This window comes from Myxococcus sp. SDU36, assembly GCF_030168875.1.
GTDB classification, from domain to species: domain Bacteria; phylum Myxococcota; class Myxococcia; order Myxococcales; family Myxococcaceae; genus Myxococcus; species Myxococcus vastator.
This window is the reverse complement of sequence record NZ_CP077414.1, coordinates 229013-285549: the sequence shown is the minus strand read 5'-3', so window position 1 is coordinate 285549 and position 56537 is coordinate 229013. Positions and strand designations below refer to the sequence as shown.

The 56537-nt window shown below is 70.7% G+C and carries 48 protein-coding genes and 2 pseudogenes (2 of these 50 running past the window's edge); 25 read left to right on the top strand and 25 right to left on the bottom strand.

Features of this window, described 5'->3' with window-relative positions:
* The 6 genes from KGD87_RS01150 to KGD87_RS01125 form a co-directional block, all read right to left on the bottom strand.
* On the bottom strand, window positions 1–620 hold the 5' portion of the coding sequence (locus KGD87_RS01150; RefSeq protein WP_284665747.1) for a DNA-methyltransferase. It extends 163 nt beyond the left edge of the window; only the first 620 of its 783 coding nucleotides appear in the window; it begins with the start codon at window positions 618–620; the stop codon falls past the left edge of the window.
* A gap of 50 nt (window positions 621–670) precedes the next feature.
* Entirely contained in the window at window positions 671–1585 is a 915-nt protein-coding gene (locus KGD87_RS01145) for a DUF2381 family protein (protein ID WP_284665746.1), read from the bottom strand.
* A 51-nt stretch (window positions 1586–1636) separates the two neighbouring features.
* A complete protein-coding gene (locus KGD87_RS01140; protein ID WP_284665745.1) occupies window positions 1637–3661 on the bottom strand; it encodes a serine/threonine protein kinase in 2025 nt (674 codons plus the stop codon).
* A gap of 197 nt (window positions 3662–3858) precedes the next feature.
* Window positions 3859–5022, bottom strand: coding sequence for a TfuA-like protein (locus KGD87_RS01135; protein WP_284665744.1), 1164 nt, complete (start codon window positions 5020–5022; stop codon window positions 3859–3861).
* On the bottom strand, window positions 5019–6188 hold the full coding sequence (locus tag KGD87_RS01130; protein ID WP_284665743.1) for a YcaO-like family protein: 1170 nt from the start codon (window positions 6186–6188) through the stop codon (window positions 5019–5021). Before KGD87_RS01130 ends, KGD87_RS01135 begins: the two co-directional genes overlap by 4 nt.
* 39 nt (window positions 6189–6227) lie before the next feature.
* Complete coding sequence (locus tag KGD87_RS01125) at window positions 6228–6806, bottom strand: TIGR02265 family protein (protein ID WP_284665742.1); 579 nt, start codon at window positions 6804–6806, stop codon at window positions 6228–6230.
* 171 nt (window positions 6807–6977) lie between these two features.
* Between KGD87_RS01125 and KGD87_RS01120 the strand changes: the two genes are divergently transcribed.
* From KGD87_RS01120 to KGD87_RS01105, 4 genes are all read left to right on the top strand, one after another.
* Window positions 6978–7619 carry an RNA polymerase sigma factor gene (locus KGD87_RS01120; protein WP_284665741.1) on the top strand — a complete coding sequence of 214 codons (642 nt, stop codon included), beginning with the start codon at window positions 6978–6980 and terminating at the stop codon, window positions 7617–7619.
* A complete protein-coding gene (locus KGD87_RS01115) occupies window positions 7619–8143 on the top strand; it encodes a zf-HC2 domain-containing protein (RefSeq protein WP_284665740.1) in 525 nt (174 codons plus the stop codon). The genes KGD87_RS01120 and KGD87_RS01115 overlap by 1 nt, the downstream gene beginning before the upstream one ends.
* Entirely contained in the window at window positions 8140–8625 is a 486-nt protein-coding gene (locus KGD87_RS01110) for a hypothetical protein (RefSeq protein ID WP_284665739.1), read from the top strand. The genes KGD87_RS01115 and KGD87_RS01110 overlap by 4 nt, the downstream gene beginning before the upstream one ends.
* A gap of 107 nt (window positions 8626–8732) precedes the next feature.
* Window positions 8733–9314: a DUF4136 domain-containing protein gene (locus KGD87_RS01105; protein WP_284665738.1), complete on the top strand. Its 582-nt coding sequence runs from the start codon at window positions 8733–8735 to the stop codon at window positions 9312–9314.
* Window positions 9315–9366: 52 nt separating this feature from the next.
* Here KGD87_RS01105 and KGD87_RS01100 read toward each other — a convergent pair whose 3' ends face one another.
* The 4 genes from KGD87_RS01100 to KGD87_RS01085 all read right to left on the bottom strand — a co-directional run bounded on the left by KGD87_RS01100 (window position 9367) and on the right by KGD87_RS01085 (window position 17109).
* Window positions 9367–10341: a DUF5996 family protein gene (locus KGD87_RS01100; RefSeq protein ID WP_284665737.1), complete on the bottom strand. Its 975-nt coding sequence runs from the start codon at window positions 10339–10341 to the stop codon at window positions 9367–9369.
* A 130-nt stretch (window positions 10342–10471) separates the two neighbouring features.
* On the bottom strand, window positions 10472–11059 hold the full coding sequence (locus KGD87_RS01095) for a glutathione peroxidase (RefSeq protein ID WP_284665736.1): 588 nt from the start codon (window positions 11057–11059) through the stop codon (window positions 10472–10474).
* Between the two features lie 35 nt (window positions 11060–11094).
* Window positions 11095–16398, bottom strand: coding sequence for an excinuclease ABC subunit UvrA (uvrA, locus tag KGD87_RS01090; RefSeq protein WP_284665735.1), 5304 nt, complete (start codon window positions 16396–16398; stop codon window positions 11095–11097).
* Window positions 16399–16518: 120 nt separating this feature from the next.
* Window positions 16519–17109 carry a DUF2378 family protein gene (locus tag KGD87_RS01085; RefSeq protein WP_284665734.1) on the bottom strand — a complete coding sequence of 197 codons (591 nt, stop codon included), beginning with the start codon at window positions 17107–17109 and terminating at the stop codon, window positions 16519–16521.
* Between the two features lie 144 nt (window positions 17110–17253).
* Here KGD87_RS01085 and KGD87_RS01080 point away from each other — a divergent pair, with 144 nt between their 5' ends.
* From KGD87_RS01080 to KGD87_RS37020, 8 genes and pseudogenes are all read left to right on the top strand, one after another.
* A complete protein-coding gene (locus KGD87_RS01080; RefSeq protein ID WP_284665733.1) occupies window positions 17254–19542 on the top strand; it encodes a PAS domain S-box protein in 2289 nt (762 codons plus the stop codon).
* Window positions 19543–19865: 323 nt separating this feature from the next.
* The gene (locus tag KGD87_RS01075) at window positions 19866–21455 is read left to right on the top strand and encodes an OpgD/OpgG family glucan biosynthesis protein (protein ID WP_284665732.1); all 1590 of its coding nucleotides are present in this window, start codon (window positions 19866–19868) and stop codon (window positions 21453–21455) included.
* Window positions 21443–21946: a hypothetical protein gene (locus KGD87_RS01070; RefSeq protein ID WP_163784662.1), complete on the top strand. Its 504-nt coding sequence runs from the start codon at window positions 21443–21445 to the stop codon at window positions 21944–21946. The genes KGD87_RS01075 and KGD87_RS01070 overlap by 13 nt, the downstream gene beginning before the upstream one ends.
* Window positions 21947–21987: 41 nt before the next feature.
* Window positions 21988–24021, top strand: a complete 2034-nt coding sequence (gene mdoH, locus KGD87_RS01065) for a glucans biosynthesis glucosyltransferase MdoH (protein ID WP_284665731.1) — start codon at window positions 21988–21990, stop codon at window positions 24019–24021.
* Window positions 24022–24082: 61 nt separating this feature from the next.
* On the top strand, window positions 24083–25015 hold the full coding sequence (locus KGD87_RS01060; protein WP_284665730.1) for a DUF2381 family protein: 933 nt from the start codon (window positions 24083–24085) through the stop codon (window positions 25013–25015).
* Between the two features lie 11 nt (window positions 25016–25026).
* Window positions 25027–25518: a serine/threonine protein kinase gene (locus tag KGD87_RS01055; protein WP_284665729.1), complete on the top strand. Its 492-nt coding sequence runs from the start codon at window positions 25027–25029 to the stop codon at window positions 25516–25518.
* 692 nt (window positions 25519–26210) lie between these two features.
* A pseudogene (locus KGD87_RS01050) lies at window positions 26211–26491 on the top strand (ISKra4-like element ISMfu2 family transposase); the annotation flags it as partial.
* 21 nt (window positions 26492–26512) lie between these two features.
* Window positions 26513–26557, top strand: a pseudogene (locus tag KGD87_RS37020) (SEC-C metal-binding domain-containing protein); the annotation flags it as partial.
* Between the two features lie 83 nt (window positions 26558–26640).
* Here KGD87_RS37020 and KGD87_RS01045 read toward each other — a convergent pair.
* The 5 genes from KGD87_RS01045 to KGD87_RS01025 all read right to left on the bottom strand — a co-directional run bounded on the left by KGD87_RS01045 (window position 26641) and on the right by KGD87_RS01025 (window position 33912).
* The gene (locus tag KGD87_RS01045) at window positions 26641–27975 is read right to left on the bottom strand and encodes a hypothetical protein (protein ID WP_284665728.1); all 1335 of its coding nucleotides are present in this window, start codon (window positions 27973–27975) and stop codon (window positions 26641–26643) included.
* Complete coding sequence (locus tag KGD87_RS01040) at window positions 27972–30167, bottom strand: hypothetical protein (protein ID WP_284665727.1); 2196 nt, start codon at window positions 30165–30167, stop codon at window positions 27972–27974. The genes KGD87_RS01045 and KGD87_RS01040 overlap by 4 nt, the downstream gene beginning before the upstream one ends.
* A complete protein-coding gene (locus KGD87_RS01035) occupies window positions 30157–31608 on the bottom strand; it encodes a hypothetical protein (protein ID WP_284665726.1) in 1452 nt (483 codons plus the stop codon). Before KGD87_RS01035 ends, KGD87_RS01040 begins: the two co-directional genes overlap by 11 nt.
* A gap of 136 nt (window positions 31609–31744) precedes the next feature.
* Window positions 31745–33055: a M18 family aminopeptidase gene (locus tag KGD87_RS01030; protein WP_284665725.1), complete on the bottom strand. Its 1311-nt coding sequence runs from the start codon at window positions 33053–33055 to the stop codon at window positions 31745–31747.
* A 56-nt stretch (window positions 33056–33111) separates the two neighbouring features.
* On the bottom strand, window positions 33112–33912 hold the full coding sequence (locus KGD87_RS01025) for a hypothetical protein (RefSeq protein ID WP_284665724.1): 801 nt from the start codon (window positions 33910–33912) through the stop codon (window positions 33112–33114).
* Between the two features lie 87 nt (window positions 33913–33999).
* Between KGD87_RS01025 and KGD87_RS01020 the strand changes: the two genes are divergently transcribed.
* Window positions 34000–34725: a hypothetical protein gene (locus KGD87_RS01020; protein ID WP_284665723.1), complete on the top strand. Its 726-nt coding sequence runs from the start codon at window positions 34000–34002 to the stop codon at window positions 34723–34725.
* Between the two features lie 68 nt (window positions 34726–34793).
* On the opposite strand, the gene KGD87_RS01015 is transcribed toward KGD87_RS01020, so the two are convergent.
* Complete coding sequence (locus KGD87_RS01015) at window positions 34794–35720, bottom strand: acyl-CoA dehydrogenase family protein (protein WP_284665722.1); 927 nt, start codon at window positions 35718–35720, stop codon at window positions 34794–34796.
* Window positions 35721–35960: 240 nt separating this feature from the next.
* On the opposite strand from KGD87_RS01015, the gene KGD87_RS01010 reads away from it, so the two are divergent.
* Both KGD87_RS01010 and KGD87_RS01005 read left to right on the top strand, forming a co-directional pair.
* Window positions 35961–36392 (top strand): hypothetical protein, encoded by a 432-nt coding sequence (locus KGD87_RS01010; protein ID WP_284665721.1) that lies wholly within the window; start codon window positions 35961–35963, stop codon window positions 36390–36392.
* A gap of 18 nt (window positions 36393–36410) precedes the next feature.
* Entirely contained in the window at window positions 36411–36806 is a 396-nt protein-coding gene (locus tag KGD87_RS01005) for a hypothetical protein (protein ID WP_284665720.1), read from the top strand.
* A 106-nt stretch (window positions 36807–36912) separates the two neighbouring features.
* On the opposite strand, the gene KGD87_RS01000 is transcribed toward KGD87_RS01005, so the two are convergent.
* A complete protein-coding gene (locus KGD87_RS01000; protein WP_284665719.1) occupies window positions 36913–37557 on the bottom strand; it encodes an SET domain-containing protein in 645 nt (214 codons plus the stop codon).
* A gap of 95 nt (window positions 37558–37652) precedes the next feature.
* Here KGD87_RS01000 and KGD87_RS00995 point away from each other — a divergent pair, with 95 nt between their 5' ends.
* On the top strand, window positions 37653–38027 hold the full coding sequence (locus tag KGD87_RS00995) for a DUF423 domain-containing protein (protein WP_163784655.1): 375 nt from the start codon (window positions 37653–37655) through the stop codon (window positions 38025–38027).
* A gap of 71 nt (window positions 38028–38098) precedes the next feature.
* On the opposite strand, the gene KGD87_RS00990 is transcribed toward KGD87_RS00995, so the two are convergent.
* Window positions 38099–39046, bottom strand: a complete 948-nt coding sequence (locus tag KGD87_RS00990) for a 1-phosphofructokinase family hexose kinase (protein ID WP_284665718.1) — start codon at window positions 39044–39046, stop codon at window positions 38099–38101.
* A 231-nt stretch (window positions 39047–39277) separates the two neighbouring features.
* On the opposite strand from KGD87_RS00990, the gene mug reads away from it, so the two are divergent.
* Together mug and KGD87_RS00980 are read left to right on the top strand one after the other, a co-directional pair.
* The gene (gene mug / locus KGD87_RS00985) at window positions 39278–39778 is read left to right on the top strand and encodes a G/U mismatch-specific DNA glycosylase (RefSeq protein WP_350102655.1); all 501 of its coding nucleotides are present in this window, start codon (window positions 39278–39280) and stop codon (window positions 39776–39778) included.
* Window positions 39779–39909: 131 nt separating this feature from the next.
* Complete coding sequence (locus KGD87_RS00980; RefSeq protein WP_284665716.1) at window positions 39910–40497, top strand: GAF domain-containing protein; 588 nt, start codon at window positions 39910–39912, stop codon at window positions 40495–40497.
* A gap of 11 nt (window positions 40498–40508) precedes the next feature.
* Here KGD87_RS00980 and KGD87_RS00975 read toward each other — a convergent pair whose 3' ends face one another.
* On the bottom strand, window positions 40509–41342 hold the full coding sequence (locus KGD87_RS00975; protein WP_284665715.1) for a 3'(2'),5'-bisphosphate nucleotidase CysQ family protein: 834 nt from the start codon (window positions 41340–41342) through the stop codon (window positions 40509–40511).
* A gap of 36 nt (window positions 41343–41378) precedes the next feature.
* Window positions 41379–43862, bottom strand: coding sequence for a sensor histidine kinase (locus tag KGD87_RS00970; protein WP_284665714.1), 2484 nt, complete (start codon window positions 43860–43862; stop codon window positions 41379–41381).
* Between the two features lie 202 nt (window positions 43863–44064).
* Between KGD87_RS00970 and KGD87_RS00965 the strand changes: the two genes are divergently transcribed.
* On the top strand, window positions 44065–44553 hold the full coding sequence (locus tag KGD87_RS00965; protein ID WP_284665713.1) for a GNAT family N-acetyltransferase: 489 nt from the start codon (window positions 44065–44067) through the stop codon (window positions 44551–44553).
* Window positions 44554–44649: 96 nt separating this feature from the next.
* On the top strand, window positions 44650–46110 hold the full coding sequence (locus KGD87_RS00960) for a serine hydrolase (RefSeq protein ID WP_284665712.1): 1461 nt from the start codon (window positions 44650–44652) through the stop codon (window positions 46108–46110).
* Window positions 46111–46186: 76 nt separating this feature from the next.
* Here KGD87_RS00960 and KGD87_RS00955 read toward each other — a convergent pair whose 3' ends face one another.
* Window positions 46187–47875, bottom strand: a complete 1689-nt coding sequence (locus KGD87_RS00955; RefSeq protein WP_284665711.1) for a glutamine--tRNA ligase/YqeY domain fusion protein — start codon at window positions 47873–47875, stop codon at window positions 46187–46189.
* A gap of 198 nt (window positions 47876–48073) precedes the next feature.
* Complete coding sequence (locus tag KGD87_RS00950) at window positions 48074–49231, bottom strand: glycosyltransferase (RefSeq protein ID WP_284665710.1); 1158 nt, start codon at window positions 49229–49231, stop codon at window positions 48074–48076.
* 197 nt (window positions 49232–49428) lie between these two features.
* On the opposite strand from KGD87_RS00950, the gene KGD87_RS00945 reads away from it, so the two are divergent.
* Window positions 49429–50322 (top strand): alpha/beta hydrolase, encoded by an 894-nt coding sequence (locus tag KGD87_RS00945; RefSeq protein WP_350102652.1) that lies wholly within the window; start codon window positions 49429–49431, stop codon window positions 50320–50322.
* On the opposite strand, the gene KGD87_RS00940 is transcribed toward KGD87_RS00945, so the two are convergent.
* A complete protein-coding gene (locus KGD87_RS00940; RefSeq protein WP_284665708.1) occupies window positions 50292–51041 on the bottom strand; it encodes an arginyltransferase in 750 nt (249 codons plus the stop codon). The two genes, KGD87_RS00945 and KGD87_RS00940, sit on opposite strands and share 31 nt — an antisense overlap.
* A gap of 198 nt (window positions 51042–51239) precedes the next feature.
* Here KGD87_RS00940 and KGD87_RS00935 point away from each other — a divergent pair, with 198 nt between their 5' ends.
* The 3 genes from KGD87_RS00935 (at window position 51240) to KGD87_RS00925 (ending at window position 53850) form a co-directional block, all read left to right on the top strand.
* Entirely contained in the window at window positions 51240–51494 is a 255-nt protein-coding gene (locus KGD87_RS00935) for a hypothetical protein (RefSeq protein WP_284665707.1), read from the top strand.
* A gap of 65 nt (window positions 51495–51559) precedes the next feature.
* Window positions 51560–52411, top strand: coding sequence for a glycosyltransferase family 2 protein (locus tag KGD87_RS00930; RefSeq protein ID WP_176412023.1), 852 nt, complete (start codon window positions 51560–51562; stop codon window positions 52409–52411).
* Entirely contained in the window at window positions 52408–53850 is a 1443-nt protein-coding gene (locus KGD87_RS00925; protein ID WP_284665706.1) for a type III PLP-dependent enzyme domain-containing protein, read from the top strand. The genes KGD87_RS00930 and KGD87_RS00925 overlap by 4 nt, the downstream gene beginning before the upstream one ends.
* Here the strand turns inward: KGD87_RS00925 and KGD87_RS00920 are convergent.
* Both KGD87_RS00920 and KGD87_RS00915 read right to left on the bottom strand, forming a co-directional pair.
* Window positions 53840–55093, bottom strand: coding sequence for a carboxylate--amine ligase (locus KGD87_RS00920; RefSeq protein ID WP_284665705.1), 1254 nt, complete (start codon window positions 55091–55093; stop codon window positions 53840–53842). The genes KGD87_RS00925 and KGD87_RS00920 overlap by 11 nt on opposite strands.
* A gap of 205 nt (window positions 55094–55298) precedes the next feature.
* On the bottom strand, window positions 55299–56111 hold the full coding sequence (locus tag KGD87_RS00915) for a methylase (RefSeq protein ID WP_284665704.1): 813 nt from the start codon (window positions 56109–56111) through the stop codon (window positions 55299–55301).
* Between the two features lie 101 nt (window positions 56112–56212).
* Here KGD87_RS00915 and KGD87_RS00910 point away from each other — a divergent pair, with 101 nt between their 5' ends.
* Window positions 56213–56537: the start of a hypothetical protein gene (locus KGD87_RS00910; RefSeq protein ID WP_284665703.1), read on the top strand. Its footprint extends 656 nt past the window's final position; only the first 325 of its 981 coding nucleotides appear in the window; it begins with the start codon at window positions 56213–56215; the stop codon falls past the right edge of the window.

Sequence of the window (56537 nt, the reverse complement as noted above, 5' to 3'; positions counted from 1 at the left end):
GTGTCCCCCGGGCGGCTGTACGTGCGCAGCAGCGGCTCCAGGACGGAGAAGGGCTTGTGGTGCGGGTGGCCGCCCCAGCGCTTCGCCTCGCCTTCATCGTCGTAGCCGCCGACGACGGCCCAGACGGTGGGCAGGTCTCCTGGCGCCAGCGGCGGCGCGGGCGTGCGGGCAATCACGAGGGCGACTTCGTAGACGCGGAGCGTCTGCTCGTTGGCGTTCTTGTCAGTGGTGCGCTTGCCCCAGACGTACTCGCCGCGCAGGTGCGGATAGCCCAGCCCGCGCGCGGCGGTGAGGAGGGGCTCCTTGCCCAGCAGGTTCGTCCAGATGATGAGGGGCGCGTCCGGCGTCAGGTGCGCGGTGGCGCGCGACAGCCAGGCCTCGGAGAAGGCGCGGTAGTCGCGCACCGTCTCGAAGCGGACGATGGGGTTCTGGTCAATCTTCTTGTGCGCGCGCGTGTCCCGCAGGTCACCGCCCTTGCGCCGCCGGGTGAGCAGGCAGTACGGCGGGTCCGTGTGGAGCAACGCGGCGCGGGTGTCGCCCAACGCCGCGCGGTAGCCCGACGGCTCGCGGGAATCGGCGTTGACGCAGCGGAGGGACTCGGGCGGGGGGATGGAGGTCATCGGCCTGAGCGGCACCCTACACGGCGGGGCGCGGGGCTCAAGTGGCGCGCTCACCGGGCCTGGAGTCCCTCCAGCTTCAAGGTCCGCTTGCGGCCCTCGTCCCAGAGCTCGAGCGTGTATCGGCCGCGGTCCACGCTCTCTGGCTCGTCCACGATGATGATGACGGGCCGGTGGCCGTCGGGGTCCACCGGGCCCTCCTGCCAGGGAGGGAGTGTCCTCATCCGCTTGCCTTGGGCGTCCGTGAGCGCCACCCCCACCGCGCGCCAGCCATCCCACGCCACCTCCTTCGGCGGCTTGAGCCGCAGCGCGGCCCACCGGGGGGACAGGCGGATGAAGCCCACGCGCCAGGGGGCGACGTCTCCCGTCACCTTCCGGACGGCCCACTTCTGGATGATGAGGGTCCCCTCGTCCCGAACGTCCGCGACAACGGACTCACGGGTGTACTCCGCCCCCGCGCGGGAGCGCTGGAGTTGTTGCACCTGGCGCTCCAGCCGGAGCATCTCCGCCCGGAGTTCCTCCACCTCCTGCCGGTAGGACGCCGCGGAGCGCGCGTGGCGGTAGAGCTCGATTTGGCGCTCCGCGCGCGCGGAATCCACGACGAGCACCACGACGGCGCGCTCGGGCACCGCGCCATCATGGAAGCGGACCTCCAACCGCAGCCGCTCACCCTCCCGAAACGTGGACGAGGGCACCAGCACCAGGTGGTCCTCGGTCACCCCGAAGCGCTGGAACCGCTCACGGCCCTCCAGGACCAATTGCTCGGGGCGGATGCGCGCATCGAAGAACAAGGTGGTGGACAGTCCGGGACTGATGCGGACCTCCGGTGGCGTCACCAGCATCCCAGCCTGGACGTCGATGCGCCGGACCGAGGTGCCAGTGCCTGGCGTGTCCAGTGCCGCGGCCTGCCCCGCGGCGGCCCACAACACTCCCCACGCGAGCACGATGAATGCGGACGAACCATTCAAGAGCGAGTTACCTCCAGCAAGGGCGCGTCCGCACCATGACAGGCTGGAGGCCTACTCGGGCGTCCCCATTTGACCGGACACTTGTGACGTCTTCAGGTTGATGCCCGAACTCATCAGCAGCTCGCCAGGTGTGTCCGACGGTTCGTAGGGCATCCCGACTCGCTTCGGGAAGGGACTGTCAACGATGTTGGCGCAGACCGCCAGCCGCTGGCCGTCGGGCGTCTCCACCTCGGTGATCCAGCCGTAGACGTGCGTCTTGCCCCGGAACAACGTGCCGTACATCCGGGTCCCTCTCGGGAACCTCCCCTCATAGTGACTGACGACCTCATCAACGGCGTGGAGGGTGATGGGGCTGCCGTCTGGCGGCACGGGGATGATGTCTTTCTTGGGGTTGATGTAGAGCGTCTCCCAGTTGCCCATCATCCTGGCCATCTTGAAGCCCCGCTTCCTCATGCCCTCCACCACCTCTGGCGGGCACGTGCGCTGGGGCGGCTCGTCCCGCACCTGAGGCCCGCTGGCGCAGGCGGCGGTGAGGCAGGCCACGGCGGCGGCCTTGCCCAGGGCGCCCCCGGCCGACGGGCGCTTCCTGGGCCGCGCCGCGTGGGCCGCTTCCACCTCCGCGTCGGAGGAGGTCGGTTGTGCGGACACTTCGTCCTGCGCGCCCGTGTCGTGGACCGCGCCCGCGTCCGGAGAGGGCGGCATCGCCTCTGGGAGGGGCATCTCGGAGGGATTCGAAGAACGACTCGTCACTGCGGGACTTCCTTTCTCAATGGGAAGAGACGGGACAGGAGCCGGGTCTCCCGCGGTGGGCAGCGCGAAGCGGCTCACCCCGAACACCACCAACCCCACGCCCAGCAGGGCGGCCACGCCCCACCCCCATGCGACTCGGCGGCTCGTACGCGGTGCCGGCGGCGCGGGTGTCTCCGCCGCGGGCGTCGCCGGCGCGGCTGCATCGCCTGAGGGCTCGGACGCCGCCACGGGTGCGCCCGCGCTCGCCACGGGGGCCTCCCGGGGCTCCGGATTGAGGGGCAGCACCGGCGCGCCACCGGACGACTCCCGGGGCCGGACGGGCCGCGAGGACGTGGAGGCGTCGGGCACCATGCGCACCCGCGGGGCCTCCGCGTCCGCGCCCTCGGGAGGACGGTCCAGCGACACCTTCCAGGCGGGCTGCCGCTTCTCCTTGGCCACGTCCCAGAGGGCCTGGAGCAGGGCCTCCGTGTTGGCGTAGCGGTCCTCGGGGCGCTTCGCGAGCAGCCGCAGGGCGATGTCACCCAGGGCGCGCGGCACCTTCGGGTTGACGACGTGGGGCGCGCGCGGCGTCACCGTCTCGATGGCCGGCAGCAGGCGGTCATACGGGAGCTTCGGGTCGAACGCGTAGCCATCCGTGAGCGCCTCGTACAGCAGCGCGCCCAGCGCGTAGAGGTCCCCCGGCACGCCCGCGTCGAAGCTGGCGCCCTGCTGCCAGGAGCCTTCGCGCAGGAAGGCGACGCACTCGGGCGGCAGCAGATGGGGCGAGGCGGGCGCCACGCCCACCGTCAACGTCGTGGCCGCGGGCAGCCGCACCGTGCCCAGGTCGATGAGGAAGGGGCGCTCGTCCTCGCGGCGGATGAGGACGTTGTCGCCCTTCATGTCCCGGTGGTGCACGCCCCGGCGGTGCAGGTCCGCCATCACGCGGACCACCTCCGTGAAGACGGACAGCAGGTGCGCCGCCGTGGGCTTCACCCGCCAGCGCCACTCGTGGAACGTCTCGCCATCGATGTAGTCGGTGACGAAGTACAGGTAGCCGTCGGGCGGCTCGGGCCAGCGGTCCACGGCGTGCAACGCCGGGAGGTTCGGATGGGGCGCGCAGGACAGCAGCGCCGCGACCTCATGCGCCAGCCGGCCGTTGATGTCCTCTTCCTCCGCCGCGTGGAGTCCCGCCGGACGCAGCGCCATCTTCAGCGAGTAGTGGCGGCCCGCCCGCTCCACCTGGAAGACCCGGCCGAAGCCCCCCGAGCCCAGCGACGCGACGACGCGCCAGGGGCCGACCTCGCTGCCCGGGACGAGCTGATCCGGATGGAAGGGAGGCGACCTCACGGCCACAGTCGTTGCCCTCCACCCGCCCCACCCGCAACGTCACGCGCGGGACGCACGGCCCGTGGCGGCGCCATTCGCGCGGAAGACTCGGTAACCACCCAGGGAGCGGGGCTGGACAAGGGCAACCTCCAGGGTTGACCTTATCGTTTCCCCCGGGGATGTCACGTTTTCACTTACCCGCGAGGTAAGTCCACTGCTCAGGAAGACCCAACGCCCTCCGTTGGGTCCACCGCCTCGGCGGCGTCCGCCCAGGCCCCGCTCAGCCGAGCCTCGGAGGCCAGCGCTTCGTCCCAGGACGGGCCGTCCGGCAGCAGGCGCGCGGAGTGCGTCAGGACGAGCCGCTCCAGCGCGAGCTCCTCACACAGCCGCCGCAGCCCCACCGCGTCCAGTCCCAGGCGGGCGAGGTGGGCCTCACGGCGCGAGGCGGGCACGCGCTGGGCCTGCCACCAACGGGCCTCCTCCTCGGCCACCTCTGCGGGGGAGACGCCCAGTCCCAGGGTGCGCGCCCAGCCCGCGAGCAGCGCCCGCCGCAGTCCCGCCTCGGCCAGCGCCGCCGCGTCCGGGGACTCACGCAGGACGTCCAGCACCTGCCCCGAGGACACGGCGCCCGCCTGCGTCGCCGTCACGTCATCCACCAGCCGCCGGCGCCGGACCAGGGACGACGGCTCACGCGGAGCGCCCTGCGGCGCGGGCGCACCCGAGGCCACCCACTCCCCCGCCGTCCGGAGGCACGCGAGCGCGTCCCGCCGCTTCAGGTCCTCCGCGCCGCGCGGAGACCACGCGTCCCACGCGGCCCGGGTGGACGCGGACCAGCGAGGCGCCACGACCTCCAGCACGCGCGCCCAGGTCCGCTCCTGGTAGAAGACGGACTGGCCCGCGTCGACGAGCGCCCGGGCCGCCTCGCGCGTCAGCACCCGCGCCTGGGCCGCGCACTCCGCCGCGTGCCGGACGTTGACCAGGGGCACCGTGAGCGGACGCCAGCCGTGCTCACCGTCCGCGTGCAGCAGCGCCACCTCCGAGTCATCCACCACCACGCCATCGCGGTACCACTCGAAGATGCGCCCCACGCCCACCACGCCGTGCGGCGCCAGCTCCGCCGCGCGCAGGGCGCCCATGCTGCCGCCCCCGAAGACGGCCACGCCCGCCTCCAGCGCCGCCAGCAGCTCGTGGTGCCACACCGAGGGCTGGGCCTCGAAGACGCCATCCACCAGGGCGATGGCCCGGGGCCGCAGCCGCAGCGCGCGCCACACGTCCCCCTGTCTCGCGGGCGGCAGCACCGTGCAGGGCGCCAGCCGCCTCGCTTCGGCCTCCGGGAGAGAGGGGCCCAGGAACACCACGAGCTGGTCCGCGCGCCGCTTCATAGGAGCTCCGAGATGCGCATGTCCGGCACCACGACCTTCTGAACGTGAAGGCCCTCCACCGGGGACGACAACGCCACCGCCGCCGCCCGCTTGAAGCCCGCGCGCCGGAGCAGCGCCAGCACCTGGCGCACCTGCTCCGCCGCGGCGCCCTTCGCCTTCGCCCCCAGGTCCGGCATGTCCGCGGCGCGCCGCCGCGGACGGACCTGGGCACAGGCCTCCGCGAAGCCCCGCGCCGCCTCCCGGTCCGCGGCGGCCACGTCCTCGCGGGCGCCGTGGATGTCCGTCAGCCGCGACTGCGCCGCCTCCAGCAGGGCCTTCAGCAAGGCCGCCTCGCGCGTCAATGCACACGCATAACCCGCGGTGAGCGGCACCGGGCCCTCTTCCAGGTCCACCAGCACCGCCGCGCCCACCGGCAGCCCCACCGCGCCCCGCGTGCGCGCGGCGGGCGTGGCGTCGAAGAGGTACACACCAAAGCCCCGCTCGCGCAACGCTCCAGCCAGGGCCTCCACGGCGGGAGCGAGCTCGCGCAGCTCGGGCGTTCGCAGCAGCCGACGCTGGACGACCGCTTCCGTCCACCCCTCCGGCATCATCCGCGCGAGCTGGTCCCGCTCCGTGGCCTCCAGCAGCGCGTGCAGCAGGGCCCGCCGCGCGTCCGGGTGCGCGCCGGAGCCGTTGCTCGTCCACGCCACCGCCACCGGCCCCACCCCGAGGCTCCCGGAGGGAGGCACGTGCACGCCCTGCGCGGGCACCCATACCGGCTCATCGGAGTACAGGTTCCACGCCTCGAGCCAGGCACAGCGCACATGCGGGCTCCACAAGCGCGGCGCCACCAGCGCCCCCGCCGAGCCCAGTTCGTCGGCGCCCCACAGCTCGCCCAGGTGGCCCTCCAGCTCCGCCCGCGAGCCCCACACGAAGGCGCCCGGCACCACCGTCTCCGCCGCCCACAGCTCCGCCGTCTCCAGCAGCGCGCCCCAGGCCGCGTCGTCGTAGGAGAGGCCCTTGCCGTTGCACACCTGGAGGACGTGGCCTCCCGGCCGCACCGCGCACGCCACCTCCACGCCGGTCCGGTCCAACCCGGTGACCCGCGCCACCCGCGTCACGCCCATCGCCTGGGCCAATCGTTGTTGAAAACGCCGCGAAGACAGCTCGTCCCTGGGAGCCTGCACGGGCGCGGACCTTAGCCTGAACGCATGTCCGGCGGGCGCTCACTCCCACGCGCAGTGGTACTCGCAGTGCGGTGCCCCCCGAGCCCTGCACATGGGGTGGGTGACGCGCACGGCTCGGCCGCCACACAGCTCGATGGCACGCTCATGCCAGCCGATGATGGTCAGACAGTCCGGCTCGGTGACGCTCTCCGCGCCGAAGGTCCGCAGTACCGCCGCGCATGGGCCTGTCTGCTCATAGGTGCGCGAGCCCACCGCGTAATAGAAGCGGTAGATTTTCGGCGCCTGGCTCAGCAGGAAGTGCGGTTGGCCCGCCTTGACGAAGACGTGCTGCGGGCCATGCAGCGCCTCGTGGGCGGAAGCGCGCCCCATCTCCAGGAAGGCCCGGTCCTTGTCCTCGGGCGACATCACCCCGGCGATGGCCGCGTCCAACCGCAGGTTCAGCTCCAGGGGATACCAGCTAACGGGAAGCAGCATCTTCCGCAGCAGCGCCTGGTCCTCCGCGGGCAGCCGCCGCAGCACCGCGTCCACCCCGACCTGCCCACCGTGCTGGCGCAGCATGTTGAGCCGCGAGATGAGCACGCCCCCCTTGATGCGTGAGCCAGTTCCTTGGGTCAACATGCCCCCGTCCCAGGTAACAACCGCCCACCCATTGTCCCCGCGTGGACTGCCCGCCATCAACCCGGGAAGGCACGTTTCCTGGGCTGATAACTTGAAATCCATGGACAACCAGAAATCACTGTCGGAAATCGGCCAAAATTAACCTTTATCTCCGTCCGGGGTTGGAGCCACGTGAGCATCAGGGAGACAGGCGGCCGGGTGGTGTCCCTCCCCGCGCGCATGGCCCGGGCGGGGCTGGAGCGCGCGCCGGACGAGGCGCTCTGCCGCGCCTTCCTGGAGGGTGAGCCGGCGGCCTTCGAGGTGCTGGTGACGCGGCACCGCTCGCTCGTCTTCTCGCTGGTGCGCCGCTACGTGACGCGCCCCGAGGACGCGGCGGACCTGGTGCAGAGCGCCTTCCTGCGGGCGCTAGAGGCCTCGCGCCGCTTCTTCGGGCGCTTCACGCCTTCGGGGCCGGCGCCCTTCCGGGCCTGGCTGGTGCGCATCGCGCTCAACCTGGCGAAGAACCACGTCCGTCAGGGCCAGCGGTGGCGCCCGGTGCTGGTGGCCTCCGGGCCGGACGACGTGGTGGAGGACCCGTCGGAGTCCGCGCAAGAGCGGCTGGAGCGGGCCGAGCGCGAGCGGCAGGTGCGCGCCGAGGTGCTCACCCTGCCCCGCCGCCAGCGCGAGGTGCTGACGCTGCGCGTGGACGGCGGGCTGCCGTTCAAGGACATCGCCGAGACGCTCGGCATCACGGAGAACAATGCGAAGGTGCAGTTCCACCATGCGATGAAGCGCCTCAGGGCGCGGGTGGGCGCACCCGAGGAGAAGCACTGATGACTGCGTGCCCTGACCAGGAGCAGCGGCTGGACCTGCACGCCGCGGGGGCGTTGGAGGACGACGAGGCGCTCGGACTCATTCAGCACCTGGAGGGCTGCGAGGGGTGCCGGCAGGCGCTCGCGTCCTCCCTGGAGCTGCTCTCGCTGGTGGCGCTGCCCGCGCTGTCGCCCCAGGAGAAGACGGAGCTCCAGGAGCTGCCCCGGCGCACGCTGTCGGAGTGGCGGCGCGGCGCCCGGCGCCAGGGCCTGGGCTTGAAGACGCTGGGCGCGCTGGTGGCCACCGCCGCGGCGGTGACGGTGGTGCTGCTGGTGCCCGGCGCGTGGCGGCTGCCAGGCCTGGGACCGGCGGAGACGCCCGTGACGGCGACGGCGGCGCCCGCCACCGACGCCGAGGAGCTGGACGCGGAGACGATGGCCGCCATCGAGGCCTGGGCGGGGCTGGAGCCGTTGGACGCGGTGCTGCTCGAGGACTCCGAGGGCTGGGACGAAGCGCTCGACTTCGATGTGGGAGAGACGCTGTGACGACGAGGGTGCGAACGCGGATGGCGGTGATGATGCTGGCCCTGCTGCCCTGGGTGGCGGTGGCCGCGCCCACCGGGCGGGAGGCCCGCTTCGAGGAGCGGCTGGAGCGCGCGGAGCAGCGGCATCGGCTGCGGCAGGTGTTGGAGCTGTCGGAGGTCCTGGGGCTGGACAACGCGCAGGCGCTGAAGCTGGAGGAGACGCTGCAGCGCTTCGACGAGCGCCGGCGCCCGCTGCGCAAGCAGGTGCGTGAAGCGGCGCGCATCCTCCACCGGGCGGCGCGAGGCGACAGCGAGGCCCTGGCGCAGGTGGACGCGGCGGCGCTGGGGGCCTTCGAGGCACGCGAGCGCATCGCGGCGCTCGACAAGGAGCTGTACCTGACGCTGGCGAAGACGCTGCCCCAGGAGAAGCGCGCCCGGCTCGCGCTCACCCTGGCGCGCGGCGAGGGCCGCCAGAAGATGAAGCGAGCGCCCGGGAAGGATTAGCACCGAAGCCGGGGAGGACCGGGCATCCCGCCCGGCGGGCCCCGCCATGCCGTGGCTACCGTCAGGGAGGCAGCGGCGCGCACCGCGCCGCCACCGAGGAGGCTTCCTTGCGGCTGCTCACCCGAATTGCCCCACCGCTGCTGGCGCTGGCTTTCGCCGCGTGCTCCAGCGTCGACGTGAACACCCACTATGACCCTTCCGCAGCGCAGAAGCTGGAGGGGTTCCGCACCTATGCCTGGCTCCCGCAGCCCACGGGCAAGGACGACCGCGTCTACAACCCCATCGTCGGCGCGCGCGTCGAGCAGACGGTGGACCGCTACCTGCTGGCGCGCGGCTACCAGAAGGTGGAGTCCACCGCCAACCCGGACTTCCTCATCGGCTGGCACGGCGCCATCCACAACGCGCTGAAGGCGGAGACGGTGGACGCCTACTACGGCTACCCCTGGGGCGGCCCCTTCACGGACCCCTTCTTCGCGGGCGGCGCCGTCACCATGCCGCAGACGGAGCTGCGGGAGTACGAGGAGGGCTCGCTCATCCTCGACATCGTCGACCCGCGGTCCAGGCAGCTCGTCTGGCGCGGCACGGCCCAGGCGGAGCTGGACGAGAACGCCAGCACGGCGCAGCAGCAGCAGCGGCTGGAGGAGTCCGTGAAGGACGTGCTGGAGCGCTTCCCGCCCAAGGCGAAGTGAAGGCCCCGCACGCGCACCGGCCTCGCGGTGACGCGCTCCGCGAGGCCAGGCGTCAAGGCGCTGGCTGCTCGGCGGCCGTCCCCTCCTCCACGGCGCGGGACGCGCGCTGGGACTCGGGGACGATGAGCGGCCGCTCCAGGCGCTCCCGCTCCCAGCCGCCCAGGTCCGCGCAGGCCGCATAGGTGCTCTGGAGGAAGTCGAGCAGGTACGCCTTCGGGTCCTCCGCGCGCCGCACGTCGTCGTACGCCAGCAGGTACTCCTTGATGTGGGCGTCGTACCGGGCCTTGGCCGGGCGCACACTGGCGCGCGCGAAGCCCTCCGGCTCCGGGGCCGCATAGCTGTAGAAGGCCGCGCCGCCCGTCGCCTGCATGCCGGGCCAGAAGCCCGCGCTGCTGACCTCCTCGCAGTACGCCTCCTGGGTGATGGGGTCCGCCCCGGGACGGTCCGGCGCGGGACGGCCGGAGAAGCGCGTCACCGCCAGGTCGAAGCTTCCCCAGAAGAAGTGCACCGGGCTGCACTTGCCGGTGAAGCGCGCGCGGAACTCCTCGAAGACGAGCGTGGCCTGCAGCAGCGCCCGCCACCAGCGCTCCACGGCTTCACCGTCATAGCTGGCGTGGTGCCAGTCCTCACCAAAGGGCGTGGTGTCGTCGGGAATCTCGACGGGCTGCTCCCAGACGCGCGCCTCGATGCCCATGGAGCGCAGCGTCGCCATGAAGTCCCGGTAGAACTCCGCGACAGGCCGGGGCTCCAGCGCCATCACCCGGGAGGTCCCACGGTTGGCGTGCACGTGCAGTTCGTGCGAGCGGAAGTCGAAGTCCACCTCGAAGGCGCCATTTCCGAAGGGGATGAGCCCCGTCGTCATGCCCCGCGCCGTCACGCGGAACGCGACGTTCCACCAGTGGTTCTGCGGCGGCGTCAGCGCCAGCTTCACCTTGCCGACGACCTGCGTGTACCGGTGCAGCGTGGCGTACGTGTCCTTCCACGCCTCCAGCGGCAGCGGCGGCCACGCCGTGTCCCGGGTGTCCATGAGGCCTCCCTTCAAGCCGAGTCGGCATTCAGGGTGAGCCCCCACCGGCGCCCATGCCAGGGCGCCAGCCAGGGCCGCATGCCACCAGGGCGGGGACCAGAGGGCCAGCCCCCACGCGCCCTCTCAAGGACTACGGCTGCGCGAGCGCGCTGTCGATGGCCGCCTTCAGCTCGGCGCTGTCCGGCGTCACCGCGCTGGGGAATCCGGCCTTCACCTGACCGTCCTTGCCCACCACGTACTTGTGGAAGTTCCACTTGGGCGCGGGGTGGTGCCGCGACAGGAACGCGTAGACGGGCGACTGGCCGTCCCCCTTCGTCTTCACCTTCTCGAACATGGGGAACGTGACTTTGAAGCGCAGCTCGCAGAACTTCTTGATGTCCTCCGACGAGCCCGGCTCCTGGCCGCCGAAGTCATTGGACGGAAAGCCCACCACCACCAGGCCCTTGTCCTTGTATTCCTGGTGGAGCTTCTCCAGTCCGGCGTACTGCGGCGTGTAGCCACACTCCGACGCGGTGTTCACCACCAGGACGACCTTGCCCAGGTAGCCGGACAGCTTCTCCGGCTTGCCATCAAGCCGGTTTGCGGAGAGGTCATGGAAGGACATGGGCTTCTTCTCGCTCGTGGGTTCGGACTTCGCGGGGACAGGCTTCGGCGCCGCGGCCAGCGCCGGGGAGAGGACCAGCGCCGAGGCCAGGGTCAACAGGGGGAGGGTTTTCATGCCGCTCCCCAGGATGCCCCAGTCGCCCCCTCGTTTCACGCACGCCGCGCCGCGGCACGCGCGCGGGTGTCCTCGCCCGAAAAGAGCGACTTGAGCACCCGGCCGGTGGGCGTCTTCTGCTTCGCCACCTCGCGAGGCGTGCCCTCCGCGACGAGGTGGCCCCCCGCCTCGCCCCCGTCGGGCCCCAGCTCCACCACATGGTCCGCCGCGCCAATCACGGACGGGTGATGCTCGATGACCACCAGCGTGTCGCCGCGGTCCACCAGCCGGCCCATGAAGGTGATGAGCTTCTCCACGTCGCCCAGGTGCAGGCCGGTGGTGGGCTCGTCCAGCACGTACAGCGTGGGCTCGTGCCGGGCGGAGGCCGTCAGCTCGGCCGCCAGCTTCAAGCGCTGGGCCTCGCCGCCAGACAAGGTGTTGGAGCCCTGGCCGAGCTGGAGGTAGCCCACGCCCAGGTCGGCCAGGCACTCCAGCGGCGCGGCCACGCGGGGCAGCGCCTTGAAGACGTCCTTGGCCTCGTCGGCGGACAGGCGCAGCACGTCGCCAATGGTGAGCCCGTGGTAGCGCACCTCCAGCGTGGCCGCGTCGAAGCGCGCGCCGTTGCAGGCCTCGCACGGCGTCACCACGTCCGGGAGGAAGGACATCTCATGGGAGATGGCGCCCTGCCCATCACACGCGGTGCACCGGCCGCCGCTGGCCGAGTTGAAGGAGAAGCGCGTGGGCGAGAAGCCCTTGATTTTCGCCTCGGGCGTGGCCGCGAACACGCGGCGCAGCTCGTCCCAGATGCCCAGGAACGTCGCCGGCACCGAGCGCGGCGTGCGGCCGATGGGCGACTGGTCCACCGACAGCACGCGCTTCACCGCCTCCGCCCCGTGCAGCGAGGTGAAGGGGCCGGGCTTCGCCGTGACGCGATCCAACTTCTCGCGCAGCGCCGGGTACAGCACCTGGCGAATCAGCGTGCTCTTCCCGGAGCCCGACACGCCAGACACCACGTTGAGCCGCCCCACCGGCAGCCGCAGGTCCACGCGCTTCAGGTTGTTGGCCCGCGCGCCCTTGAGCTCAATCCACTGCTTCGCCTCGCCCCGGCCCGAGGGGGGCCGCACCTGCGCCTCCTTCAACGCGCGCGCGGTGGGCGAATCACTCTCCAGCACCACGTCCGGCGGCCCCTCCGCCAGGATGTGCCCGCCGCCCCGGCCGCCGGTGGGCCCCAAATCCAGCAGGTGGTCCGCCGCGCGGATGGTGTCCGAGTCATGCTCCACCACCAGCACCGTGGAGCCCGTGGCCACCAGGGCGCGCAGGTTGTCCAGCAGCCGGTGCGTGTCACGCGGGTGCAGGCCGATGGTGGGCTCGTCCAGCACGTACATGGCGCCGGTGAGGCCCGCGCCCAGCTGCGCCGACAGGCGCAGCCGCTGCATCTCCCCGCCCGACAGCGTGGCGGCGTTGCGGTCCAGGGACAGGTAGCCCAGGCCCACGCGCTCCAGGAACTCCATGCGGCGCAGCAGCTCCTGACGGGACGGCTCGCCCAGGAGCGCCCAGTCTCCCTTGAACTTCCAGCCGCGCACCCGCGTCAGCGTGGACGCCACGGACGCCTGCACCACCTCGTGGTAGCGCGCGCCCTCCAGCCGCACGCCCCGGGGGACGGGGGCCAGCCGGCTGCCACCGCACGTGCGGCACGGAGCGACTTCGCCCTCGGCCATCGCCTCGGCGCCGCCCTGGATGCCGGTGCCCTCGCACGACTCGCAGCGGCCCTGCTTCGTGTTGAAGGAGAACCAGCGCGGGTCCAGCTCCGGCACGGCGACGGCGCACTTGGGACAGGTGCGCTCGGTGGACAGCAGCGTCTCGCCCTTGCCGGCGTCCACCTTCACCGCGCCCTGGCCCCAGCCCAGCGCCTTCTCGAAGACCTCGCGGTCCAGCTTCGACAGCTTGCCCTCGTACATGACGAGGTCGATGTCGTGCTCCCGCGTCTTCGCCAGGCGCGGCGGGTCATCCGTGGACGCGAGCTTCCCGTCGACGATGGCCCGCGAGATTCCCGCCCGCGCGGCCCCCGCGAAGACGTCCAGGTAGGTGCCCTTGCGCGAGCGCACCGCCGGCGCCAGCAAGGTGCCTTCGCCCTTCATCCCTGTGAGCTGCGCGAAGAGCGCGTCCGGCGACGCGGAGGTGATGGGCGAGTCGTCCTTCGGGCAGTGCGGCTCGCCCAGCTTGGCGAACAGCAGGCGCAGGTAGTGGGCCACCTCGGTGACGGTGGCCACGGTGCTGGTGGCCCCCGCGCGCGAGGTGCGCTGCTCCAGCGCCACCGACGGCGGCAGCGAGCTGATGCGCTCCACGTCCGGACGCGGCATGGAGGGCAGGAACTGCCGCGCGTACGGGCTCAGCGTCTCCAGGAAGCGGCGCTGGCCCTCCGCGAACACCACGTCGAAGACGAGCGAGCTCTTGCCCGAGCCGCTCGGCCCGGTGACGACGGTCATCTTCCCCAGCGGGATGCGGCACGACACGTCATGCAGGTTGTGCTCGCGCGCGTGCTCGACCTCGATGGCCGGCACCTCGCCCTTGCCCGGCTTGCGCAGCTTCACCGCGCGGCCCAGCGGCTTGCGCTCGCCCCGCAGCGCCTGCGCGGTGGCGCCCTTGCCGCGCGCCACGTCCTCCGGCGTCCCTTCGGCCACCAGCCGGCCACCATCGCGCCCGCCCACCGGCCCCAGGTCGATGACCCAGTCCGAGGCCTTCATCACCGCCACGTCGTGGTCCACCACCAGCACGCTCGCGCCCAGGTCCACCAGCGCATGCAGCGCGGTGATGACGTGGCGCACGTCCTCCGCGTGCAGGCCGGCGCTGGGCTCGTCGATGAGGAAGAGCGTGCCCCGCGCCTCGCTGGCCAGCGCCCGCGCCAGCTTCAAGCGCTGCGCCTCCCCGCCGGACAGCGTGGACAGCGGCTGCCCCAGCGGCAGGTAGCCCAGCCCCAGCCGCGCCACGGGGCCCAGCGTGCGCTTCAGCGCCGCGTCACCGCCGAAGTGCTGGAGCACCTCGTCCACTGTCATCTCCAGCACCTGGGCCACGCTGAAGCCCTGGTGGCGGACGGCCAGGACCTCTTCCTTGAAGCGCCGGCCGCGGCACACCGCGCACAGCAGCGCCACGTCGGCGAGGAACTGCATCTCCACCGTCTCGTAGCCCTCGCCCGAGCAGGCCTCGCAGCGGCCCTTGTCGACGTTGAAGGAGAAGTGCGCCGCCGAGAGGCCGCGCACCTCCGCGTCGGGCTCGGAGGCGAAGCGCTCGCGCAGCCGGTCCCACGCCTTGGTGTACGTGGCCGCGTTGCCGCGCGAGGTGCGCCCCAGCGGGGACTGGTCCACCAGGGTGACGGCCTCCACCGCCTCCATGCCCTCCACCGCGTCCACCGCGCCGGGCGCCTCCACGTCCTTCACGCCCAGCCGCCGCGCCAGGTGCCGGTACAGTACCTCGTCCATCAGCGTGCTCTTCCCCGAGCCGCTGGGCCCCGTTACCGCGCACAGCACCCCCAGGGGCACCTCCACCGTGAGGTCCTTCAGGTTGTGCTCGCGGGCGCCCCGAATCACCACCGCGCCGGTGCGCGGGCGCGGCGCGCGCGCCTCTTCCTCCACGCCGGCCAGCAGCCGCCCCGTGGGCAGGTCCTGCTGCTTCGCCAGGGCCTCCGGCGTGCCATCGAACACGAGCCGCCCGCCCTGCTTCCCAGCCCCGGGCCCCAGCTCCAGCACGCGGTGCGCCGAGCGGATGACCAGCGGGTCATGCTCGATGACCAGCGCGATGTTGCCCCGCTCCGCCAGCTCCGCGATGGCCTCCGTCAGCGGCGGCACGTCGCCCGGGTGCAAGCCCACGGTGGGCTCGTCCAGCACGAAGAGCGCGCCGGTGAGGGACGTGCCCAGCGCGGCCGTCAGGGACACGCGCTGCGCCTCGCCGCCCGACAGCGTGCGCGCGGGGCGGTCCAGCGTGAGGTAGCCCAGGCCCACCCGCTGCAGGTAGCGCAGCCGGCCGGCCAGCTCGCGCCGCGCCAACTCCCCCTGCCCCGTGGTGGTGCGCAGCGCGTCCAGCCGCGCCAGCGCGTCCGTCAGCTCCAGGTGGTGCCACGACGGCAAATCCAACCCGCCCACGCGGTACGCACGCGCCTGGGCGTTGAGGCGCCCGCCGCCGCAGCTCTCGCACAGCGTATAGGCGCGATAGCGCGCCAGCAGCACGCGCACGTGCATCTTGTACGTGCGGCCCTCCATCCACCGGAACCACGCGCGCACGCCCGGATAGGCGCGGCCCTCGTCGTAGTCGCCCTCGCCCTCCAGCACCGACTCGCGCTGCTCGGGCGTCAGCAGACCCCAGGGCTTGTCCCACGCAATCCCCCGCGCCTTGCACCAGCGCTGGAGCATGCCGCGCTCCCACGTGGTGGACTGGCCGGACCAGGGACGGATGGCTCCCTGGGACAGGCTCAGCTCGGGGTTGGGAATCACCTTGCCCCAGTCGATGCCGATGGTGCGGCCAAAACCCCGGCAGGCGGCGCACGCGCCCACTGGCGACTGGTAGCTGAAGAGGCCGGGCCGCGCGGCCTCGAACTCCCGCGCGCACTTCGGACACACCAGCCCGCGCCGCAGCCGCTGGGGCACGCCCTGGCCGGGGACGAAGAGGTGCGCCTCGCCGTCCGCGCGGCTCCACGCGTCCTCCAGGGCCTGCGTCACGCGCGACAACTGCGCGTTCGTCAGCTTCACCCGGTCCACCACCACGCGCGCGACTCCAGCCGGGTCGGTCGCCTCGGCGGGACGGAGTGACTCCAGCGCCTTCACCTCGCCCTGCACCATCAGCCGGTGGTAGCCGTCCTTCAGCAGCCGGGCCCGCGCGTCCAGGAAGGCCGCCGTGTCGGGGATGCGCAGCGGGAAGGTGAGGATGGCCTGCGCGTCCGCGTGCTCGCGGATGGCCGCCGCCGCCGCCACGCGCGCGTCCGTCCGCACCGCCTCCACGCCGCAGGTGCCACAGACGGGCACGGCTTCACGGGTGAAGAGCGCGGACAGGTACGGCTCCACGTCCGCCAGCGTGGCCACCGTGGAGCGCGAGCTCTTCACGGGCGCGCGCCGGTCCACGGCCACGCCCGCGGCCACGGGCTCCAGCGCGTCCATGGGCGGCCGCTCCAGCCGCTCGAGGAACTGCCGGGCATACGGGCTGAAGCTCTCCACGAAGCGCCGCTGCCCCTCGGCATACAGGGTGTCGAGCGCCAGGCTCGACTTGCCGGCGCCAGAGACGCCGGTGACGCAGACGAACTCCCCTTCCGAGAGGTCGACCGACAGGTCCTTCAGGTTGTGCGTCCGCGCGCCAACGAGGTGAGTCTTGTGCATACGGGTCGCAGGTTTAACGACTGGACACTTCGCCGCCAATCACAACTGAGGGAGAACCCGCGGTGACTCGCCTCCCTGGCTGGCGGTGTAGCGGACGCCTGAGCGGGCCCGCGGGCCCGCTCAGGCGTCCGTCCAGCGCACCCGCAGGGTGTACCCCGTCGCCTGCCGCTCCAGCACCTCCACCTGGGGCAACACCTTGGTGCGCAGCAGGACGCCCTCCACCACGCCGGCGACGAAGTCCGGCAGCGGGTCCGGGTCCACGACGCGGATGCGCCACTCCCCCGCCTGCACCGGCTCCAGCAGCATCTTCATGTCCTCACGCCCCGCCCGTAGATAGGTGGGCAGTCGCGTCAGACACCGCTCCGTCCCCAGCAGGGGCGCGGCGGTGGCGAAGATGCGGCCCACCAGCGTCAGGGCGAACCCCTCCACGTAGCGGTGCCCCAGGACGCGGTTGGCGGCCTCGGGCGGCAGCCCCACGCAGACATGGCGGCGGGCCACCCCCAGCGCCGCCCGCCACACCGCCAGCGGGTAGTACTCCTGCGACGCCTCCATGTCGTAGCCAATGTCTCTCAAGGACTGGGCGAAGGACCCCGTGGGCTTCAGCGCATGGACGAAGAGCCCTTCGAAGTTCCGCCGAGGCACCTGCACCGGCAACGGGGGTGGCTTCCGCGGCTCGATGGCCGTCTTGTCGTCCAAGCCCCGCCGTTCCATGAGTTCCCCCTGTCTCCACCGGTCCTGCAAGCCAGTGTAGCAGCCCGGGCGCTTCGTCACCTCCACGCCACACCGGCACGGCACCCGTCTTTTACAACAGCAGACGTCGTGCAACGATGCGCGTTCGTCATCAAGAGGAGTCCCATGCGGGTCCTGATTGTCACCCAGGGGGGAGGGGCGGACCTGGCGCCAGTCGAGTCCTGGCTGCGAGCGCAAGGGCACACGGTGGTCACCGTGACGCGCGAGGCGGACGTGCCCGCCGCGTGGCGCAGCGGCACGTGCGCGCTGGTGATGGTGGATGCCCGGACGGACACCTCCCGCGTCCCGCTGGTGCGTGCGCTGCGCAGCCTGCCCGGTGGGGAGGAGTCGGTGCTGCTGCTCCTGGGCCACCGGGGCGCGCTGGGCTCACTGCGGCCCGCCTTGGAAGCCGGCGCGGATGATTTGCTCGCGTGGCCCGTGGATGAGGAGGAGCTGGCGCTGCGGCTGGAGCTGGCCCGCCGCCGCTTCGTCCGGCGCGAGGGCCGCAAGGACCTGCCCTTCGGAGATGACCTGAAGGAGACGCTGCTGGCCGTCAGCCCCGTCCCCACGTCCATCACCACCATCACCGAAGGCCGCGTGGTGGCGGCCAACGAAGCCTACTTCGAGCTCTTCGGCTACACGCGCGAGGAGGTCATCGGGCGCACCACGGTGGAGCTGGCGCTGTGGGAGACGCCCGTGGACCGCTCGCAAATCGTGGAGAAGCTGCGCCGCCACGGCACGGTGCGCGGCGTGGACGCGCAGTACCGCACCCGCGAGGGCGAGCTGCGGCACACCCTGCTCTTCATGGGCCTGGTGCCCTACGGCGGCACGCCCCACATCATCGCCTTCTTCCCGGACATCACCCCGCTCAAGCACGCGGAGGAGAGCCTGCGCCGCTCGGAGGTGAGCTTCCGCACCCTCATCGGCAGCCTGCCGGACCTGGTGGCCGTCTTCGACACCAGCGCGCGCGTGCGCTACGCCAACCTCAAGGTCGCCACGGCCCTGGGCTACGAGAGCGTGAACGAGCTGCTGGGCAAGCACATCTCCGACATCATCCCGAAGGAGGACTTCGCCAGCGCCGACGCGCGCATGCACGAAGCCCTCCGCACCGGCCGCGCGGCCCTCCAGGAGCGGCGGCTCGTCAAACGCGACGGCAGCGTGCTCCACGTGGAGTCCACCACCTTCCCCCTGCCCTTCGACGGCGAGGACTCCATCGTCTCCGTCTCCCACGACTTGACGGAGCGCTACCAGATGCAGGCGCGGCTGATGCTCGCGCAGCGCATGGCCTCCGTCGGCACGCTGGCCGCGGGCGTGGCGCACGAAATCAACAACCCCCTGGCCTACCTCACCGCCAACCTGGCCTTCGCGCGCGAGGAGCTCGCCCGCGTGCTGCCCACCGGCACCCGGAGCGTGGAGCCGCGCCTGGCGGAGGCGGTGGCCAGCGCCCAGGCCGCGCTCGCCGAGGCCCAGCAGGGCGCCGACCGGGTGCGCAGCATCGTCCGGGACTTGAAGACGTTCAGCCGGGTGGACTCAGCGGAGAGCACGGAAGTGGACGTCCGGCAGGTGCTGGAGTCCACGCTCAACCTGGCCACCACGGAGATTCGCCACCGCGCCCGCCTGGTGAAGCAGCTCGACGCGGTCCCCTCCGTGGTCGGCAACGAGTCACGGCTGGGACAGGTGTTCCTCAACCTGCTGGTGAACGCCGCCCAGGCCATTCCCTCCGGGACGCCGGAGCGCCATGAAATCCGCGTCGTCACCCGCCTTTCGGGCAACGGCCGCATCTGCGTGGAGGTGTCGGACACGGGCGCCGGTATCGCCAAGGAACACCTGCCGCGCCTGTTCGACCCTTTCTTCACCACCAAGGAGCCCGGCGTGGGCACCGGACTGGGCCTGTCCATCTGCCACGGGCTGGTGACGGCCCTGGGTGGGGAAATCCACGTGACGAGCGAGCCGGGCAAGGGCTCCACCTTCCAGGTGCTCCTGCCCCCCTCGCAGCGGGTGGCGGAGCGCCCACCGCCCGCGCTGCCGCCCGCTCCCGCGGAGAAGCGGGGCCGGCTGCTGGTGGTGGACGATGAGCCGCTCGTCTGCACGGCCCTGGGGCGCACGCTGCGTCCACACCATGACGTCACCCTCTCCACCCGGGCCCAGGAGGCCTTGGAGCGCATCGAGGCCGGCGAGCGCTTCGACGTCGTCTTCTGCGACCTGATGATGCCGGGCATGAGCGGAATGGACTTCTACTCCGCCCTCCAGGCCCGCCACCCCGAGCAGGCCCGGCGGGTCATCTTCCTCACCGGCGGCGCGGTGACGTCTCAGGCCCGCGCCTTCCTGGAGTCGGTGCCAAGCCCTCACCTGGAGAAGCCCTTCGCTGGCAGGGAGCTCCTCTCCCTGATCCAGGAACGGCTCGCGCACGCATAGCGAATTGTCAGCCTGTGGAAGATTTGGACAGGCCGCCCCACCCCCTGCCCCTATCCTCCCCACCCCCCCCGGCCGCTGGGCAGGGAGCCGTCCACGGGAGACATGCGCGGAGTGTGCTTTCCGTGACTTCCCAGTGACACGACGCTCCCAACCCTCTGGAATCACGGCATTTTCATGACGGCGGATTCGGACCTGCGGGGCTGGTACGCGGGTTGCTGAGGCACTGACGCGCCGCACCGCGAGTCCACGCGGAGCGTGCGGTCGGGCGAGGTCCGGGACACCGGAGCCGTTCGGCGGAACCTCTCGCTCGGAGGCGCTCGGACGTGACGTCGTTGCGGCAGAAAGCGTTGAAGCGGGGTGCGCCGTGGCTGTGTGCCATGGCGGTGGCGTCGAGCGGCGCCGCCGTGGCGGCCGCGCCGGCCAAGGCCCAGAGCGCGGTCACGAAGGGCACGACGGCCTTCTCCACGCAGACGGTGGTGGAGCGCGCGCGGACGCTGGCGGCCCGGCCCTATCAGGCGCCGCCGAAGTCGCTGCCGAAGGCGTACACGCAGCTCAGCTACGACCAGTACCGCGACATCCGCTTCCGCCCGGAGCGCGCGCACTGGCGCGACGCGGGCCTGCCCTTCCAGGTGCAGTTCTTCCACCCGGGCTTCCTGTTCCAGTCCCCGGTGGTGATGAACGTCGTGGAGGCGGGCCGCTCGCGGCCACTGCGCTTCTCCCAGGACCTCTTCAGCTACGGCAAGGTCGTCAACAAGGCGTCCCTGCCTCGCAGCGGCGTGGACGGCTTCGCGGGCCTGCGCTTCCACCACCCGCTCAACCGCCCGGACATCTTCGACGAGCTCGCGGTGTTCCAGGGCGCCAGCTACTTCCGCTCGCTGGGCCAGGGCAACCTCTACGGCCTCTCCGCGCGGGGCATCGCCATTGACACCGCGCAGCCGAGCCCCGAGGAGTTCCCGGAGTTTCGTGAGTTCTGGCTGGAGCGCCCGGCCTCCGGCGCGGACCAGGTGGTGGTGCACGCGCTGATGGACGGCCCCAGCATCACCGGGGCGTACCGCTTCACCCTCACCCCGGGCTCGAACACGGTGATGGAGGTGCAGGCCACCCTCTTCTCACGCCGCACCATCGACAACCTGGGCGTGGCGCCGCTCACCAGCATGTACCTGTTCGGTGAGAACGACCGCGCGAAGTTCGACGACTTCCGGCCGGAGGTCCACGACTCGGACGGCCTGCTGGTCTGGTCCAGGGACGGCGAGCAGCTGTGGCGCCCGCTGCAGAACCCGCGGCAGGTGCGCACCTCCAGCTTCCGCGCGGAGAACCCGCGCGCCTTCGGCCTGCTGCAGCGCGATACGGCCTTCCACAACTACGAGGACCTGGAGGCCCGCTACGAGCGCCGCCCCAGCGCGTGGGTGGAGCCCGTGGGCGAGTGGGGCCCCGGCGCGGTGCGGCTGGTGGAGATTCCGACGCCGGACGAGACGCACGACAACATCGTCGCCTTCTGGGTGCCGGACGCGCCGCTCACCCCGGGCACGCCGCTGCGCGTGGCCTACCGCCTGCACTGGGGCGCGAAGTCGCCCTGGGAGAACACGGGCGGCGTCGTCACCTCGACGCGCATCACCTCCGCCATCACCCCGGGCATGCCCGTGGGCGAAGGCGTCACGCCGGCCACGCGCCGGTTCATCCTCGACTTCTCGCGCACCGCCCGCGCCGAGGACGGGCCGGTGGAGGCGGTCATCACCGCGGCCAGGGGACAGGTGCTGCGCTCCACCATCCAGCGCCATGAACCCTCCGGTGGTTGGCGCACCACCTTCGAGCTGGAGCCCGAGGGCACCAGTGAACCCATCGAGCTGCGCGCGTTCCTGCGGCGCGGTTCGGAGACCCTCACCGAGACCTGGAGCTACCTATGGATTCCGTGACGACGCCGAACACCTGCCCCTCCGTGACGACCGACTGGGTCCGTCCGGAGACGTGCGTGGCGCTCGACGCCTTCTTCCAGGGCTTCGGTTTCGAAGCCGCCGAGGACCTGGCCGCGCTGGCCGCCTGGGCGCTGGAGGGTGTCACCGCGTCCAACGTGAAGCCGCAGGCCGCCGTGGCCCTGGCCCGTGCCCGCGTGGAGACGTGGCTGACGCGCGTGCTGGACATGGACGTGGTGGGCGAGGGCCGGCTGCTGACCCGTGGCCGCGCCGCCTTCGTCCTCAGCGACGGCGCGCGCTTCGGCGCCACCGTGCTCACCCGGGACGCGGTGCCGCGAGAGCTGTCCCGCGCCCTGCGCGCCGCGGTGCCGGTGCCGGTGCCGGCGCAGGTCGCCACGCTGATGCCGGAGCAGCAGCTCGTGCTGTGGCCGCTGGGCGAGCGCCTGCGCCGCTGGCTGCGCGCCGGCCAGCCGGACATGTCCATCTCCCGCTGACGTCGCCTCCCGCTCCGGGAGATTGCTCGCGAGGTTCCGCCATGCACGCTCATTCGTTCTCCCCGGAGAGCGCCGGCATCCGGCGCCTCTTCGTCCTGGGCCTGGCCGCCGTGTCCACCCTGGTGGGCACCTGGGAGATGCACCGCCTGCTGAGCGCGCGCGGCACCACCGTCCCCGAAGGCGTGCTGCTGGTGCTCTTCGCGCTGTGCTTCGGGTGGATTGCCCTGTCCTTCTGGACGGCGGTGGCGGGGCTGCTCCAGCTCGCCGTGAGCAAGCGGCTGCCCGGCCTGCGCTGGCCCACGGCGGAGGAGTCCGCCACGCGGCTCACCGCGCGGACCTCTGTCGTGATGCCGGTCCACAACGAGGACCCGGCCTCCGTCTTCGCCAACGTGCAGGCCACCTACGAGTCCGTGGAGGCCACCGGGCAGCTGGACGCCTTCGACTTCTACATCCTCAGCGACTCCACCCGCCCGGAGGCGTGGATCGCCGAGGAGCTCGCCTGGGCGGACCTGTGCCGCCGCGTGGGCGGCCAGGGGCGCATCTTCTACCGGCGCCGCACGGACAACACGGGCAAGAAGGCCGGCAACCTCCAGGACTTCTGCGAGCGCTGGGGCCGCCACTACGACTTCACGATTGTGCTGGACGCCGACAGCCTCATGGACGGCCGCACGCTGGTGACGATGGCGCGGCTGATGGAGCTCAACCCGCGCGCGGGCATCCTCCAGGCGCCGCCGCTGAACGTGGGCCGCAGCACCCTCTTCGCCCGCCTGCAGCAGTTCGCCGGGCGCGTGTACGGGCCGGTGGTGGCCGCGGGCGCGGCGGCGTGGCAGCTGGGTGAGTCCAACTACTGGGGCCACAACGCCATCATCCGCACGGAGGCCTTCATCCAGCACTGCGGCCTGCCCGTGCTCCCCGGGCAGCAGCCCTTCGGCGGCCACATCCTCAGCCACGACTTCGTGGAGGCCGCGCTGATGCGCCGCGCCGGCTACACCGTGTGGCTGGTGACGGAGCTGGGCGGCAGCTTCGAGCAGCCGCCCCCGAGCCTGCTGGACTACGCGCAGCGAGACAGGCGCTGGTGTCAGGGCAACCTCCAGCACCTGAGCCTGGTGGCCGCGGGCGGCCTGCACCCCATCAGCCGGGGCCACTTCCTGATGGGGGTGATGTCCTACGCGGCGTCCCCGCTGTGGCTGCTGTTCCTGATGTCCGGGCTGATTGCCGGCCTCTACGACGGGTGGCTGTCCTTCTCCAATCCGCACCTGCTGGAGGACCTGGGCCCGGAGGCGCTGGCGTTCGACACCACGGGCGCGGTGCGGCTGTTCTCCGTGTCCATGGCCATGCTGTTCGCGCCCAAGTGCTTCGGGCTGCTGCTGGCGCTGGCCAGCTCGCGGGACTCGGCGCGGATGGGCGGCCGGGTGCGGCTGGTGCTGAGCGTGGTGCTGGAGAGCGTGCTGGCCACGCTGATGGCGCCGGTGATGATGCTGTTCCAGTCGCACTTCGTCTTCGGCACGCTGCTTGGCTACAAGGTGACGTGGTCCAGCCAGCAGCGCGACGACGCCGACCTGCCCTGGTCCGAGGCCGCCCGCCGGCACGCTGTTCACACCACCGTGGGCGGGGGGCTGGCCGCGGTGGCGTACTTCCTGTCACCCGGGCTGCTGCTGTGGCTGTCGCCCGTCGTGGCCGGCCTGCTGCTGTCCATCCCCCTCTCCGTCTTCACGTCCCGCGCGTCGCTGGGGCTGTGGCTGGAGCGGCTGGGCCTGCTCGTCATCCCCGAGGAGACGGAGCCGCCGCGCGTGCTGGAGCGGGCGCGAGAGGTGGCCGGGGAGCACGCGCTGGAGCCGGTGCGGGACGCGGTGGACCACGTCCTCTCCGACGCCAAGGCGCACGCGCTGCACCTGGCGCTGCTGGAGTCCCAGCCCTCGCCGGCCGCCGTGCCCATGGCGCTGGCCTCCGCGCGGCGCAAGCTGCTGGGTGACGACGTGGCGCCGCTGTCTCCGCCGGAGAAGACGGCGGTGCTGCTGGACGCGCACACGCTGACGGAGGCCCGCGAGCGCCGGCTGACGCTCGCGGTCTCCTGAGCAGTAGCGAGGTGCGCGAGGGTTGGATGCCCTATACCCGCCCTGTTATGTTGGGCCGCTCATGCGCGCTCTCCCACTGCTCAGGTGTGGCCTGCTTCTCGTCCTGATTGCTTCCCCGGCACTGGCCAGGGATGAGGCAGAAAAGCTCACGATTCGGACCCTCAAAATGCCGGCCCATCCAGGCCAGGCGGCGCCGTCCATCTACGTTTCCTGGCAGGTGGCGACGACGCTTCGCTTCGAGGCAGAAGTCGATCCGACGAAGACGCGGCTCTTGGCGTGGGAAGGGCGGTTCGAGCCCCTGCTGGTCGGAAGCAAGAAGGTGGTTATTGAGCCACTGCGCGGCCTCGACAGCGGCGAGGCGCTACCCCTCCTCGTGACGCTCGTTGACGAGACGGAGTTCACGTTCCTAGTGAAGCCCAAGAGCCACGAGGACTGGGGATGGATCGATTACCAGGTCAACGTCTTCAAGAACACCGACAGCTACAACGCCGTCCTCTCGTCCCTCTATGACTCCCTCAATCGCGAGCGCAAGCTGAGCGAGGAGAACGAGCGGTTCAAGAAGGAAGAGAACTCGGTCGATCATGCCTTCGCGACCCTGCTCGCGAACGGACAGGTGAAGAAGACGCCATTTCGGCGCGCGAAGTTCTGGCGCTCGAAGAACGAAGACATGGACATGATCGTCGAAGTCTTTTCGGGCCCTGACAAAGCGGCGGTCGTGATTCACCTGACGAACACCCTCTATGGCGCGCCATGGAAGCTCGACGGTGCCTATCTGACCCGCGACTTCACCAGCTACACCGCTCGGCTCTTTGCGCTCCGCATGAATCGAAGTGAGATCGTTCCCGGCCAATCGGGGAAGATCGCGGTCGTTGTGGACAAGAGCGCCTTCGAAACGGAGAACGGGCGGCTCACCGCGCTGGCCCTACAGCTCTTCCGTGGCGATGGACGCCTACAGGTGGCCGTGGCGATGGATCACACGCTGATTCGGCAGTAGAAGTGCCGTTCATGCCCACGACCAAGGCTCTGCTGCTCAGCTCCATCGTCCTGCTTGCCACGTCTTCCGGATGCACAGCGACCGGCGGCGTGGCACTGCGCCCTGACGGCACTCCAGGTCCGCAGGAATGCCCGGCGAAGGCGCTTGAAGTCATGCGGTATCTGAAGCTGCGCGTTGGGGATGCGGCGCTGGTGGATCTCGACGCGAACCAGATCGACGCGAGGCGCCTCTCTCTCTACGACGGACCCCTTGAGAGCATTCTGAAGGACGAGCTCGGTACACTTGAAGCGACGACCCGCTTGTACGGGCAGGTCTGGACGAGCGGCCCACAGGTCGTGATCCGGTACTACGAGGCTCACCCACCGGACAGTGACAAGGTTCCCATCTGCGCGGTGGCCCGGCTGAGCCGCGACCAGATGCGGAAGCTCCCCGAGTCGAAGCCCGGGATGGCCATTCTCGACGGCTCCGTTGCAGCGGCGTACATCGTCGATGCGTTCCGGTGACACACTTGCTCGGCTCACCACGCCCTGTGCTGCTGCCCGCACGGTGGTTGGAGCAGACCCGGGCTCGTGCGTCGTGGTTTGAGCGGGCCGCTCTGACGCCTGCCAGCTCAGCTCCCCAGCTGTTGATGGTCACCAAGAAGCGCGGATTTCTGGTCATGGGCGACCAGGAAGTCGAGAACTGCGCAGCCAGGGGCAGCGCTGTGAGCAGCTGAAAAGTGGAGGATTGGGAAGCGAGCCGGTGGAGTCCAGGGCAGCGAGTGTCCTGAAAGTCAGAAGGCCCACCAGCGACACCTGGAGGGCCTTCCTGGGGGCGCGCCTGGTGTGCGAGAGGGGCGAGCCGGTGAGGGAGGGGTAGCGCATTCCGGGGCGCCGCGCCAGAAGTCGGCGCGCGGGGGAAGGTGTGTGTGGAATCGTTGCGTCTGGTGGTGAGCGGACGGCCGGAGTGCCGGAGGCTGTTCCAGCAGTGCAGCCGGTGTGACAGAGGGCACGCTACTGCGAGCACAGCTGCGGGGTGCGGACGCGCGCGGAGTCGGTGCGTGCGGCCGGGCGGCGCTACCAGCGCACCCGAGACGGACGGCATGCACACGCCGAGCGTCAGGCCGCGTACCGGGAGCGACGGCAGAAAGTGAGGCATCAGGCGCCCCCGCCAGGTGCCATGGAGGTGACGGTGTCGCCCGCGCCGGCCCAGGCAACAACCGGTGCACGAGTCCCTCACCTACCTGGAGGACCATGGCGAGCGAATGCACGATGCCGAGGCACGCGCACGGGGACTGCCCATTGGCAGCGGCAACGTGGAGGCCACCTGCAAGTCTCTCGTCACCCTTCGCATGAAGCGCCCTGGCCCCCGCGGGATGGAGGCGTCTGGCCAGCACATCCTGTGGACTTGCGCGCCCTGGTGCTCTCGGAGCGGTGGGACGCGGCCATGCACCTCACGCTTGCACCGCACAGGGCCGACGTTCGGCCCGCAGCATGATCAGGCTGGGAGCCACACCCCAGCGAACCGTGTCCCTGTGGTAGTGGCCGGAAGTTCAAGCGATGCCGCTGCGCCGGGGGCCAAGCCCGAGCCTTACCGGACTTTCCCGAAGCAGGTCTGTTGCCACCATCTGGCTCGAATACGCCTGGTCAGGTTCGGTACCGCTCCGCCTCCCTGAAGAACTGCGTGAGCGAATACTCCAAGAGCGACTGGCGGGACTGCATGTACCGGCGCGCACGGAGGAAGGGTAGCCAGACGCGCTTTCCAACACGCACCTGAGACTCTTGCACCTGCTGCCGCAGCACCCACGTTCCGCCCAACCGCCGCACCAGTACGTCCCCCACGTAGGCACCTAGTGCCGGAGCTGTGTGACTGTCGATGAGTTCGCGCGTGTACCGCTCCGGGAAGTTTTCCCGCCAGAAGTAAAAATCCAAGTCCGTGAGAGACTCGGGTGTCTCGTCCATGATGGAGGGCACCTTGGTGTGCAGCGCGGCCACGAGACCTTCGGACAAGTCTGCGTAGGATTCGAGGACGCGCTCAGGATTCGCCACGTCTGAGGGATGGGCGACTGGGAGCCACTCCTCGGGCACCGGCGGCCGGAAGGAGTTGAGTTCGGCAATCTTCCGCTGCCGCTCATGTATCGGGGCCCTATCCACCACTCGAGAAAGAAGCGGCGCCAATTCTGAATGGAAGTTTGGCTCCACGGGAGTGAGCGCAGCACTGCGTTCTGTCAGCGAGCGCAGCACCGTGTCGAAGTCGAGGTCTGGCCGCAGGTGGACATGCGCACGGGCCTGGGCCACCCGTGCCTCCTCGCTGGTGAAGTCGGCGGCGGTGGGCCGCAGCACCAGGAGAACGGAGCCGTTGGGCAGTTCCTCCACGAGATGCGCAGGAGTAGAGAGCATCCGCTCGCGGCCTACCGTCTCCACCAGCTTCGGGCCGAAGACATTGAGCCATGATACCTCGTAGACCTTGTCGAACCCGTCCCTGAGTAAACGCTCCTCGTCACGTCCGTAATAGGGAGCACCTGCCAACTCATCATCAGCCATGCTGTGGGCTGAAGCGTATGAAACTGGGTAGCGCAAGGCCCACGCGCGCACCATCTCCACAAAGCGACCGCTTCTCTCCGCCAACGCAAACGTTCCAAGGGACTCTATATGGAGCGAGACCCCCAACCCGGGAGATAGCGGTGGAAACCTGAGCCTAATGGTCATGTCCAACGCGGGCCGCTGCGTGCGATAGAGACCAATGGTAGCAGTCTTCTCTCCCCGAGCTTCCTCGTACGCCTTCCAGGTGGCAGTTCGGGAGTACTTCCGACCACGCTTCCCTTCGACAACGTCCGGCATCCATTCGCCCGCATACTTCTCTAGGGTCTCGAAGAAGGGCCCCATTTCGACTTCAACTGAAGCCTCACCGTTGAAGGAAGACTCCAATGAGAGCGTGAGGCGATCTTCTGTCCTCGAAGCCCATAGATTCAGGTGCTTCATTGAAACGACACCTCCACGCCAGGGACCGAGTCACGTGTACCACTCAAGGCTGGGCGCAATATCCTGGATTCCGCAGGTTTGAGGTCTCCTCCCTCGTAGATCAGGCGGACCCGCTGAACCTGTGTCTCCATTTCCATCCCGGGCCGTCGAATCTCCAGCGTCTCGCCGTAATACCTCAAGGCATTGCCTGCATCCGTAGTCATTTGGGTTTCCAGCGCCTTTGGCTCCATTTCCGAAAAGTCCCTGCTCTTGAGGCTGAACGTCTCCACTCGCGGCGTCGGACCAGCAGCGAGCCCATCTTCGATGACGAGCACGTCCGCGAAGCGCAGGTCCGCCTTCGCCACCCCCACATGCGTCTCGATGCGGGGCTGGTCGAAGTCCTTGAGCCACCGCCGCTGCGCCCGCGGCAGGGCCGCGTCCGCCTCGAGGAGGGCGACCATCTTCCGCTCGAAGGCCAGGCCCCGAGCGTACCTGTCACGAAGGAGCTGGTAGCCAGCCCACTTCAGCGGACCCTTCTCCGCAATCCCCTTCGTGATTTCCGCGGCCCGCGTCTCCAGGTACGCCACGTAGTCGGCCCAGAGGGGCTCCGCGGCGACTTCGGCAGGAGCGGCCCTCCGCAGAGCCTCGCGGTGCTTCGTCAGCTCCGCCACGTCCATCGTCAGGCGCGCTCCCGGGAACTCCGCCTCCAACTGCTTGAACTTCGCCTCCGCCACCTCGGCAGGGAGTCCAGCCGCCTCGGGTGGCATGGAGGGCCGAGTACCGCCCTTTCTCCCGGAGGCCCCTCCGGTGGACGCGGCGCTCGGGGGCTCTCGGTACCTCACGGCCAACGTGGCCTGTGCCTGCGCGACGTTGCCTCGCGCCTCGTACAACGCCAGCGCGCCCGACTCGCCCCACTCCGCCACCAGAATCGCTGCGTCCCGGTCCTGCTGGAGGTAGCGCGCCAACGCCCCCACACCGCGCTCTCCGACTCGCGCTTCCAACCTCTCCAGCACCGCCTTCAGCGACTCCACGCGGGACACCACCGCCTGGAGGCGAGCGCGCTCCAGCCGGGAGACGCCCGCTTCACGAAGCGCGCGCGCCCCCTTCCCTCCCGCGTACAAGCCCACCATGAGGGCCGCGGGCGCCAACTGCCGCGTGGCCTCCTCGTACTCCCCCTTGGCGAGAGAGGCCCCGCCCTGCGCCGTCCCCGCCACCAGGTGGTAGAAGCCCAGCGGCAGACCGAAGGTGAGGGAGTCAAAGGACGCCAGCGCCACGTTGCCTGGCGCGAAGGCACCTAGCAATTGGGCGTTCTCCACCTCCCGGTATGCTTCCTGGTAGGGCGGTGGAAGCCGCGCGGGCAGCGCGGACGCCTCCAAGCTCCGGCTTCCGCCGACGAGGGGAATGGAGGCCGCGACGTCATCCACGGCCCGACCCAGCCCGCGCGCGATGTCGCCGCCGCGGAAGCTCCGCTCCGGGAACTCAGCGAGAGCCAGGCCTCGCTGCTTCAACTCCTCGCGCACCACCTCCATGGCCCCCAGGGCGCGCTTCAGCAGCTTGTCCTCGGCCAGCAGGCGCAAGAGCTGCCGCACCTCGTCGTCGTGAGAGGTATGCAGGACGAAGAGGGCGAGGACCTCCGCCTTGCCCAGGCCGTGCTTCTCGACGGCGGTGGCGAGGAAGGCCGCGCGCTTCTTGAGGAGGACGCGGGCCGCTTCGGCCTCCAGGGGGCCCAGGGCGCCCAGCCGAACGGCGTTCCAGTCCGAGAGGGCCTCCACCAGCCGGGGCATGTCCGCCTGGCGCTGCAAGGCCAGGAAGGCCGCTGGCGTGGTGCATTCGAGGAAGGGCGCCAGCACTGCCTCCTCCGAGTCCAGGTGCGGCCAGCCCGAGGGGACGTCCCCGCACACCCCCGCCAGGGCCCCCACCACGCGCAGGGGCGCCGTTTCTCCTCCGCCGGGATTCGGGGGAGACGGCGTGGCCCGGCGGCGGTGCAGAAGCGGTCCGCCCGCGGACGCCGCGTCGAAGTCCTCGAGCGCCTCGTCCTCGGGGAGACTCGCGACGGCACCGCGCCCCAAGGCAACCAGGGGCGTCGCGCCCGAGACGGTAGCCAGGGTGACTCCCAGCCCCGCCCGTGAGGGCAGCGAGGCACACCCCGACGTCAAGAGGGACAGGGCCAGCACCAAGCCCGCCACGCCACGCGGCAGTCGCTCAGCGCGCATTGTCCACCCCCAGCCCCACGGCCGCGAAGGCTCCCGGCCGCAGCGTCCCCTCCGGCGTGGGAAACAGCAGCGTGCCGCCCTGCCCCAGTGCATGGAAGTTGCCTCCCAGGAAGCGCCACCGGGCCTCTCCCGAGACGACGTAGCGCGCTCCGGGCTGGCCCATGGCCGTCGCCAGTCCGCCGACGCCCACCGTGAGGTTCCGGTGGAAGAGTTGCGCCTCCACCCGCCCGTCCACGTCCGCTCGGCCCCAGGAGAAGACCTCCACTCCCAGGGAGAGGAAGAGGTGCCGTTGGCGCATGCCACTCAGCCGCACCGCGTCCCAGTTGAGAATCACCTCCCCGTAGGCGGAAGCCCCCTCTGGGAAGGACGCCTCCGCCAGCGGCACGGAGGCAGGGCCCGCCACATGGAAGCGCGCCAACTCGAAGTCCGGGCCGAAGGCGCCCTGACGGAAGCCTCCTCGCTGAAGGCGGGCCTCCAGACGGGCCCGCATGTCCACCGTCGGCGTCAGCGCATCCACGCCCACGCCCACCACCGCGCCCCAGGCTCCGCCCTCGCCCGGGCGTCCGCCCCACCCGCCCAGCAGGTGCGCCTCCACTCTCTTGCCCTTGCGCCCTCGCCGCAGCACCACTGCGGTGGCGTCCAGGTGCGCCAGCGTCATGGGCCTCGCGGTGCCGCCCACCCGCCCCCAGTCATGCACTGCCGACAACGCCAGCGTGTACCGCCCCGGGACAGGGGGCCGACCGAAGAGGACGTGCTGCACGTCCAGGGCTACTTCCGCCCCCGTCAAGCGCGCGCTCAAGACGTCCGAAGCGAAGGCCTCCGCGTACACCGGCCCCAATGTGCCCGTCGCGATGACGCCGGCCGGGTGGTAGTCGGGATTGACGCGGTTGCCGTAGCGCCGCACCAGGTGCCCTGACAGGAGGGAGTAGCCCTCCATCATCCCCAGCCACACCGAGTCGGGCGTGTCCCCTCCCACCATGAAAAGGCGCACCACCTGCCCCCAGTCGGACAGCGTGTCCCAGTCCTCCCGCCTCACGAGGCCCGCGCCTTCCCCTCCGCCCCACAGCCGCAGCCGTACCGGCGCCCCGAGAATGAGGCGGAACGACTCGCCCCTCCCCAAGGCCACCATCGGCTCCACCTGCACGAAGCCTTCGTCGGTGCCTGCGCCCCTCCGCGGCAGCAACGTCCAGGTCGCCGCGTCCATGCGCAGCAGGTTCGTCATCGGAGGTGCCGAGTCGGACGTCGCGGACGCAGAGGACTCCTCCTCGGGCTGAGCCTCTCCCTCTCCCTCTTCCTCCTCGCCGGAAGACTTGTCGGAGATGGCCTCCTCCAGCCTTCGCACGGTGGCGTCGAAGTCCTCTGGGGTGACGGCCTCCTGCGCCCCTCCGGCCCCGGGCAACAGCAGCAGCAAGACGACGGCCCAACTCCCATGCATGCCCATCGACGCCTCCGTGGCGGGCCCCAGCAGGGGCGCTCAGCACAGAGGTTCTCTGTTCGGTCCGACAAGGCGGAGGACCGGGTGGGACGTTGCACGGAAAGGTCTGGCTGTTACTCCCAAACGCTCCCGGCCGCCGGGACTACGCGAACAGCCGGCTCAGCACGGCCACCATCTGCGCCACGTCGGTGGCGCACGCCATCTCCCGGATGGAGTGCATGGACAGCATGGGGTTGCCCACGTCCACCGTGCGGATGCCGAGCTGCCCCGCGGAGATGGGGCCAATGGTGCTGCCGCAGCCCAGGTCCGTGCGGGTGACGAAGTGCTGCGGCGTCACGCCGGCCTCGCGGCACAGCGCCGTGAAGAAGGCCCACGACTCCCCATCCGTGGCGTAGGACTGGTTCGCGTTCGACTTGATGACCGGGCCCGCGCCCATGTGCGGCTGGTGCTTGGGCTCGTGCATGGACGCGTAGTTGGGGTGGATGGCGTGCGCCATGTCCGCGCTCACCAGGAACGAGTGCGCGATGGCGCGGTGGAACGCGTCCGGCTTGCCGTCGGAGTGCGCCAGCGTCAGGCGCTCCAGCAGCGTGCGCAGGAAGGGAGACGCGGCGCCCTGCGCGCTGCGGCTGCCCACCTCCTCGTGGTCGAACAGGATGACGCCGCTGGTGGCCTCGCGCGAGGCGCTGCTGGAGAGCAGCGCGGACAGACTGGCGTGGCAGCTGGCCAGGTTGTCCAGGCGCGGCGCGTGGAGGAACTCGCCGTGCGCGCCCGAGCGGATGGACGGCTGCAAGTCATAGAGGCACAAGTCGTAGCCGAGGATGTCCCCCGCCTGCGCCTTCACGCCGCCCTTGGCCAGCTCCTCCAGCAGCAGCCCTTGCAGCTCCGCGGCGCCCGCGCGCTCCAGGCCCAGCACCGGCACCATGTGCTCCTGCGCGTTCAGCTTGACCCCCTCCGAGTTCACCCCGCGGTTGAGGTGGATGGCCAGGTTGGGCACGCGCAGCAGCGGCCGGCGGAAGTCCACCAGGTGCCGCTGCGGGCGGCCCTCCACCATCACCATGACGCGGCCGGCGAGCGACAAGTCGCGGTCCGTCCAGGTGTGCAGCAGCACCCCGCCGTAAACCTCCACGCCGAGCTGCTGGTAGCCGTTCTTCGTCACCGCCGCGTTCGGCTTCACCCGGAGGTTGGGAGAGTCCGTGTGCGAGCCCACCAGCCGGAAGCCCACCCGGTCCACGGGCTGGGTGCCGAGGTGGAAGGCCGCGATGCTCGTGTCCCCCCGAGTGATGAACACGCGGGCGCCGGGCTCCAGCGTCCAGGGCTCGCGCTCGTCCAACTGGCGGTAGCCCGCCTGCGTCAGACGGCGGGCCGACTCGCGCACCGCGTGGTACGGCGTGGGCGAGGCGTCGATGTACTCGAGGAGGTCTCCAGCCAGGGCGTCGGTGTCGGTGGGGCTCATAGGGCGCCCCAAGCTAACGCCGTCCGGCCCCACCGCCACTCCCGAAAGTCACCCGCCTACCGGGCGGGCGGGCGTTTCTCCGGAGCCCGTGCGGGGAGAAGGGTGGTCGCGGGCCGGGCCCCCGGGGCCGCATCCAGGAAGGTGCCCAACAACACCCACCTGCGGGACGCCGCCTCCTTCCCCTTCCGGGCCAGCAGCGGCGTCGTGTAGTGCCAGAAAGGCAGCCGGTACACGGTGATGCCGCCCACGGTGCTGACGCGGGTCAGCTCCGTGAAGTGCCCGTCCTGGGCATAGACGAGGTACTGGTGGTCCACGCCCGGCAGCGTGAGGCTGATGTGCATGTCCACGTAGCCGTCCCGGGCCTCGGGCTCCTCCGGGTGGTGGTCGTTGTGGGGCCCGGAGTAATCCCCCGGCCCGTAGCACAGCGCCTGGATGCCCCACTTGCGCCGCAGCGCCCGGCCCGTCACCGCGGCGGCGAACCCGGCGAAGGTGTCCGAGCGCAGCATGTCCGTGAGCCCCACGGACTCCGCCGCGCGCCACGAGCGGGAGCGGCGGCTCTCCAGCATCGCCGTGCTCACCCGCACCGTCTTGGGCAGCAGCTCCATGTAGTTCATCGTCTGCCCGGAGATGGAGTCCGCCGGAATCGGGTCCTCCATGGGCACCATCGTCTCGCGCATCGCGGCGTCCAACGCATCGCGGCATGCGGCGGCACGGCGCGGGTCGATGACGCCCTGGAGCGACACGAAGGGACGCGCCGGGTCGAGCAGCGCGCCCACCACGTCACGCGCCTTGCCGTCGAGGATGCGGCGGCCTCGGGGGGTCAGCCAGTCAGCGAACTCTTTGGGAAAGGCCTTCATCGCGGTGGAACATAGCGCCCCACGCAACCTTTACAGCTGACTTGCGATAATCACCGACAAGCTGATTTTTCCCGGAGCCCCCTGGCCATGTCCCGCATCGACAGCCGCCCCCGCGTCATCTCGAACCCCACCACCGCGCCCGAGCGGGCCCAGCCGGAAGCTCGGCAGGCGGCCAACGTGGCCCGCGCCACCGCTGTCGGTCACACGCAGGTGAACTCCTTCGAGTCCGCGGCCCGGGCGCGCCCGGCCGTGGCGGCGCAGCCGATTCCCGGCGCGTGGCGTGGCGGCCCGGACACCGAGGTGGGCCGCGCGGTGCAGTCCATGGTGTCGCGGCTCCAGTCGAACCCGGACGCGAACAACATCACCATCAAGGGTGACACCGCGGCCAGCCTGTTCAGCCGGGCCATCCTCGACAGCAAGCACGTGACGAACGAGCAGCTCATCGCCATGGCGAACGTGCCGCTGGAGAGCCTCGCCAGCGACGAGAAGACGAAGGCGAAGGTCTACAAGAAGGTCCCGAACGCGCGCGACCTGCCGGTGCACAAGTTCACCGTGGCGATGATGTCCGCCGCGACGGGCATCGACCCGCAGAAGCTGTCCGAGGCCGTGCCGGACCTGGGCCTGACGGGCGCCCCCAACACGCCGCTGCTCTACGCCGCCAAGGGCGAGGGCATGCAGCGCTCCACCGCGCTGCACGACTTCACCGACTACCTGCGCGGCGCGGGCATCAAGGGCCTGAACAAGGCGGTGTGGGGCGTGGAGAATCGCGTCCTCTCCGCCATCGTCTCCGCCGTGGGCGGCGGGCGCTACTGAGCACCGCCACCGCGCAGCGGTAGCACCGGGGCCGGGCGCTCCTTCGTGGAGTCCCGGCCCTTCGTTTTTCAGGCGCCCTGGATACGCTGCCGGGCCGCCACCAGTCGCTTCGCGCGCACCTTGCCGGCGACGCCCAGCAGCACGCGGTCGCGGGTCCAGCGCTCTTGGGTGAGCGCATCCGTGGCGGCCCAGAGCGGCTCGCACCGCTCCAGCACCGCGCGCTTCGTCAGCGCGAGCCCTCCGCCCAGCGCCACGTGCGTGGACGCCGCCGCGGGGTCCAGTTGCGCCAGTCCTCGCATCATCACCGCCAGGGCGAGCAACTCCTCGCGCACGTCGTCCGGCCAGCCGCCGCGCCGCCCCACCTGGAGCAGCCAGCCCAGCATCGCGAGCTGGACGTGGCAGTCCTCCACGGTGCGGAAGGGCTTGAGGTAGCGCGCGTAGCCGTCTCCGGGCAGCACGTCCTCCGGGGCCACCGCCACGTCCTCCAGCGACAGCTCCGCGTGGGGAACCTCGGGGATGAAGGGCAGCTCCGGGAGCGCGCTCAGCCGCACACCGGGCCGCTTCGCGTCCACGGCCACCATGCGCAGGCGGTTGCGGCCCTGGGCGTCCTGCCCCTCTGAAGCCACCACCAACAGCAGCTCCGCGCGCGTGCCCAGCGTGACGAACGTCTTGGTGCCCGACAGGCGCAGGCCCGCGCCGGTCTCCGTCAGCCGCGTCTCGATGGCGTTGGGATGCGCGCCGCCCGGCTCCGTGGCGCACAGGGCGATGGGCCGATCCCCCGGGAGCTCTGGGAACAAGCACCGGTGCGCGGCGTGGTAGCCGGACGCGAAGGCGAACCCCAGCCGGTCAGCCAGGAAGCCCCCGGCCAGCGCCAGGTCGGCGGGCGCGGTGAAGCGGGAGGACAGCGCCAGGTGACGCCGCCACCAGTCGTCCACGGAGTTGAGGATGTGGGGCTCGGCGGATTCGGTGAGCAGGAAATGGAGGACGTCGTTCACGCCTCGGAGTCTACGCCGGGACGCGCCTGTCCCGGACGATGAGCCTCACCGAATCCCTGGCTTGACCCGAATGACTGTCGGGGCGCTGGACCGCGACGGCGGTGTTGACGTCTGGAAATCAGGACAGGCAGAGTCCTGGCCGTGCGCATGGGGCGCGCACCGCTTCGCACCGGGGGATGATAGATGTTGCGTGGAAGGCTCAAGAGAATCGAATGTAGGATTTTGACCTGTAGCGCCTTGGTGGGCGTGACTGTCCTGTCATTGATGTCGAGCGCCTCACCCGCATCCCGCACCGTCGACGAAGCGCCCAGGCCGAGCCTCAGCGAAAGCGATCGCGCGGACCTCGTCGAGTTCCTCGATGCGCGGACCCGCACCCCGCCGTCCGAGGAGACCCTCGCGGACATCGCCACGGAGCCGTTCGGCGCCCGCTACCTTCCGACGCCGTCGGCGTCCAAGACAAAGGCCCGGATGGGCACCTGTTCCTGCCAGCATCGGGACGTCCACACCTCGGCGAAGGCAAGCTGCCTGGATTTGCGCAAGGCGGGTGTCTGCGCCGCGCCGTACAAGGGAACGGGCATGAACAAGGCACAGTGCCAGAATGACGCGCGCGACAACGCTGGCGCGAAGTGCAAGAACTGTCTGGGGCATTGCCATTTCACTCCCGCGAAGTGAGCGCGGAGGAGACCCATCGTGACGACGCTCGCGGAGACCACGTTCCTCAATGTCGACCTGATGCTGGAAAGCCAGACAGGCGTGTCCAGACTGCTGACCGCGCTCGGAGCGGCCATCACCGTGCTGAACAATGAGGAGGGCCGCGCAAGCCTGGAGCTCGCCGAGCAGCCCGCCTCGCCCGAAGACGCCGTGGAGCGGCTGTTGTCGCTCATCGACGCCCTGCCAGCAGAGGCTCGCGAGGAGTGGGCACGTTGCACGTCACGCACGCTGGACGTCGGCATCCAATCAGGTGCCTCGCCGTATGCGGCAGCCTTCCGGTTGTCCTCGACGGTGCTGGCACGCGCCGCGCGCCTGGGCGCGGACGTGGTCTTCACCCTCTACGCATGTCCGCCGCCGTCCTCGAGCGTGCCTTGACGCAAGGGCCCCGAAGCAACCGCTGAATCCGCGCGGAAGGGGGCCCCGGCCATCGCTGGAGGTCAGGCCCTCCCTCATGGGGAAGGCGCTGCCCCCGCGAACAGGTTCAGCCCGCGCGCTTGCGGCTGGGCGACTTCGCCCGCTTCGTCGACTTGCGGGTGTCGGCGGAGGACTTCTTCCCCGCCGCCTTCTTGGCCCCCGCGTCCTTCTTGCTCCGGGACTTGGACTTCGACGCGGACTTGGACTTCGACGCGGACTTCTTCCGGGCTGGCGCCTTCTTCTCCGGGGCCAGGATGGTGCCCCGGCAGTTGGGCGCGCCGCAGCGGCAGACGTAGAGCGCCTCGGCGTCCGGGCCCATGTCCTCGGTGCGCTCGTAGCCGTAGTCGTACACCAGCTCATCACCGGGCTCGATGGTGGTGAGCGCGTAGATGTAGATGTGGCCCTTGTCGATGAGGGCTTCGCAGTTGGGCGCGCACGAGTGGTTGATGTAGCGCGCCTCGTTGTGAATCGTCCCCGCGTCCAGCACCGTCCTCTTGTCGAGGTTGAACAGGAACGTGTGGTGCCGCGCCATCGCCTCGTCGTCGTAGCGGACGTCCGCCTCCGCCTGGGTGATGCGCTCACCGAGGTACTCGATGATGCGCGTGCCCTTGCGGATGCGGCGGATGGCGAAGGCGCCCAGGCCCTGGATGGAGGACGGGTGCAGCTCGAAGGGAAGCGGCTTCGTGGAAGGAATGAAGTTGGGTGAGGTCATTCTGTTGTGAGCGCCCCAGGTGTTGATGTCGGCCAGGACGCTCCGGCTGCGGCGGTGTAGCGTGCACCAGTCCGAACCACGATGAAAGGTGAACGATGATGCGGTGGTGGCTCGTCCTGGGTGCCGTGAACGCGTTCCTCTCCGTCAGCGCGGGGGCCTTCGGCGCGCATGCGCTGCGAAGCCGGCTGCCCCAGGACCTCCAGGTCATCTTCGAGACAGGCGCGCGCTACCACATGTACCACGCGCTGGGATTGGTGGCCGTGGGCCTGCTGGGGCACTTCCGCCCGTCGGCCCTGCTCAACGGCGCCGGCTGGGCGATGCTGGTGGGCATCGTCCTGTTCTCTGGCAGCCTCTACGCGCTCGCGCTCTCCGGCGTGCGCGTGCTGGGCGCCATCACCCCGCTGGGGGGCCTGGGCTTCCTCGCAGGCTGGCTCCTGTTCGCGGTGGCCGCCTGGCGCACCACGAGCTGAGCCGCGCTCACTCCCTCCAGGACGGGGGCAGCGGGTAGTACCGCCCTCCTTCCCACGGCGAGCAGGCACGCCTATGGACGCGACACCAGCTCCGCCTTCACCTGGGCGAAGAGCCGCTCCACGTCCGCCCGGGAACACAGGTCCGTCCCCTGGGTGAGCAGCGCGGCCGTCCCGGAGGCGATGCCCCAGCGCAGCGCGTCCTCTGGGGACTGGCCCCGCGCGAGCGCAAGCGTCATCCCCGCGACAAAGCTGTCCCCCGCGCCCACCGAGCTGCGCGTCTGCACCGGAGGCGGCGTCGCCCGGAGCTGGGCGGTGCGCGTCGTCACCAATGCGCCGTCCGCGCCCATGGACACCGCCAGCACCTCGGCGCGGCCCTGGGCCACCAGCTCTCGGGCCGCGGCGGCCTGGGTGGCGAAGTCCTCCGTTGACACGCCGCTCAAGTCCCGCAGCTCGCGGCGGTTGGGCTTGGCCATGAACACGCCCTCTTCCAGCGCGGCCCGCAGCGGCGGCCCGTTGGTGTCCACCACCACACGCACGCCCAGGCGTTTCCCCAGCCGGGCCACGCGGGCATAGAAGTCCTCCGGCACGCCGGGCGCCAGGCTGCCGCTGGCGACGATGAAGGCCGCGCCCACGGCCACGTCCTCCAGCGCGTCCAGGCAGCGCTGCCACTCGAGCTCGGACAGCGTGGGCCCCGGCAGGATGAAGCGGTACTCGCGCGCCCCCGTGCCTTCCGCCACCGTGAAGCTCTCCCGGGTCGCGTCCCGCAGCGGCACGGAGCGGCGCAGCAGCCCCTTGGCCTCCAGGAGCTCCTCCAGCAGGCTCCCGGTGGCCCCGCCCCGCGTGTAGACGGCGATGGACTCACCGCCCAATTCCCGCACCACCCGCGCCACGTTGATGCCGCCCCCACCCGGGTCCCTGCTCACGGGGCCACAGCGCAGCTTGTGCTCCGGGGTGACCTCCGGCACGGACGTGGCCACGTCAATGGTCGGGTTGAGCGTCAGGGTGACGATGTGCGGCATCGCGAAGGGCCTCCTGGGTGCGTGGGCGCGAAAGCGCCGAGCCTGCCCCACCCCGCGCGCCTTCGCCAGCCATCCGAGCGCGACAGGTCGCTCCGTCCCACGGGCAACACCCCACCCGCCGCATGGGGCCCTGGGGGCTTGCCTTCCCAGGTAGGCTCGCGAAGATGCGCCCCCATGACACCGCTCCGTCGCCCCTCACGAGATGAGCTGGACGCAGCCACCGGTCGCACCATGCCGGACGTCATCGCTCCCCGGCTGCGCGTGCTCTTCTGTGGCATCAACCCCAGCCTCTACTCCGCGGTGGTGGGCTACCACTTCGCGCGGCCCGGCAACCGCTTCTGGCCCACGCTGCATGCCGCGGGCATCACCCCGCACACGTTCCAACCCACGGAGCAGGACGCCTTGCTCGCGCTGGGCTACGGCATCACCAACGTGGTGGACCGCGCCACCGCCACCGCGGACCTGCTGAACCCCGCCGAGCTGGCCCAGGGCGCGAAGGCGCTGGAAGCCAAGGTGGCGCGCTACCAGCCCCGCTACCTCGCGGTGCTGGGCGTGAGCGCCTACCGCATCGCCTTTGGCCGTCCCAAGGCCGCGCTGGGCTCGCAACCCGAACGCCTGGGCGACACGCGCTTGTGGGTGCTGCCCAATCCCAGCGGGCTCAACGCGCACTACCAGCTCGACGCGCTGGGCCGCCTCTTCGCCGAGCTGCGACGCGCCGTGGAGCAGGGCTGACGACTCCCGGTGCGAGTCTGCGGCGCCGCGCACACCGTGCCTTGACCCATGGGTGCGCCCGCATGCGACGCTCCCCACCAGGTTCCCCCCGACCTGCAAGACAACAGGCGCCCCCACCTGGAGCAGACCCCATGGCCTCGAAGGCTTTCGCAGCAATCATGAACGTGTCGCAGCTGCTCCTGGAGCGCGGCTTCGAGACCGCGACCGTCTCGGAGGCCCTGGGCAAGGTGGGCGTCGCGCTCGACGTCGACCGCGTCTACATCTTCGAGAACGCCACCAGCCCCACGGGCGAGGCGCTGTGCCACCAGCGCTACGAGTGGACCGCGGCCGCGGCCTCCGCGCAGTTGGACAACCCCGAGCTCCAGAACGTCTCCTACGCGGAGGTCCTCCCCTCCTGGGTCGGGCCGCTGTCCTCGGGCAAGGCCATCCAGGGACCGCCCCGGGAGTTCGCGTCGCCCGCCCGGGAGCTGCTGGAGAGCCAGGACATCCGTTCGCTGCTGGTCTGCCCCATCACCGTGGGCGGCGAGTGGTGGGGCTTCGTGGGCTTCGACGACTGCAGGACGGAGCGCCAGTGGCCGCCACTGGAGGTCTCCGTGCTCCAGGCCCTCTCCAACGCGCTGGCCGGCTCGCTCCGCCACGCGCGGCTGCGCAGCATGCTGTCCGGCGTGCAGTCCCAGCTTCGCACCATCATCCAGCGCTGCGAGACGACGGCGTCCTGAGCCGCGAGGCCTCAGCGAAGGAGGCCGGCCTCGCGGGCGAACCCGGCCACCACGGGCGCCACGTGCGCGAAGGCGGCGGCGTTGCAGGCCAGCAGCCCCCGGCGGTTCTGGAGCTCCGAACCGTCATAGGCATACGGCGTCCCACCCAGGTCCGTGAGGATGCCGCCCGCCGCGCGCAGCACGGCTTCGGGGGCGCAGTTGTCCCAGCGGTAGCTCTTGTCGCTGACGTGCAGGTAGAGGTCGCACGCGGCCTCCGCCAGCAGGCCGCACTTGAGGCCCACCGAACCACACGCCTGCTCATGGGTGATGCCCAGCCGCCGGGCCACCGCGTCCGTCAGGCGCGAGCGGTGTGAGCGGGACACCACCAGCCGCAGCGCGGACGGCTCCGCCGTGTCCGACACCCGCAGGGCACGGCGCCCCTTCGCGTCCTCCACGAAGCCGCCCTGCCCCACCACGCCCCCATACAGCGTATCTCCGACGGGCCGGTACACGACGCCCAGCGTGGCCTTCCCCGCGATGGCGAGCCCGATGTGGATGGCGAACTCGCCGTTGCGGTTGACGAACTCCTGCGTGCCGTCCATGGGGTCCACGAACCAGCAGCGCTCGAAGCGGCTCGCGCCGGAGGTGTTGTCGGACTCCTCGGCCACCACGCCGTCCGACGGGAAGGCGGCGCGCAGCGCTTCCACGATGAAGGCGTTGGCGCGCTCGTCGGCCTCGGTGACGGGCCCCATGCCGCCCGCCTTGTCATGGACGGCGAAGCGCGTGGCGTAGACCTCCAGGAGGATGGCTCCCGCCTGACGGGCAACGCGGCGGGCGGTGTCGAGTTCGGCATCGAGCGTGTGCATGAAGTGGCCGCAGTCTGCCCCTCCGCCCTCCTCCAGTCACGGGTCAGTGGGCGCCGGAGGAAGGTCGACGACGAAGGTGGCGCCCTTTCCCGGCAGGCTCTCGACGCGAATCGTCCCACCGTGCGCATCCACCAGGCGCCGGGTGATGAAGAGCCCCAACCCCAGGCCTCCGTAGTTGCGGGACGCGGCGCGCTCGAAGCGCTCGAAGATGCGCGACTGTGCCTCCAGGGGAATGCCCATTCCATGGTCCTGGATGCGGATGCGAGCGTCCTCCCCGACGCGAGACACCTCCATGCGGATGGGCGCGCCCGCGCCGTACTTCATCGCGTTGGTCAGCAGGTTGATCATCACCTGCTCTACCCGGAGCCGGTCCCACCGCCCCAGGACAGGCGCGGGCGCCACCAGCTTGAACACGCAGCCCGCCCGGCCCATCTGCCCCCGCAGGTGTCCCGTGACGTCGCGGGCCACCACCGCCAGGTCCATGTCCTCGCGCCGCAGGTCCACCTGGCTCTCGTTGACGCGCGACACGTCTAGCAGGTGCTCCACCAGGTGCGACAGCCGCCGGAGCTGGTCCCCGAAGACGTCCAGCATGGCGGCCACCTTCTCCACGGGAATCTGGCCGGACTCCTGCCGCGACAGGGTGCGCGTCAACTGCTGCACGCGCAGCTTCATGGAGGTGACGGGCGTCTTCAGCTCATGCGAGGCAATTGACAGGAACTCGTCGCGACCGCGGATGGACTCCTGGGCCTTGCGATAGAGCTCGGCGTTCTCGATGGCGAAGGCGGCGCGCTGCCCCAGCTCCTCGGCCAATGCCCATTCGCGGGGGCCATACGGACGCCCCGGCTGTGCCGAGACGACGGACAGCACGCCCAGGATGGGGCCCCGCGCCCGCAGCGGGACGTTGAGTGATGCCCGAGCGCTCAACGCCCTCACCGCGCTCCACCGCTCATCTTGAAGCCCCTCCGGGTCCAGCAGGCCCACGGCATCCGGGGACGACTCCGAACGTCCCGTCTCCAGCACCCTGTAGGGCCCCTCCCGCTGACTGGAGGCGGGGGGATGGGCCTGGAGGAACTCGCGAACGGTGCGGCCCCCTTCGGGTGAACTGGCGGCCACGGCCACGGGGCGCAGCGCCGCGTCCTTGTCCAACAAGGAGACGACGCACAGCTCGCCCAAGGTAGGGACGGACAACTCCGCCACGCGCTGGAGCGTGGTCTCCGAGTCGAGCGACGTCACCAGCGCCTGGCTGGCCTCCGACAGGAAGCGCTGCCCCAGCTCCAGTTGCTTGAGCTCGGTGACGTCGGTGGAGATGCCGCACAGCGCGTACAGCGTGCCCGACGAGTCGATGAGCGGGAACTTCTGCGTGAGGTGGGTGTGGACGCCGTCATCCAGGGGGATGCGCTCCTCCCGCTGGACGAGCCCCCGGGTGTTGAAGACGGCCTGACTCGTCTCATGGAAGCGCGCCGCCAGCGGCCCGGAGAAGAGGTCCATCGTGGACTTGCCCGCGACCTCCTGGAGCGTGTGGTGGAAGAGCCGCTCCCACTCGCGGTTCACGAAGATGTAGCGCTCCTGCCGGTCGAGGATGAAGAACACGGCGTTGGCGTTGTCCAGGATGGCGCGCAGCCGCTTCTCGCTCTCGGCGAGCGCGTCCTCGGCGCGCTTGCGCTCCGTCACGTCGGTCAGCACCGCGAGCGAACGAACCATCCGGCCCGACGCGTCCCGCTCCGAGATGGCGGAGAGGAGGACGTCGAGCACCTCGCCGTTCTTCTTCACAATCTGGTACGACACGTCCTTGCAGACGCCCGTCTTGTAGAACGCTGGCAGGACGTGCTCGGTCGCATACCGGCGAGACTCCGGCGTGAAGAAGTCCACGGAGCGGCGGCCCAGGACCTCCTCGCGCGAATAGCCCAGGGTGCGCAGCCAGAACTCGCTGACGCTGAGCAGCCGGCCCTTTGCATCGATGGAGTGCATCATCGCGGGCGTGTGCTTGTAGAGGCTGCGGTACTTCTCCTCCTCCGCGCGAAGCGCGGCCTCCGTCTGTTTGATGGCGGTGATGTCCCGGAACACGGACACCGCGCCGTACGCCTCTCCCGCCGGGTCGGTGAGCACACGCGCGCCCACCAGCAACCAGAGGCCCTTGGGGTAGCGGGCGTTGCGGACGTAGAGCTCCGCCTGGTCCACCGCCTCGCCACGCAGCAGGGCGCGGCTGAGCGGTAGCTGCTCGGCGGGATAGGGCGTCACGGTGTCGGGGAGGTAGAGCCCGAAGTACTTGGGCCACTGGGACATCGGCATCTGCGGCGGAGGCAGGGCGCCGAAAAGTTGCTGGGCTGTCGGGTTGAGGAGGATGAACCGACCGTGCCGGTCCACCACCGACACGCCATCTCCCATGCTGAGGAAGACGGCCTCCAGGATGCCGAGCGGGCTGCCCCCCTCTTCGTCCGCGAAGGCATACCCTTCGGGCCGCGTGCCATCTTCCCGGGCGAGCGGAGCCGACATCCAGGTGCTGTCTTCCAGGTGGTCCATGGGAGGGTCGCGTCCAGCGCAAGGAGGCAACGAGGCGCCTTCCCCGTTGGCGTGCCTCCCGTCCACCAACGGTTTCTGGACGCCCTTCCTCGTCAACAATGTTGTCTCGTGGCCACGCCGCCAAGCCGCGCATTCCAACGAGGCCATCGCTCGGTGAAGAGGCCCGTTATAGGAAGGGGCCTCCCCGTCGCTTGGAGTCGCCATGCCCGTCACCCTCCGTCCCGCCAGGCCCTCGGATGAGCCCGCCCTGGGCCGCATGGGCGCGGCGCTCGCCCGGCAGCACCACGCCTTCGACACCGCGCGCTTCATGCTGCCGGACGACGTGGAGTCGGGCTACCGCTGGTGGCTGGGCCGCGAGGCGAAGAAGCCCGACGCCGTTGTCCTGGTCGCGGAGCTGGACGGCGAGGTCGTGGGCTACGCCTACGGCCGCGTGGAGGGCGTGGACTGGAATGCCCTGCTGGACCGCAGCGGCGGCTTCCACGACCTCTGGGTCGAAGCGCAGGCCCGCGGCGCGGGCGTGGGCGTCCTGCTCGCGGAGGAGATGATGAAGCGCCTGACGGCCCTGGGCGTGCCGCGCGTCGTCCTCCACACCGCCGCGCGCAACGCGACCGCGCAGCGCCTGTTCGCGAAGCTGGGGTGGCGCCCCACCATGGTGGAGATGACGCGCGAGGCGCCCGCGGCGAAGGACTGAGCCTCCACCCGCGGCGCCACCTCCCCGCGTCCCGGGAAATCGGATGCAATCAGCCGCTCACGGAGACGTACTGGCCGCAATGAGAGAGAGGTCGGAATGGGCTGGCTGAGCGGACGCTTCATGTGCGTCCTGATGGCATGGGTGCTGGCGGCGCCGCTGGCGGAGGCGGCGAACCGGAAGCAGGAGGTGGACCGGTACATCAGCGGGTTCCACCAGAAGGGCCTGTTCAACGGCACGGTGCTCGTGGCCAATGAGCAAGGCCTCCTCCTCAAGAAAGGCTACGGCTCCGCGAACCTCGAGTGGAAGGTGCCCCACGCGCCGGACACGAAGTTCCGCATCGGCTCCATCACCAAGTCCTTCACGGCGACCGTCGTCCTGCAGCTCGTCGCCGAGGGGAGGCTCCAGCTCGACGACCCCATCACGAAGCACCTGCCGGACTACCGGGGCGACACCGGTGGGCGCGTCACCATCACCCACCTGCTGAACCACACCTCCGGCATTCCCAGCTACACGTCGGCCCCCCACTTCAAGGCCGACTCGGTCAACCCCTACGGCGTCGCGGAGTTCGTGAAGAAGTCCTGCAGTGGCGACCTGGCGTTCGAGCCCGGCACGAAGTACGCGTACAACAACTGCGGCTACTACCTGCTGGGCGCCCTCATCGAGCAGCTCACCGGCCAGACGTATGCGCAGGCCGTGCAGGCGCGCATCTTCGGGCCGCTGGGCATGAAGGACTCCGGCTATGACGTCACCGCCACGGTGCTGCCCAAGCGCGCCAGCGGCTATGCGCCCACGCCAGGCGGGTACGTCAACGCGCCCTACCTCGACATGGGCCAGCCCTATGCCGCCGGCTCGCTGTACTCGACGGTGGAGGACCTGTACCGGTGGGAGCGGGCCTTCCACGGCGACACCCTGATGCCCGCGGAGCTCAAGCAGAAGATGCTCACCCCGGGCCTTCAGCGCTACGGCTTCGGCTGGGTCATTACCCCCATGCAACTGCATGACGGCAAGACGCATGTTCCAATCATCTTCCACAGCGGCGGCATCAACGGCTTCTCCTCCCTGCTGGTCCGCGTGCCCGAGCGCAAGGAGGTCGTCATCCTGCTCGACAACACCACCCAGGGCGGCCTCCAGGAGATCGCGGGCGGCGTGCTGAGCATCCTCCGTGGCATCGCCCCCCGGCCGGCGCGGATTCCCATCGGCAAGGTGCTGATGGAAGCCCTCGGCAAGGGCTCCGCCGCCGAGGCCATCGCCACCTACCGCGCGCTGAAGAAGGCGAAGGAAGCCCAGTACGACTTCGGCGAATCGCAGTTGAACACGGTGGGCTACCACCTCCTGCGCGGCGGGCGCGTGGCGGACGCCATCGCGGTGTTCAAGCTCAACGTCGAGATGTTCCCCAAGGAGGCCAACTGCTACGACAGCCTCGGCGAGGCCTACGCGGCGCACGGCGACAAGGAACAGGCCATCGCCAACTACCGCAAGTCCCTGGAGCTGGACGCCAAGAACGAGCACGCGGTGAAGATGCTCGAGGCGCTCGAGCAGCCCGCCGCGACGCGGTAGGCCGCGAGCCTCCCGACGAAAGTACCGTGCCGGGTGCCGCCAGCGTGGGCGGCACCCGGAAGGCGGGCGCCAGGGACTACTTCCCCTTGGCCTGCTCCTTCGTCCACGAGTCCTTCAGCGTCACCGTGCGGTTGAAGACGGGCTTGCCCGGCTTCGAGTCTTTCGGGTCCACGTAGAAGTACCCGGTGCGCTCGAACTGGTAGCGCGACTCCACGGCGGCATCCGCCAGCATCGGCTCGACGCGGGCGTCACGCAGCGTCTGCAGGCTGGCCGGGTTGAGGAACGTGGTGAAGTCCTTGGCCTCGTCCGCGTCCGGCGCCTCCACGGAGAAGAGCCGGTCATAGAGGCGCACCTCCGCGATGGGCGCGTTGCCCGGCACCCAGTGCAGCGTGCCCTTCACCTTGCGGCCGTCCGGCGCGTTGCCGCCGCGCGTGGCCGCGTCGTACGAGCAGCGCAGCTCCACCACGTTGCCCGCGGCGTCCTTGATGACCTGCTCGCACTTGATGAAGTACGCCGAGCGCAGCCGCACCTCCTTGCCGGGCGCCAGCCGGAAGAACCCCTTCGGCGGGTCCTCCATGAAGTCGTCCGCCTCGATGTACAGCTCCCGCATGAAGGGCACCTGGCGCGTCCCCAGCTCCGGCTTCTGCGGGTGGTTCTGCACCTCCAGCAACTCCGTCTGCCCCTCCGGGTAGTTCTCCAGCACCACCTTCAGCGGGCGCATCACCGCCATGGCGCGCGGGGCCGTCTCGTTGAGGTCCTCGCGGATGCACAGCTCCAGCAGGCTCATGTCGATGAGCTGCTGCGCCTTGCCCACGCCCACGCGCGTGGCGAAGTCGCGGATGGACGCCGGGGTGAAGCCGCGGCGGCGAAGGCCGGCAATCGTCATCATCCGGGGGTCATCCCACCCCGTCACGAAGCCCTCCGTCACCAGCTTGAGCAGCTTGCGCTTGCTCATCACCGTGTAGTTGAGATTCAGCCGGTTGAACTCGTACTGGTACGGCCGGTCCCCGGCGACGAGGTTGCCGACAATCCAGTCGTACAGCACGCGCCGGTTCTCGAACTCCAGCGTACAGATGGAGTGGGTGATGCCCTCAATCGCGTCCGACAGGCAGTGCGCGAAGTCGTAGAGCGGGTAGATGGGCCACGCGTCGCCGGTGCGGTGATGGTGGGCGCGCCGGATGCGGTAGATGGGCGGGTCGCGCAGCACCGGGTTGGGCGACGCCATGTCAATCTTCGCCCGCAGGGTGTGCTGGCCGTCGGAGAACTCGCCCGCGCGCATGCGGTGGAACAGGTCCAGGTTCTCCTCCACGGAGCGCTCGCGGTAGGGGCTGTTGCGCCCCGGCGTGGTGAAGTCGCCGCGGTACTCGCGAATCTCCTCCGGGGACAGGCTGCACACGTACGCCTTGCCCTGCTTGATGAGCTGCACGGCGAAGTCGTAGAGCTTCGGGAAGTAGTCGGACGCGAAGAACTTCCGGTCCGCCCACTCGAAGCCCAGCCACTTCACGTCACGCTGGATGGACTCGACGTAGTCGCTGTCCTCGGTGACAGGGTTGGTGTCGTCGAAGCGCAGGTTGCACTTGCCTCCGTATTGCTGCGCCAGCCCGAAGTTGAGGCAGATGGACTTGGCGTGGCCGATGTGGAGGTAGCCGTTGGGCTCGGGCGGGAAGCGGGTGTGCACGCGGCCCGCGTGCGTTCCCTTCCGCCGGTCTTCCTCGATGATTTCCTGGAGGAAGTTCAGGCCCTGCGTTTCGTTCGTCGTCGTCATGATGGGGGTGAATCCTCGTGAAGCAGCCGGGGGCCGGCAAGGGATTCCTACCTCAGGTGCCGCCCGGCCGGGCCTCCAGACGAAGGCTGGCGCCTTGAAGCGCGCGGATACCTCGCCCAAGCCGTGAAGGAGAACCCCGGCGGAGGCCCACTTCATCCCCCCGTCCGGAAGGCGAGGGGCCGGGCCCCTCCCCCTCTGTCAGAGGGACGCGAGCAGGGACTCCCAGGCCTTCAGGGCGCGGTCGGCGGACAGCGCCTCGGCGCGCTGCCGGGCCCGGGCGGACAGGTCGGCCCGGTGCACGTCGTCCTGGACGATTCGCGCCAGGGCGTCCGCCAGCGCCTGGGGCTGCTCCATGGGCACCAGGGCGCCGTGCTTGCCATGCTCCAGCACCTCCGCGGGGCCGGAGGGGCAGTCGGTGCTGACCACGGGGCAGCCCAGGGCCAGCGCCTCCAGCAACACCATGGGCAGCCCCTCGAAGCGCGAGGACAGGGCGAAGGCCGCCGCCCGCCGCATCAGCGCATGCGGGTTGGGCGCGAAGCCCGGCAGGAAGACGGAGTCCTCCACGCCCAGCGACTTCACCAGCGCCTTCAGCTCCGCCTCCAGCGAGCCTTCCCCCAGGATGAGCAGGTGCTGGTCCACCCCGGCCTGGCGCATCAGCGCGTGGCTCCGGATGAGCACGTCGAAGGCCTTCTGGTGCTCCAGCCGGCCCACGGCGATGACCACCGGCTTGCGGAAGAGAGGCTCCGCCCAGGCCGGCAGCGGCTGCTCACCGGCGGCGCGCACGCGGTCGCCGTCCACGAAGTTGGGGATGACGTGGAGCTGCTCCGGTCGCACCGGCACCAGGTCCTGGAAGGCCTTCGCCGAGTCGTGGCCGCACGCGACGACGCGGCTCATGCGCGGGTAGAGCCACCGCAGGCCCCAGAGCTGCCGCCGGGGCTGCTCCAGGTGGAAGGCGCCCCAGTCGAAGTGAATCATGCCCACCACGGGCTTGCGCAAGAGCCGCCCCACCAGACACGCCAGCAGCGCCGCCCGGCCCTCCTGCCCCGCGACGATGACGTCCACGTCGCGCGCCTCGCGCACCAACCGCCAGAAGAAGCGCGGCAACATGCCCCGCCGGTACTCGAAGGCGTCGGTGCCCCAGACGACCTCGGTGCGTTGCGGAATCCGGTCGCTCTGGCTCTTCGGATGGGGCCGGTGGTGGAAGAACATCTTCGTGTCGAACCGGCTGGGGTCCAGCCCCGCCAGCACGTTGCACACGGACCGTTCGATGCCGCCCGAGCCCAGGAACACCAGCGTGAACAGCACCCGCTTCCGCGCGGGGACTGGAGGCGCCTCGCCCTGTGTCGTTACGAGCATCACCCGCACTCTCGCGCGCTTCGAGACACCGCCGTCCAGAACCTTCGGAGTGACAGGGCTCCCCCGGCTCCATCCTGACCCACCTGCGGTGTAACCAACTTGCATTCGCTCCGCCACCCCCCGGCTCAGCTAGGGTTCGCTTTATTCCAAGCCAATTCTAGATATCCGTGAAAACACGCACTCACTTCCGCTGCCTCATGGCGCTGGCGCCCCTCTGCGTGTTGCTCGCCGCCGCGGGGTATCTCGCAGTCAACGGTCATCGCATGGGTCAGGGCCTGCTGCATCCGCGGCCCATTCCGGTGACACGTCCACTGGCGGAGCCGGTGCTGTCGCCGCTGGAGGACGTGGCCTTCACCACGTCCGACGGCGTGCCGCTCAAGGGCTGGTACGTGCCTTCACGCAACCGCGCCGCGGTGGTGCTGGTGCACGGCTTCGCGGACAACCGCGCGCAGTTGCTCTTCGAGGCCCGGACGCTCGCGGGAGCGGGCTACGGCGTACTGCTGTTCGATTCGCGCGCGCACGGCGAGAGCGGCGGCGACACGGTGACGTGGGGAGACCGGGAGCGGCGCGACGTGACGGCGGCGCTGGACTTCGTCTCACGGCGCCCGGACGTGGACCCGGGACGGCTGGGCCTCTTCGGCTTCTCCATGGGCGGCGCCACGGCGCTCCTGGTGGCCAGCGAGGACGCGCGGGTGAAGGCGGTGGCCGCCGCGGGGGCCTACCCGGCGCTGGAGGCGGACATCTACGCGGGCTATGGCCGCTGGGGTGCGCTGAGCGCGGAGCCCGTGCTGTGGACGCTGCGCCGCGCGGGCGTGACGGTGGACGCGGTGCGCCCCATTGACGGGATGTGCCGGCTGGGCGGCCGGCCGCTGCTGCTGGTCAACGGCGACGTGGACCCGGACGCGCCCGCGAAGCTCCAGGCCAGCCTCTTCCAGGCCGCGTGCGAGCCCAAGTCACTCTGGGTCGTCGAGGGCGCGGGCCATGGCCAGTACGCGCGCGTGGCGCCGGAGGAATACGCGCGCCGGCTGCTCCAGCACTTCGGCGCGGCGCTCGACGTGCCTCAGGCCTCCTCGGGCGGCGCCACCCACTGAGGCGCGGCGTCCAGCTCGGGCCGGTCCTCCAGCAGCTCGTGCGGACGGAAGGCGCCCTTGTAGCGCAGGGACGCGCACGCCAGCACGCGGTAGCCCAGGTAGACGTGGGGAATGCCCCGCGCCTTCGCCAGCGCCACCTGGTGCAGCACGTTGGCCGTGCCCAGCGACAGGTGCGCGTAGGCGGGGTCGTAGAAGAAGTACACGGCGCTCCAGGCGCGCGGCGTCTCGTCGCAGATGCCCACGCCCACCAGCCTGGGGCCGCCCTCCGCGCCGTCGTCGTACCACGCCACCTCGCGCGCGGACGGGTGCGGATAGGAGAACTGGAGCGAGTACTCTCGCGCGGTGATGGGCGACGGCGCCCACTCGCGCGCCACCTCCCGCTCCGAATGCCATTGGCGGTACAGGGCCAGCCGCGCGTCATCCACGCGCGGCGGCCCCACCTCCACGCGCAGATGCGCGCACGCGGCACGCGCCCGGCGCTGGCTGCGGTTGGGCTGGAAGCCCTCCACGGGGAGGCGCAAGGACACGCAGGCCTGGCAGTCCGCGCACGCGGGCCGGAAGTACACCAACCCGAAGCGGCGCCAGCCCCGCACCAGCAGATGCTCGTACTCCTCCGGCGTGACGTCCTCCAGCACGAGGTTCTCGAGCGAGGCCTGCCGCTCTGGCAGGTAGCTGCAGGCCCGGGGCGGCTCGACTTCGTGTGCCAGGAGGAACGCCATGTGTGGCCTGTTCCTGTCGCGCCCGCCGCCCGGCGTCAAGTCTGACCCGGTGTGTCGAAGCCTCCTCTTCCGGGCAGACACCCGCTTCCTAGAGGGGAATGCGTCACCCGTGGCGCGCCCGTCTGCCCAGCCAGCAAGCTGGCATGACGCCTGCAAAACCAACGGCCAGCCTCACGGAGTCGAGGCAGGAGGATGACCATGGCCCGCCACCGCACGCAGCCTTCGCTGAACCGCCTGTCGCGCTGGGATTTCGGTCGAGCGGACAGGCAGGTCCGTGCGGCCACTGGCAGCCATGACTGGGTGGTACGGAGCGCTACACCCCTCTTGCGTCCGAGCGGGAATCGCCAGAATCCGGACATTCCTGTCGTACTCGCAGCGGTTCGCGCGCAGGTCGCGGTCGACCCGGCAGAGATGCAGGGAGTGGATTTCGACCTGGCGTTCGCCAGCTACTGAAGTGACTGGATGGCGCGCGGGCTGGCGGCTTCTCAGGCGTGGCCGCCAACGCGTATAAGTCCGCCATGTCCGTCATTGACGTCTCGGTGGTGATGCCCACCCACAAGCGGGAGAAGGAAGTGGTGGAGGCCATCCGCTCGGTCCTCCGCCAGGAAGGGGTGAGCGTCGAGGTCGTCGTCCTGGACGACACGCCGGAGGGCACGGCACGCGAGGCGGTGGAAGGGCTGAAGGACGAGCGGGTCCGCTACCTGGTGAACGACCCGCCGTCGAAGGGCCGCCCGGCGGTGGTGCGCAACCACGGCGCCACGCTGGCCCGCGGCCGCTACCTGCACTTCCTGGATGACGACGACATGCTCGCGGAGGGCGCGCTGCACGCCATGGTGAGCGCGCTGGACGCGCGGCCGGACGCGGGCGTGGCGGTGGGCTGGGTGGTGCCCTTCGGCGACGACGCGGACTGGCTCAAGGACAAGAGCGCCTACTTCGAGTGGGCCGCCCAGGTGGGCGCCAGCACCCCCAACAGCGCGTGGACGGTGGCCCACATCCTCTTCCGCGGCACGCTGTATGTGAACTCCGCGTGCATGGTGCGCCGGGAGCACTTCGCCCCGCTGGGCGGCTTCGACGCCAGCATCCCCGTCTACGAGGACGTGGACTTCTACCTGCGCGGCATCCGCGCGTTCGGCCACGTCTACGTCAACCGGCCCATCCTGCACTACCGCACCGGCCGGCCTTCGCTGATGCACAACCTGGGCAAGGACGGCACGCTGGTGGTGCAGTCCAACGAGATGATTCACGGCAAGTACCGCAAGGCGAACGGCATGCTGGAGTACCGCCTCATGCAGGCCGCCCTGCGGGTGCTGCCCTTCGAGGTCGCCCGCCGGCTGCCGCTGCGCCTGCGCAACCAGGGCCGCGCGTCATGAGCCTCAAGAGCCGGCTTCTCGGGACGGCCAGGCGCCAGGTGAAGCAGACGCTGCGCCCGGTGCTCCAGCGGGCCATGGCCCCAGCGCGCAACCACATCCCCGCCTCGCACTGGGGCCTGCGGGACGTGCCCGGCCAGGGCCTGAGCCTGGAAGGCGTCCCGCTGGCGCAGCTGGTGGAGCGCTGGGGCTCGCCGTTGCACGTCGTGCACCTGGCGGCGCTGCGCCGCAACGCGGAGCGCTTCCTCGCGGTGCCGCCGGGGCGCACGGGCGGCTGTGAAGTCTATTACTCGTACAAGACGAACCCGGTGCCCGGCGTGCTGTCCTTCCTGCACGGCCTGGGCGTGGGCGCGGAGGTCATCTCCGCCTACGAGATGTGGCTGGCGCTCAAGCTGGGCGTGCCCCCCGAGCGCATCGTCTACAACGGCCCGGTGAAGTCGGAGGCCTCCGTGCGCGAGGCCATCTCCCGGGGCATCCAACTGCTGGCCGCCAACCACGCGGAGGAGATTGCCGTCTTCGCGCGGCTGGCCGCGGAGCTGGAGCGCCGCCCGCGCGTCGCGGTGCGAGTGACGACGAGCAGCGGCTGGACGGGGCAGTTCGGCACGCCCATCGCGGGGGGCGCCGCGCTGCGGGCCTACCAGCAGGCGCGCGGCTCGAAGCACCTGGATGTGGTGGGCCTGCACGCGCACCGTGGCGAAACCATCCGCACGGAGGGCGACTTCACGGCCTTCGTGGAGTCGGTGCTCGACTTCACGGACACGCTGCACCAGGAGCTGGGGCTGGATTTGGAGGTGCTGGATTTGGGCGGCAGCCTCAACACGCCCACCGTCGAGCACATCGCCGAGCGCGACTGGCGCCTCAACCTCACCTTCTTCCGCGACGTGCCCGCGCCCGACCCGGCGGCGTCGCTGTCCATCGACCGCTACGTGGCGCTGGCGGTGGAGCTGGTGGAGACGCACTACGCGCGGCGCGGACGTCAGCGGCCCCGCATCTTCCTGGAGCCGGGCCGCGCCATGACGGGCGACACGCAGCTCCTGCTGGGCCGGGTGCACGCGCTCAAGGCGGGGGAAGACAGGACGTGGGCGGTGCTGGACGCCGGCATCAACCATGCCGAGTGCGTGCGCAACGAGTACCACCAGCTCTTCCACGTGAACCGGCCGGACGCGCCAGCCGACAAAATCTACACGGTGGTGGGCCCCATCTGCACGCCGGGCGACACGCTCTACCACGCGAAGCGGCTGCCCGACCTTCGCGTGGGAGACACGCTGGCCATCATGGACGCGGGCGCCTACTTCGTGCCCTTCGCCACGTCCTTCTCCTATCCCCAGCCGGCCATCATCGCGCTGGAGGACGGGAAGGAGCGGCTGCTGCGGCGCGCGGAGACGTTCGACGACCTGGTGACGTTCGACGCGCCGGACAGCCGCGCCGCGCTCACCGGTTGAGCACCATCATCCGGAGGAAGGCCCGGGGGTGGCGCGCGGAGCCGTAGAGAATCTGCGCCACCTCCACCGCGGTGGGCATCAGGTCATCCGAGTCGATGAGCGGATCCACCGCCGCCCCCTGGTGCGTCTCCAGCCAGCGCCGCCACTGTCGGGCCTCGTCCTCCGGCAACGCGCCGGACAGCCGCTGGAGGTTGAGCAGCATCTCCAGCGCGATGCGGTTGCAGAACACCTCGCCGTTGCCGCGCCAGTCACGCGCGGCCCGCAGCTCGCGGCGCAGGGCGTCCCGGTCCCCCAGCGCGGCGTGGTAGGCCAGCAGCGGCAGCGGCAGGCCCCGGGCGATGTCGAAGCCCATCTGCCCGTAGTAGCGGGGGTTGAAGTCGATGAGGAGGAAGTCGTCCTTCGTCTGGATGAACTCCACCTCGAAGACGCCGTGGTAGCCCAGGCGCTTGCACAGGCGCTGGAGCCCCGCGGCCAGGTCCTCGCGCACCGGGGCGGATTCGAAGCACACGCCCACGCCCAGCCGCCGCGGACGCTGGAGCACCTTCATGGCGCCGCGCACCTCGAACAGCTCGCCCGTCTCGTCCACGAAGCCGGAGAGGCTGTAGATGCCCTCCGCCGCCTCCGGGTGGAACTCCTGCACCATGGGGCGCGACACCGCGGGGTCGAAGCGCACCAGCATGGGCGCGTAGCCATCCCGCGAGAAGGCGCGGTACTCCTCCGCGAGCTGCTCGGGCGCCTGCACCGGCTGCCCCTTGCGGTGGGTGGAGTAGAGAACCTGCGTGGTGGGCTTGATGAGGACCGGGAAGCGCGCCTCGCGGGACACCCCGTCCAGGTCCGCTTCCGACGCCGGGAACCAGGTGCGCGGCAGCTTCAAGCCCACCGCCTGGCCCGCTTCGAAGAGCTTGCGCTTGTTGAGCAGGCCGTAGACGGCGTCGATGCCCGGGTCGTAGAGGTGGAAGTACTCCGACAGCGCCTCGCGGTGGACGGCCACCAGCCACGCCAGCTCGTCGCTCGTCGGGTAGAGCACGTGCCGCAGCGGCTCGCGGCGGCCCAGGCCCAACAGCCACTCGATGAAGGCCTCGGCCTGGGACTCCGGAGGACACTGCAGGCGGCGGCCCACGAAGCGAGACCAGCTCGCCGGCCCCAGCTTGCCGGGGTCCGCCACCGTGACGTCGATGCCGTTGCGTCCGAAGCAACGCGCGGCCGCGAGCGTGCCGTAGAAGCCCGCAGAGAAGAGCAGCACGGACGGTCGGCCCTCCATTCGAACCCGGGGTGCCTGCTCCAACATGACGGTGTCGTTCTCCCGCTGCGTTCCCGGCACGCCTCACGCGAAGGAGAGGCGGCGCCGCTTCAAGTCCTGGTCACGCGCAGGATAACCGCACGCCACCCCGCTTGGCTTCCCTCGGCTGCGCCCTCTCCTTCTCTGAGAAACGCACAGCACACTGTCGTCAAAAACAGACACCCTCCTTGGGCCTCCAAACAACGTAGCCGTGGGACAAGAGCCACGGGTCGGTCTCCACTCCCTCCATGCGTGCGGAGAGCCCCAGCGCGGCTTCGCGAAACGCATCGGGCGGAGGCGCATGGCCCGTGGCCCGCGCCTGCTGCCAGGCCGCGCTCCACGCGGAGAAGAAGTCATGGATGGGCTCACCCGGACGCACCCGGCGGCGCAAGTCCCGGGGCAGCCAGTCCCGGAAGAGCATGGGCGCGAAGCCGAGGCTGAAGTCGGTGTGGAACAGGAGCGCTTCGCGCCGCGGCAGCGCCGGCTCGGTGCCGCGGCGCAGCAGGTGCGCGGACATCACCGCGCCCGTTGGGTCCGCGCTGCCCTCCACCAGCAGGCCCGACGGCAGCAGGTAGCTGGCCAGGGTGCGGTGTACCTCGGGGACGCGCTCGGGCGGCCCCTGGCGGAGCAGGTTCATGGCGCGCACCAGCCGGGCGGGCTCCTCGGGGCGCAGCGGCAATGCGAAGCCACCCTCGCGAAAGGACGTGCGGGCATCCGCGTCCACCTGCGCCGCCCGCGCGCGCTCCGCGTCCAGCTCCACGCCCACCACGGCGAGCTCCGGGTTGAGCGCGCGAAAGGCCTGGGCGCTCTCCAGCGTCGTCCACGGGTGCTCGCCGAAGCCCACGTCGACGAAGGCGGCGTGGGCCCAGGGCCCGTCACGGCGTTCGAGCAACGGGCGCTCGAAGCGGCACAGGTACGTGTCCAGCGCGCGCAGGCGCCCGCGCGAGGTCCGCCCGCGCGTCTTCGTGTCCAGCGGTGGCATGGTGCGCTCTTGGGGGAGTCTGGCGTTGCCGTCAAGCGCAGCCCGCGCCGTACCACTCCGGATTTTCGCCGGACGCGGCAGGCTCCTAGAGTGAGGGGACCGTGGAAGCCCCGTCCTCCCAGGCCTGTCCCCGCTGCCAGTCCCCCCGCGCCGCCGGGCCGGAGTGCCCCCGCTGCGGCATCATCTACGCCAAGGCGGAGGCCCGGGCGGCGCGGCAGCGCGAGGAAGCCCCCACGGTGGCGCCCGAGGAGCCGCCGCCGCTCGTCGACCCCGCCTGGCTGGAGACGCCTGACTTGCGCTCGGACGTGCTGCCACCGGAGACGCCCGCCTGGGATGTCGACGCCGAGGAGGCCGCGTTCGAGCACCGCCTGCGCACCTGGGCCATCCCCGTGGCCCTCCTGGTGTCCTACGTGGCGCTGAGCGGCA

Excerpts from the sequence above, each read along its gene's own strand:
- KGD87_RS01135 (WP_284665744.1), bottom strand. The coding sequence starts at position 5,022 with ATGAAGCGGCGCGCGGACCAGCTCGTGGTGTTCCTGGGCCCCTCTCTC.
- KGD87_RS01125 (WP_284665742.1), bottom strand. The coding sequence starts at position 6,806 with ATGTTGACCCAAGGAACTGGCTCACGCATCAAGGGGGGCGTGCTCATC.
- KGD87_RS01115 (WP_284665740.1), top strand. The coding sequence starts at position 7,619 with ATGACTGCGTGCCCTGACCAGGAGCAGCGGCTGGACCTGCACGCCGCG.
- KGD87_RS01100 (WP_284665737.1), bottom strand. The coding sequence starts at position 10,341 with ATGGACACCCGGGACACGGCGTGGCCGCCGCTGCCGCTGGAGGCGTGG.
- KGD87_RS01095 (WP_284665736.1), bottom strand. The coding sequence starts at position 11,059 with ATGAAAACCCTCCCCCTGTTGACCCTGGCCTCGGCGCTGGTCCTCTCC.
- uvrA (WP_284665735.1), bottom strand. The coding sequence starts at position 16,398 with ATGCACAAGACTCACCTCGTTGGCGCGCGGACGCACAACCTGAAGGAC.
- KGD87_RS01085 (WP_284665734.1), bottom strand. The coding sequence starts at position 17,109 with ATGGAACGGCGGGGCTTGGACGACAAGACGGCCATCGAGCCGCGGAAG.
- KGD87_RS01080 (WP_284665733.1), top strand. The coding sequence starts at position 17,254 with ATGCGGGTCCTGATTGTCACCCAGGGGGGAGGGGCGGACCTGGCGCCA.
- KGD87_RS01070 (WP_163784662.1), top strand. The coding sequence starts at position 21,443 with ATGGATTCCGTGACGACGCCGAACACCTGCCCCTCCGTGACGACCGAC.
- mdoH (WP_284665731.1), top strand. The coding sequence starts at position 21,988 with ATGCACGCTCATTCGTTCTCCCCGGAGAGCGCCGGCATCCGGCGCCTC.
- KGD87_RS01060 (WP_284665730.1), top strand. The coding sequence starts at position 24,083 with ATGCGCGCTCTCCCACTGCTCAGGTGTGGCCTGCTTCTCGTCCTGATT.
- KGD87_RS01055 (WP_284665729.1), top strand. The coding sequence starts at position 25,027 with ATGCCCACGACCAAGGCTCTGCTGCTCAGCTCCATCGTCCTGCTTGCC.
- KGD87_RS01045 (WP_284665728.1), bottom strand. The coding sequence starts at position 27,975 with ATGAAGCACCTGAATCTATGGGCTTCGAGGACAGAAGATCGCCTCACG.
- KGD87_RS01040 (WP_284665727.1), bottom strand. The coding sequence starts at position 30,167 with ATGCGCGCTGAGCGACTGCCGCGTGGCGTGGCGGGCTTGGTGCTGGCC.
- KGD87_RS01035 (WP_284665726.1), bottom strand. The coding sequence starts at position 31,608 with ATGGGCATGCATGGGAGTTGGGCCGTCGTCTTGCTGCTGCTGTTGCCC.
- KGD87_RS01030 (WP_284665725.1), bottom strand. The coding sequence starts at position 33,055 with ATGAGCCCCACCGACACCGACGCCCTGGCTGGAGACCTCCTCGAGTAC.
- KGD87_RS01025 (WP_284665724.1), bottom strand. The coding sequence starts at position 33,912 with ATGAAGGCCTTTCCCAAAGAGTTCGCTGACTGGCTGACCCCCCGAGGC.
- KGD87_RS01020 (WP_284665723.1), top strand. The coding sequence starts at position 34,000 with ATGTCCCGCATCGACAGCCGCCCCCGCGTCATCTCGAACCCCACCACC.
- KGD87_RS01000 (WP_284665719.1), bottom strand. The coding sequence starts at position 37,557 with ATGACCTCACCCAACTTCATTCCTTCCACGAAGCCGCTTCCCTTCGAG.
- KGD87_RS00995 (WP_163784655.1), top strand. The coding sequence starts at position 37,653 with ATGATGCGGTGGTGGCTCGTCCTGGGTGCCGTGAACGCGTTCCTCTCC.
- KGD87_RS00990 (WP_284665718.1), bottom strand. The coding sequence starts at position 39,046 with ATGCCGCACATCGTCACCCTGACGCTCAACCCGACCATTGACGTGGCC.
- mug (WP_350102655.1), top strand. The coding sequence starts at position 39,278 with ATGCCGGACGTCATCGCTCCCCGGCTGCGCGTGCTCTTCTGTGGCATC.
- KGD87_RS00980 (WP_284665716.1), top strand. The coding sequence starts at position 39,910 with ATGGCCTCGAAGGCTTTCGCAGCAATCATGAACGTGTCGCAGCTGCTC.
- KGD87_RS00975 (WP_284665715.1), bottom strand. The coding sequence starts at position 41,342 with ATGCACACGCTCGATGCCGAACTCGACACCGCCCGCCGCGTTGCCCGT.
- KGD87_RS00970 (WP_284665714.1), bottom strand. The coding sequence starts at position 43,862 with ATGGACCACCTGGAAGACAGCACCTGGATGTCGGCTCCGCTCGCCCGG.
- KGD87_RS00965 (WP_284665713.1), top strand. The coding sequence starts at position 44,065 with ATGCCCGTCACCCTCCGTCCCGCCAGGCCCTCGGATGAGCCCGCCCTG.
- KGD87_RS00960 (WP_284665712.1), top strand. The coding sequence starts at position 44,650 with ATGGGCTGGCTGAGCGGACGCTTCATGTGCGTCCTGATGGCATGGGTG.
- KGD87_RS00955 (WP_284665711.1), bottom strand. The coding sequence starts at position 47,875 with ATGACGACGACGAACGAAACGCAGGGCCTGAACTTCCTCCAGGAAATC.
- KGD87_RS00950 (WP_284665710.1), bottom strand. The coding sequence starts at position 49,231 with ATGCTCGTAACGACACAGGGCGAGGCGCCTCCAGTCCCCGCGCGGAAG.
- KGD87_RS00945 (WP_350102652.1), top strand. The coding sequence starts at position 49,429 with ATGGCGCTGGCGCCCCTCTGCGTGTTGCTCGCCGCCGCGGGGTATCTC.
- KGD87_RS00940 (WP_284665708.1), bottom strand. The coding sequence starts at position 51,041 with ATGGCGTTCCTCCTGGCACACGAAGTCGAGCCGCCCCGGGCCTGCAGC.
- KGD87_RS00935 (WP_284665707.1), top strand. The coding sequence starts at position 51,240 with ATGGCCCGCCACCGCACGCAGCCTTCGCTGAACCGCCTGTCGCGCTGG.
- KGD87_RS00930 (WP_176412023.1), top strand. The coding sequence starts at position 51,560 with ATGTCCGTCATTGACGTCTCGGTGGTGATGCCCACCCACAAGCGGGAG.
- KGD87_RS00925 (WP_284665706.1), top strand. The coding sequence starts at position 52,408 with ATGAGCCTCAAGAGCCGGCTTCTCGGGACGGCCAGGCGCCAGGTGAAG.
- KGD87_RS00915 (WP_284665704.1), bottom strand. The coding sequence starts at position 56,111 with ATGCCACCGCTGGACACGAAGACGCGCGGGCGGACCTCGCGCGGGCGC.